56 protein-coding genes and 2 tRNA genes (2 of these 58 cut by a window edge) are annotated in these 55528 nt (G+C 64.3%); 20 read left to right on the top strand and 38 right to left on the bottom strand.

Annotated features, from left to right (window positions below):
* The 3 genes from ACKTEK_RS11510 to dctP form a co-directional block, all read right to left on the bottom strand.
* On the bottom strand, positions 1–619 hold the 5' portion of the coding sequence (locus ACKTEK_RS11510) for a TRAP transporter large permease (protein WP_409165439.1). Its footprint begins 701 nt before the window's first position; only the first 619 of its 1320 coding nucleotides appear in the window; its start codon is at positions 617–619; its stop codon lies beyond the left edge, outside the window.
* Between the two features lie 9 nt (positions 620–628).
* The gene (locus ACKTEK_RS11515; RefSeq protein WP_409165440.1) at positions 629–1174 is read right to left on the bottom strand and encodes a TRAP transporter small permease subunit; all 546 of its coding nucleotides are present in this window, start codon (positions 1172–1174) and stop codon (positions 629–631) included.
* Between the two features lie 86 nt (positions 1175–1260).
* Positions 1261–2247 (bottom strand): TRAP transporter substrate-binding protein DctP, encoded by a 987-nt coding sequence (dctP, locus tag ACKTEK_RS11520; protein ID WP_409165441.1) that lies wholly within the window; start codon positions 2245–2247, stop codon positions 1261–1263.
* A 127-nt stretch (positions 2248–2374) separates the two neighbouring features.
* On the opposite strand from dctP, the gene ACKTEK_RS11525 reads away from it, so the two are divergent.
* Positions 2375–3097: a GntR family transcriptional regulator gene (locus tag ACKTEK_RS11525; RefSeq protein ID WP_409165442.1), complete on the top strand. Its 723-nt coding sequence runs from the start codon at positions 2375–2377 to the stop codon at positions 3095–3097.
* Between the two features lie 6 nt (positions 3098–3103).
* Here the strand turns inward: ACKTEK_RS11525 and ACKTEK_RS11530 are convergent, their stop codons facing one another.
* From ACKTEK_RS11530 to ACKTEK_RS11550, 5 genes are all read right to left on the bottom strand, one after another.
* Entirely contained in the window at positions 3104–4216 is a 1113-nt protein-coding gene (locus ACKTEK_RS11530; RefSeq protein ID WP_409165443.1) for a M48 family metallopeptidase, read from the bottom strand.
* Positions 4217–4232: 16 nt separating this feature from the next.
* Positions 4233–5312, bottom strand: a complete 1080-nt coding sequence (locus ACKTEK_RS11535) for a YjgN family protein (protein WP_409165444.1) — start codon at positions 5310–5312, stop codon at positions 4233–4235.
* Positions 5313–5410: 98 nt separating this feature from the next.
* Positions 5411–6025, bottom strand: coding sequence for a DUF1326 domain-containing protein (locus ACKTEK_RS11540; RefSeq protein WP_409165445.1), 615 nt, complete (start codon positions 6023–6025; stop codon positions 5411–5413).
* 9 nt (positions 6026–6034) lie between these two features.
* Positions 6035–6841 (bottom strand): DUF2182 domain-containing protein, encoded by an 807-nt coding sequence (locus ACKTEK_RS11545; RefSeq protein WP_409165446.1) that lies wholly within the window; start codon positions 6839–6841, stop codon positions 6035–6037.
* Positions 6842–6929: 88 nt separating this feature from the next.
* The gene (locus ACKTEK_RS11550; RefSeq protein ID WP_409165447.1) at positions 6930–7178 is read right to left on the bottom strand and encodes a hypothetical protein; all 249 of its coding nucleotides are present in this window, start codon (positions 7176–7178) and stop codon (positions 6930–6932) included.
* A gap of 470 nt (positions 7179–7648) precedes the next feature.
* On the opposite strand from ACKTEK_RS11550, the gene ACKTEK_RS11555 reads away from it, so the two are divergent.
* Positions 7649–8467: a ferredoxin--NADP reductase gene (locus ACKTEK_RS11555; protein ID WP_409165448.1), complete on the top strand. Its 819-nt coding sequence runs from the start codon at positions 7649–7651 to the stop codon at positions 8465–8467.
* A gap of 3 nt (positions 8468–8470) precedes the next feature.
* On the opposite strand, the gene ACKTEK_RS11560 is transcribed toward ACKTEK_RS11555, so the two are convergent.
* Genes ACKTEK_RS11560 through ACKTEK_RS11570 form a run of 3 tightly spaced genes read right to left on the bottom strand, consistent with a single transcriptional unit; the run spans position 8471 to position 11511 of the window.
* The gene (locus tag ACKTEK_RS11560) at positions 8471–9631 is read right to left on the bottom strand and encodes a M24 family metallopeptidase (RefSeq protein WP_409165449.1); all 1161 of its coding nucleotides are present in this window, start codon (positions 9629–9631) and stop codon (positions 8471–8473) included.
* On the bottom strand, positions 9631–10719 hold the full coding sequence (locus ACKTEK_RS11565) for a diaminopropionate ammonia-lyase (RefSeq protein WP_409165450.1): 1089 nt from the start codon (positions 10717–10719) through the stop codon (positions 9631–9633). The genes ACKTEK_RS11560 and ACKTEK_RS11565 overlap by 1 nt, the downstream gene beginning before the upstream one ends.
* A gap of 36 nt (positions 10720–10755) precedes the next feature.
* Positions 10756–11511, bottom strand: a complete 756-nt coding sequence (locus ACKTEK_RS11570; RefSeq protein ID WP_409165451.1) for an FkbM family methyltransferase — start codon at positions 11509–11511, stop codon at positions 10756–10758.
* Positions 11512–11837: 326 nt separating this feature from the next.
* On the opposite strand from ACKTEK_RS11570, the gene ACKTEK_RS11575 reads away from it, so the two are divergent.
* Together ACKTEK_RS11575 and ACKTEK_RS11580 are read left to right on the top strand one after the other, a co-directional pair.
* Complete coding sequence (locus ACKTEK_RS11575; RefSeq protein WP_409165452.1) at positions 11838–13409, top strand: Re/Si-specific NAD(P)(+) transhydrogenase subunit alpha; 1572 nt, start codon at positions 11838–11840, stop codon at positions 13407–13409.
* A gap of 13 nt (positions 13410–13422) precedes the next feature.
* On the top strand, positions 13423–14856 hold the full coding sequence (locus ACKTEK_RS11580; protein ID WP_409165453.1) for an NAD(P)(+) transhydrogenase (Re/Si-specific) subunit beta: 1434 nt from the start codon (positions 13423–13425) through the stop codon (positions 14854–14856).
* A 50-nt stretch (positions 14857–14906) separates the two neighbouring features.
* Here the strand turns inward: ACKTEK_RS11580 and phnN are convergent, their stop codons facing one another.
* From phnN to phnG, 13 genes are all read right to left on the bottom strand, one after another.
* Positions 14907–15512, bottom strand: a complete 606-nt coding sequence (phnN, locus tag ACKTEK_RS11585; RefSeq protein WP_409165454.1) for a phosphonate metabolism protein/1,5-bisphosphokinase (PRPP-forming) PhnN — start codon at positions 15510–15512, stop codon at positions 14907–14909.
* Complete coding sequence (locus tag ACKTEK_RS11590; RefSeq protein ID WP_409165455.1) at positions 15512–16654, bottom strand: alpha-D-ribose 1-methylphosphonate 5-triphosphate diphosphatase; 1143 nt, start codon at positions 16652–16654, stop codon at positions 15512–15514. Before ACKTEK_RS11590 ends, phnN begins: the two co-directional genes overlap by 1 nt.
* A gap of 39 nt (positions 16655–16693) precedes the next feature.
* Positions 16694–17383, bottom strand: coding sequence for a DUF1045 domain-containing protein (locus ACKTEK_RS11595; RefSeq protein ID WP_409165456.1), 690 nt, complete (start codon positions 17381–17383; stop codon positions 16694–16696).
* A gap of 14 nt (positions 17384–17397) precedes the next feature.
* Complete coding sequence (phnE, locus tag ACKTEK_RS11600) at positions 17398–18210, bottom strand: phosphonate ABC transporter, permease protein PhnE (RefSeq protein ID WP_409165457.1); 813 nt, start codon at positions 18208–18210, stop codon at positions 17398–17400.
* Positions 18211–18304: 94 nt separating this feature from the next.
* Positions 18305–19303, bottom strand: a complete 999-nt coding sequence (gene phnD, locus ACKTEK_RS11605) for a phosphonate ABC transporter substrate-binding protein (RefSeq protein WP_409165458.1) — start codon at positions 19301–19303, stop codon at positions 18305–18307.
* Positions 19304–19368: 65 nt separating this feature from the next.
* Positions 19369–20214 carry a phosphonate ABC transporter ATP-binding protein gene (phnC, locus tag ACKTEK_RS11610; protein WP_409165459.1) on the bottom strand — a complete coding sequence of 282 codons (846 nt, stop codon included), beginning with the start codon at positions 20212–20214 and terminating at the stop codon, positions 19369–19371.
* Positions 20215–20315: 101 nt separating this feature from the next.
* Positions 20316–20930 carry a DapH/DapD/GlmU-related protein gene (locus ACKTEK_RS11615; RefSeq protein WP_409165460.1) on the bottom strand — a complete coding sequence of 205 codons (615 nt, stop codon included), beginning with the start codon at positions 20928–20930 and terminating at the stop codon, positions 20316–20318.
* Between the two features lie 3 nt (positions 20931–20933).
* On the bottom strand, positions 20934–21635 hold the full coding sequence (phnL, locus tag ACKTEK_RS11620) for a phosphonate C-P lyase system protein PhnL (protein WP_409165461.1): 702 nt from the start codon (positions 21633–21635) through the stop codon (positions 20934–20936).
* 3 nt (positions 21636–21638) lie between these two features.
* Positions 21639–22430: a phosphonate C-P lyase system protein PhnK gene (gene phnK / locus ACKTEK_RS11625; protein WP_409165462.1), complete on the bottom strand. Its 792-nt coding sequence runs from the start codon at positions 22428–22430 to the stop codon at positions 21639–21641.
* Entirely contained in the window at positions 22423–23277 is an 855-nt protein-coding gene (locus tag ACKTEK_RS11630) for an alpha-D-ribose 1-methylphosphonate 5-phosphate C-P-lyase PhnJ (protein WP_409165463.1), read from the bottom strand. The genes phnK and ACKTEK_RS11630 overlap by 8 nt, the downstream gene beginning before the upstream one ends.
* Positions 23274–24386 carry a carbon-phosphorus lyase complex subunit PhnI gene (locus tag ACKTEK_RS11635; RefSeq protein WP_409165464.1) on the bottom strand — a complete coding sequence of 371 codons (1113 nt, stop codon included), beginning with the start codon at positions 24384–24386 and terminating at the stop codon, positions 23274–23276. The genes ACKTEK_RS11630 and ACKTEK_RS11635 overlap by 4 nt, the downstream gene beginning before the upstream one ends.
* 1 nt (position 24387) lies before the next feature.
* The gene (gene phnH / locus ACKTEK_RS11640) at positions 24388–25005 is read right to left on the bottom strand and encodes a phosphonate C-P lyase system protein PhnH (protein ID WP_409165465.1); all 618 of its coding nucleotides are present in this window, start codon (positions 25003–25005) and stop codon (positions 24388–24390) included.
* Positions 25005–25478 carry a phosphonate C-P lyase system protein PhnG gene (phnG, locus tag ACKTEK_RS11645; protein WP_409165466.1) on the bottom strand — a complete coding sequence of 158 codons (474 nt, stop codon included), beginning with the start codon at positions 25476–25478 and terminating at the stop codon, positions 25005–25007. Before phnG ends, phnH begins: the two co-directional genes overlap by 1 nt.
* Positions 25479–25587: 109 nt before the next feature.
* Here phnG and phnF point away from each other — a divergent pair, with 109 nt between their 5' ends.
* The 6 genes from phnF (at position 25588) to ACKTEK_RS11675 (ending at position 30014) form a co-directional block, all read left to right on the top strand.
* A complete protein-coding gene (phnF, locus tag ACKTEK_RS11650; RefSeq protein ID WP_409165467.1) occupies positions 25588–26325 on the top strand; it encodes a phosphonate metabolism transcriptional regulator PhnF in 738 nt (245 codons plus the stop codon).
* 171 nt (positions 26326–26496) lie between these two features.
* Positions 26497–27939, top strand: coding sequence for a class I adenylate-forming enzyme family protein (locus tag ACKTEK_RS11655; protein WP_409165468.1), 1443 nt, complete (start codon positions 26497–26499; stop codon positions 27937–27939).
* On the top strand, positions 27936–28526 hold the full coding sequence (locus ACKTEK_RS11660; protein WP_409165469.1) for a hypothetical protein: 591 nt from the start codon (positions 27936–27938) through the stop codon (positions 28524–28526). Before ACKTEK_RS11655 ends, ACKTEK_RS11660 begins: the two co-directional genes overlap by 4 nt.
* Positions 28523–29092 carry a GNAT family N-acetyltransferase gene (locus ACKTEK_RS11665; protein WP_409165470.1) on the top strand — a complete coding sequence of 190 codons (570 nt, stop codon included), beginning with the start codon at positions 28523–28525 and terminating at the stop codon, positions 29090–29092. The genes ACKTEK_RS11660 and ACKTEK_RS11665 overlap by 4 nt, the downstream gene beginning before the upstream one ends.
* A complete protein-coding gene (locus ACKTEK_RS11670; RefSeq protein ID WP_409165471.1) occupies positions 29089–29328 on the top strand; it encodes an acyl carrier protein in 240 nt (79 codons plus the stop codon). Before ACKTEK_RS11665 ends, ACKTEK_RS11670 begins: the two co-directional genes overlap by 4 nt.
* The gene (locus tag ACKTEK_RS11675; RefSeq protein WP_409165472.1) at positions 29325–30014 is read left to right on the top strand and encodes a class I SAM-dependent methyltransferase; all 690 of its coding nucleotides are present in this window, start codon (positions 29325–29327) and stop codon (positions 30012–30014) included. The genes ACKTEK_RS11670 and ACKTEK_RS11675 overlap by 4 nt, the downstream gene beginning before the upstream one ends.
* Here the strand turns inward: ACKTEK_RS11675 and ACKTEK_RS11680 are convergent.
* From ACKTEK_RS11680 to ACKTEK_RS11710, 7 genes are all read right to left on the bottom strand, one after another.
* On the bottom strand, positions 30011–31156 hold the full coding sequence (locus ACKTEK_RS11680; protein WP_409165473.1) for a PqqD family protein: 1146 nt from the start codon (positions 31154–31156) through the stop codon (positions 30011–30013). The genes ACKTEK_RS11675 and ACKTEK_RS11680 overlap by 4 nt on opposite strands.
* A gap of 19 nt (positions 31157–31175) precedes the next feature.
* The gene (locus tag ACKTEK_RS11685; RefSeq protein ID WP_409165474.1) at positions 31176–32186 is read right to left on the bottom strand and encodes a GlcNAc-transferase family protein; all 1011 of its coding nucleotides are present in this window, start codon (positions 32184–32186) and stop codon (positions 31176–31178) included.
* Positions 32187–32194: 8 nt separating this feature from the next.
* The gene (locus tag ACKTEK_RS11690) at positions 32195–33064 is read right to left on the bottom strand and encodes a 2OG-Fe(II) oxygenase (protein WP_409165475.1); all 870 of its coding nucleotides are present in this window, start codon (positions 33062–33064) and stop codon (positions 32195–32197) included.
* A complete protein-coding gene (locus ACKTEK_RS11695; protein WP_409165476.1) occupies positions 33057–35126 on the bottom strand; it encodes a hypothetical protein in 2070 nt (689 codons plus the stop codon). The genes ACKTEK_RS11690 and ACKTEK_RS11695 overlap by 8 nt, the downstream gene beginning before the upstream one ends.
* A 33-nt stretch (positions 35127–35159) precedes the next feature.
* A complete protein-coding gene (locus ACKTEK_RS11700) occupies positions 35160–35804 on the bottom strand; it encodes a hypothetical protein (protein WP_409165477.1) in 645 nt (214 codons plus the stop codon).
* A complete protein-coding gene (locus tag ACKTEK_RS11705) occupies positions 35749–37035 on the bottom strand; it encodes a PqqD family protein (protein WP_409165478.1) in 1287 nt (428 codons plus the stop codon). The genes ACKTEK_RS11700 and ACKTEK_RS11705 overlap by 56 nt, the downstream gene beginning before the upstream one ends.
* An 89-nt stretch (positions 37036–37124) precedes the next feature.
* Positions 37125–37397: a hypothetical protein gene (locus tag ACKTEK_RS11710; RefSeq protein ID WP_409165479.1), complete on the bottom strand. Its 273-nt coding sequence runs from the start codon at positions 37395–37397 to the stop codon at positions 37125–37127.
* 195 nt (positions 37398–37592) lie between these two features.
* Between ACKTEK_RS11710 and ACKTEK_RS11715 the strand changes: the two genes are divergently transcribed.
* Positions 37593–38618 (top strand): NAD-dependent epimerase/dehydratase family protein, encoded by a 1026-nt coding sequence (locus tag ACKTEK_RS11715; protein ID WP_409165480.1) that lies wholly within the window; start codon positions 37593–37595, stop codon positions 38616–38618.
* Between the two features lie 42 nt (positions 38619–38660).
* On the top strand, positions 38661–39875 hold the full coding sequence (locus ACKTEK_RS11720; RefSeq protein ID WP_409165481.1) for a glycosyltransferase 61 family protein: 1215 nt from the start codon (positions 38661–38663) through the stop codon (positions 39873–39875).
* Between the two features lie 30 nt (positions 39876–39905).
* Here the strand turns inward: ACKTEK_RS11720 and ACKTEK_RS11725 are convergent, their stop codons facing one another.
* Both ACKTEK_RS11725 and ACKTEK_RS11730 read right to left on the bottom strand, forming a co-directional pair.
* Entirely contained in the window at positions 39906–42050 is a 2145-nt protein-coding gene (locus tag ACKTEK_RS11725) for a malate synthase G (RefSeq protein ID WP_409165482.1), read from the bottom strand.
* Between the two features lie 189 nt (positions 42051–42239).
* A tRNA-Ile gene (locus ACKTEK_RS11730) sits at positions 42240–42316 on the bottom strand.
* 163 nt (positions 42317–42479) lie between these two features.
* Between ACKTEK_RS11730 and ACKTEK_RS11735 the strand changes: the two genes are divergently transcribed.
* Together ACKTEK_RS11735 and ACKTEK_RS11740 are read left to right on the top strand one after the other, a co-directional pair.
* Positions 42480–43223: an SIMPL domain-containing protein gene (locus ACKTEK_RS11735; RefSeq protein WP_409165483.1), complete on the top strand. Its 744-nt coding sequence runs from the start codon at positions 42480–42482 to the stop codon at positions 43221–43223.
* 132 nt (positions 43224–43355) lie between these two features.
* On the top strand, positions 43356–44930 hold the full coding sequence (locus ACKTEK_RS11740; protein WP_409165484.1) for a pilus assembly protein TadG-related protein: 1575 nt from the start codon (positions 43356–43358) through the stop codon (positions 44928–44930).
* Between the two features lie 10 nt (positions 44931–44940).
* Here the strand turns inward: ACKTEK_RS11740 and ACKTEK_RS11745 are convergent, their stop codons facing one another.
* The 3 genes from ACKTEK_RS11745 to ACKTEK_RS11755 all read right to left on the bottom strand — a co-directional run bounded on the left by ACKTEK_RS11745 (position 44941) and on the right by ACKTEK_RS11755 (position 47215).
* A complete protein-coding gene (locus ACKTEK_RS11745) occupies positions 44941–45531 on the bottom strand; it encodes a GNAT family N-acetyltransferase (RefSeq protein WP_409165485.1) in 591 nt (196 codons plus the stop codon).
* Positions 45532–45537: 6 nt separating this feature from the next.
* Positions 45538–46719 (bottom strand): adenylate/guanylate cyclase domain-containing protein, encoded by a 1182-nt coding sequence (locus ACKTEK_RS11750; RefSeq protein ID WP_409165486.1) that lies wholly within the window; start codon positions 46717–46719, stop codon positions 45538–45540.
* Positions 46720–46804: 85 nt separating this feature from the next.
* A complete protein-coding gene (locus ACKTEK_RS11755) occupies positions 46805–47215 on the bottom strand; it encodes a ketosteroid isomerase-related protein (protein WP_409165487.1) in 411 nt (136 codons plus the stop codon).
* 410 nt (positions 47216–47625) lie between these two features.
* Here ACKTEK_RS11755 and ACKTEK_RS11760 point away from each other — a divergent pair, with 410 nt between their 5' ends.
* The gene (locus tag ACKTEK_RS11760) at positions 47626–48870 is read left to right on the top strand and encodes a putative DNA modification/repair radical SAM protein (RefSeq protein ID WP_409165488.1); all 1245 of its coding nucleotides are present in this window, start codon (positions 47626–47628) and stop codon (positions 48868–48870) included.
* Positions 48870–50336, top strand: coding sequence for a UdgX family uracil-DNA binding protein (locus ACKTEK_RS11765; RefSeq protein ID WP_409165489.1), 1467 nt, complete (start codon positions 48870–48872; stop codon positions 50334–50336). The genes ACKTEK_RS11760 and ACKTEK_RS11765 overlap by 1 nt, the downstream gene beginning before the upstream one ends.
* Before the next feature lie 47 nt (positions 50337–50383).
* On the opposite strand, the gene ACKTEK_RS11770 is transcribed toward ACKTEK_RS11765, so the two are convergent.
* Positions 50384–50460 (bottom strand) — tRNA-Met (locus ACKTEK_RS11770).
* 109 nt (positions 50461–50569) lie between these two features.
* The gene (gene mnmA / locus ACKTEK_RS11775; protein ID WP_409165490.1) at positions 50570–51772 is read right to left on the bottom strand and encodes a tRNA 2-thiouridine(34) synthase MnmA; all 1203 of its coding nucleotides are present in this window, start codon (positions 51770–51772) and stop codon (positions 50570–50572) included.
* Between the two features lie 341 nt (positions 51773–52113).
* On the opposite strand from mnmA, the gene ACKTEK_RS11780 reads away from it, so the two are divergent.
* The 4 genes from ACKTEK_RS11780 to ACKTEK_RS11795 all read left to right on the top strand — a co-directional run.
* Positions 52114–53874, top strand: a complete 1761-nt coding sequence (locus ACKTEK_RS11780; RefSeq protein ID WP_409165491.1) for a flagellar hook-length control protein FliK — start codon at positions 52114–52116, stop codon at positions 53872–53874.
* A 36-nt stretch (positions 53875–53910) separates the two neighbouring features.
* The gene (locus ACKTEK_RS11785) at positions 53911–54567 is read left to right on the top strand and encodes a flagellar hook assembly protein FlgD (RefSeq protein WP_409165492.1); all 657 of its coding nucleotides are present in this window, start codon (positions 53911–53913) and stop codon (positions 54565–54567) included.
* A 176-nt stretch (positions 54568–54743) separates the two neighbouring features.
* Complete coding sequence (locus ACKTEK_RS11790; protein WP_409165493.1) at positions 54744–55019, top strand: DUF1153 domain-containing protein; 276 nt, start codon at positions 54744–54746, stop codon at positions 55017–55019.
* A gap of 114 nt (positions 55020–55133) precedes the next feature.
* Positions 55134–55528, top strand: partial view of a glycosyltransferase gene (locus ACKTEK_RS11795; RefSeq protein WP_409165494.1) — the 5' end (the start) only. Its footprint extends 1246 nt past the window's final position; 395 of the gene's 1641 nt are visible here — the first part of the coding sequence; its start codon is at positions 55134–55136; its stop codon lies off the right edge, out of view.

Below are 55528 nucleotides of genomic sequence, written 5' to 3' on the forward strand. Positions count from 1 at the left end.
CGACGTTCGCGTCATCGCTGCGCCAGGTGCTGTAGAGCGACCACAGCATGAACAGGAACACGAGCAGGAAACCCGGGATCACCCCGGCCAGGAACAGCCGCCCGATCGAAGTCTCCGTCGCGATCCCGTAGACGATCATCGTGACAGAGGGCGGGATCAGGATGCCAAGCGTGCCGCCGGCCGCAATGGAGCCCGCAGCGACCCCGTCCGGGTAGCCGCGGCGGCGCATTTCGGGAATGCCCATCTTGCCGATCGCCGCGCAGGTGGCGGGCGACGAGCCGGACATGGCAGCAAACAGCGCACAGGCGCCGAGATTGGAGATGACGAGACCGCCCGGCACCCGCGTCAGCCAGCGGTCGAGCGCCTCGTAGAGGTCAGACCCCGCCCGTGTCGAGGCAATGGCCGCCCCCATGATGATGAACATGGGGATCGACAGCAGCGCGAAGTTGTCGAGCTTGCCGAACAGGATTTCCGGGATCAGTTCAAGCGAGCGGACACCGTCGAACACGAGCAGGAAGCCCATCGAGACGATGAGCAGGCCCATGGCAACGGAGACGCCGGAAAACAGCACGAGAATGGTGCAGACGGCGATGATCAGCGAAAGGAGAAGCGGGTCCATCTGCGGCACTCACAGCTGCGTTGAATCGTCGAGACCGAACGGCTTGTCGCGCCCATCGGCAAGCGCAAGCATGTCGGCCAGGTATTGCAGGAACAGGAGTCCGAACCCGACGGGCATCGCCAAGTAGGGAATCCAGAGCCGCACGCCCCAAACGGTGTCCGAGCGCCAGCCCCGGCTCCACGCCACGTACCAGAACTCGATCCCGTAGAAGAGGATCACCCCGCACACGATCAGCACCAGCACGCAGACGAACCACGCCAGTCCCTTGCGGGCGCCCGGCGAGAGCAGCATCGGCACCAGGTCCACGTTCACGTGGCCCCGAAGTTTCTGGACATAGGGAAGGCCGATCAGCGTCGCGGCGACCATCAGGTAGATGACCATTTCGGTCTGCCAGACGGTTGACTGGTTCAGCAGGAAGCGGACCCAGATCATCTGGCAGGTGATGGCGACCGCCATCACGATCATGCCGGCGGCAACGAAACCCGCCAGCGTGGAGAGACGGTCCATCGTGCGCACGAACGCGCCGATTGCCGTGGAATATTGGTGTTCGGCCATGTTCGCCGTGTCCGCGCCCGAAGCGTGAGAAGGAAACTCCCGCGCGGCTTGTCCGCGCGGGAGGATTGGGTCGTGTCAGGCGCGGGTCACTCGACCGCGAGCGCCTTGTCGAGCAGTTCCTGGCCGCCGTCGACGTTCTCGGCGAAGTTCTTGTAGGAGCTGTTCTTGGCGATCTCGCGCCAGGCGTTGAACTCGTCCTGCGTCATGTTGGCGATCTCGACACCGTTGTCCTTGAACACCTTCACGGACGCCGCGTCCTCGGACTTCGCCTCTTCGAGGTAGAAATCCTGAGCCATCTTGGCACCTTCCATCAGGGCCTTCTGCTGCTCTTCGTTGAGGGACTCGAACTTCGACTTGTTCATCAGCAGCGGCTGGTACATGAACCACAGCGCGACGTCGCCGGCCGGGGTGTAGCACTTCACCTGCTCGTAGATGCGGTAGCTGACGAAGCTGGAAGACGACGTGTTGGCCGCCTGCAAAACGCCGGTCTGCATGGCGTTGTAGATTTCAGACGACGCCATCGATGCGATCGAGGCACCGGCTTCCGCAAGCATCTGCTCGAACGCCTTGCCGGCTGCGCGGGTCTGAAGGCCCTGCACGTCTTCCGGTTTGGTGATGCACTTGTCCTTGCCCGCGAAACCGCCGGCCAGGTAGCCGTGCACGAGAACCATGACGTCATCTTCCGCCATGATGCTCTCGATCTCTTCCATGAACGGGGACTCGTTCAGGCGCGCGGCATGATCGTGGTTCTTCACCAGCCCCGGCATCAGGGTCAGGTTGTACTGCGGGCGCTGGCCGCCGGCGTAGGACAGCGGGAAGATCGTCATGTCGAGCTGGCCGCGTGACAGCGGCTTGTACTGCTCGCGCGGCTTGAACAGCGACTTCGACGGGAAAATCTGGATTTCGAGATCGACGCCCGCGTCCTTGACGTGGTTGGCGACCATTTCCGCCACCTTGTGGCGCACGTCGGACGGCGACCACTGGTGCGACAGGCGCAGGGTTTCCGCAGACGCCGTCGTGGCGATGCAGGCTGCCGCGCCGGCGGCGAGCAGAAGTTTGAATTTACCGAGCATGGATTTCCTCCCAGGTGACCCGTTTCGGGCCGGTTGCTGAATTTGGCCGGTCGTTACCGGCATGAATTGACCGCTTTTCGGCCTTGGCCCGCATAAGAACGCCCGATTGCATCCGCGTCAAGAAAGATTGTATACAATCCTCATGTCCGATGTCGTCTCCACAGATCTGAACAAGACAGCGCCCGGGCGTGCGGCCCGCCCGGTGCGGCGCGCCAACACGCTGCGTGACGCCATTGCGCAGGACATCGCAACCGGCGCCTTTGCACCCGGCGAGCGTCTGGACGAAGTTGCGCTGGCCAACCGCTTCGGTGTCTCCCGCACGCCGATCCGCGAAGCACTGATGCAGCTGGGAACAATGGGCCTGGTGGAGATGCGGCCCCACCGCGGGGCCTTCGTGCGCAAGATCGGCATCGCCGAACTGGTCGAGATGATCGAGGTGATGGCGGAACTGGAAGGCATGTGTGCACGCCTCGCCGCGCGGCGCATGTCAGCCGCCGAGATCGACGCGCTGGAACAGATCCACCTCGACTGCGCCAAGGCCGCCGAGACCGGTGACCCGGACGCCTACTATTACGAGAACGAGCGCTTCCACCGTGCACTCTATGCCGGCGGACACAATGCCTTCCTGACGGAGGAAGCCGGTCGCCTCCACGAGCGGACCAAGGTCTATCGTCGGCTGCAGCTTCGCGTACGCGGGCGCATCGACAATTCCTTCACCGAGCACGCCGCCGTGGTGGATGCGATCCGGGCCGGCGACCAGCAAGCCTCGGAACGCGCCGCGCGCGAGCACGTCCTCATCCAGGGCGAACGCTTCAACGATTTCGTCGCCAGCCTCGACGACAACAGCTGACCGGGTTCAGGCGGCAGGTCGGACCGAGTGCAATCCCGGCAGACCGGACAAGTCATCGCTGACGTCGCCCCTCTCGCAGTCATAGTCTTCGATGAGCGTCTTCAGGTGCGCGCAAACCGCCGCGCGCCGCTCCACCCGGCCGGGGTGGCTGCGAACGAGAGAACCAAGCCCCGTCCCCTCCGAATGTTTCGTCACGCGGTCGATTAGGTCGATGAAGGCCAGGGGATCGGCGTTCGCCGCAACCATCAATTCGGCGCTCCGCATGTCGGCTTCTGTCTCGAAGCCGCGCGCATAAGACAGCGTCGAGAAGGCGACGGCCGTGCCTGCGAGGCTCTCGACGATCTGGCCGGCATCGCCGCCGATGACCCCGAGCATGAACCAGACGCCTGCCAGCCGGTAGATCTGTTGCAGGGAATGACGCTTCTCGACATGGGCGATCTCATGGGCGAGCACGCCAGCCAGTTCCCCATCGTGCTTCGAGCGCGCGACCAGTTGATCCGTCATGACGATCGAGCCGCCCGGCAGCGCGATGGCATTCGCGCCAATCCGTCCGCCATCGCGGAAGTGCAGCCTGAGCGGCACGGCATCGAACCCGGAGTCCTGAACAAGCTCATCGAAGCGCGCCGTCAGCCGCGCCTGCGTTTCCTCGTCAAGCTTGGTCGGTTGCATCGTGGCGCGTTCCAGCGTCGCCAGAACGCCGGCATCCATCGCCGTCATCACGTTGAGCGGCGTCAGGTGCGCCCCGACATAGGCCAGCGCCGGCGTGCCGTAGCGAAACACGCCGATGATGAGGAGCACCGTCAGGACCGCGATGATGCCGCTCTTGACCAGAGAACTCTCGGTTCGCAGCAGCCAGCCCGAAAAGCCGCCCGAACCGCCGAGCAGTGCGTCGACGGCATCATCGTCGCGGGTGTGGAACACGTTGGCATCGGTAAAGCTGATCGCGCGCACCACGCCCGGAAGGCGCTCGCTGGTCCGGGCAATCTGCAAGCCGTTGAAGATATCGCCCGCCTCGGTTGTGACGGTGTAACGGCCCTCCCCCGTACCATCTCGCTCCAGCGTAGCCGGTTGGCTGGTTGCGGTTCCCGGCCGGAAGAAGTTTCCGCTGATGCTGGTCATGCTTCCTCTTCCAGCCTCACAGGCCGAAATCGATTCCCCCGATATCGAGGTACTCGGCTGCGGCCGCCGGTCCGGCATCGGCGCGAACGTCGACGAACTGGGCAAGCGATTCCGGACCATCAAGCGCGGTGTTGGCTGCAAGGTAGCGCCAGTGGCGGATCATCGCCCAGGGGCGCGCCATGCCGATAGTCGCGATGGTCGCCAGGAAATTACTCGCGATGATCCAGGTGTAGCGCCACCGCGAGAGCGACGAGAGCAACTGCACCTCTTCACCGAGCGCGGTATGGTTATAGGCGATGTTGCGCACGCCGGAGGTGTAGAAGAACACCACAAGTACCGATGTCAGGTAAAATGCAGACACCGCGCTCATCGCCAGAGACAGGTTCATGGCCTGCCCGGCACTGACGCGCGCCAGGTCCGGGTTGAGCGCTCCAATCAGTCCGGTCACGTTTGCCACGGTGCCAAGCACCAACCCCACGACTGCCAGGCCCACACCGGCAACGATGTAGAACAGAACGCTGCTGCCGAGATTGCCGTAGAACGGACCGATCGGCGCCTGGAACCGGAATGGCTCCGTCCCGTAGCGCAGGTTATTGGCGATGTAGCGCACACGCATCCGGCTCATGAAGGGCAGCAGAAGTCCGGCCGTCAGGCCGACCGCAACGGGCATCAGCAGGAATATGCCGAACGCTTTCCAGTAGCTGCCCCTGAAATTGAACCGCACGTTGCGATAGCTCGTCATCCGCGCGTTGAAGGCGATGGCCTTGTTGATGATCCACGGCAGCGCGGTGAGATAGGCAAGCAGGATGACCGGTCCGAGCCAGAGCACCGCCGGCGCCACGAAGTTCACCAGTTGCAGGACGCCGATGGCGACCACGACGATGATGCGGCCAATGAGGATCTGCACGGGGCGTGCGTGATAATCGAAGCTGTGCCCGTCGAGATGCGTATTGCCGTAGAAATACCGCAAATACCTGACTTTCGCCCAGGCCGTGTAGATTCCGATGGTGAGAACCGAAAGGAACAGGTTGACGATCCAGATGCCGAAATAGTCTTTCGACGATCCTGTGAAGGAGAATTCGTGCCTGGTCGCCAAGTCATTGCCCCCGCAATTGCGCCCATATCTTTAAGCGGCGTAATAGCGACAGCACGATTACGGAAAGTCAACCGTAGGTTGTTGACGCGTTGGCAGGATCAGGGTCCGCGCCAGTCGATCTGGCAGATTTCCGCCGATCGCCCGTCCAGATTCCAGACACGCCCAAAGTCGCGCACCTTGCCCTTGAGGCTTTTGGCGATGGTGACGTCGGGACCCATCCAGTATTGGGTGTTGGTCACCTTGACCTGCGCATCCGGGTTGGCCCCGGCAATCGGCTGGATGGCACCGAGGATGTGCTTGCCGGCGCTGACGTGGCGCACGTCGCCATCGGTGTGGAACTCCACCTGCTCGCGCCGCGAGCCGAGATAGGTCCCGACCAGCATCCGGAACAGGCCGGTGGTGCCGCGCGCACGGCCGGAGAAGATCTGTTCAAGGGCGGCAAACTGTGCGCCGGTCGCGCGCTCGTCGATATATCCGGCAACCGTCCAGTTGCCCTCGCTCATGCGGCCGGGAATGTCGAGCATCATCGCGATGGCGAGGCCCGACAGCGAGGTATCGCCCCAGTGGCCGTCATCGATTCGCACGGCCAGCCAGGCCTGGCAGTAGCCGTAGGTCGGCGGGTGGTCGCCAAGCGAAACAACACAGGGGCAGAAGATCTCGCAATTGCAGTTGAGGGCCAGTTCGCCCCGAATGTTCCACTCCGGAATGTTCATCGCCGTCCCTCAGATCATCGAAATCGCAAGCCCGCCCGCGGGCCAAAGCCCCGCCGCGACACTCGCGATCACTAGCACACCAGCACCGGCAAGTATCAATCCGGCGTGGCGTGACAAGGTTGCAGCGCCGGGCACGATTTTCTCGGCGACGAAATAGACCGTGAGCAGGGCCATCCACACCACGTTCATCGCACCGAAGACGAACATCAGCCCCATCATGGCGATGCAGCACCCGACGCAGTGCACCCCGTGGCGAAGCCCGAGATCGAGCGCGCCGCGCGCACCCTCGCGCCAGCGCGCGATAAAGAACGTCATCGGGTTGCGGCAGCGCGTGAGGCACGCCTGCTTGAGATTGGTGAGTTCATAGAGACCTGCCGCCAGCAGCAGGAATCCGGCACCCAGCGGTCCGGCGAGCGTGCCGCCCTGCCCGAACACGCCGCTGCGGCCAAGCACGATCTGCGCAGCCGCGAAGCCGAGCGACACGAGCGACCAGACGATGACATAGCCGGCAACGAAGGATGCCGTGCGCAGGCCCGCGCTGTCCGTTTCCGGATCGCGGGCGACGAGCGAAGCGTACATGGAAACAGCGGGAGCGGCAGCCGGCAGCATCATGGCGGCCATCATGACCATCCACATGCCAGCATGTTCGGCCACGTGGAGCGGCGTCAGCCCCAGACAGGTCTCGGCGCCGTGGACGCCATGCCCGTTCATCCAGGCGATCAGCGCAAGCCACAGGCCCGATGCGCCGAGCAGCACCAAGGCACTGGCAACGACACGTTGCTGGTCAGGCTTCGTGATGGCGAAGCGGGTTTGCATGCACCGGTCCCTGGTTGATTGAAGTAGGGACTGTCCGGTGCATGCAGGTTCTCGTCAAGACGCCGAAGCGCCTGTCGCGACTGGCTATTCAGGCAGCGCGATTGCGCTTTGAAGCGCGGGTCTTGGCATTGGCATTGGCTGCGTTGGCGGGTTCGCCAGCGGCCGCCATGGCGACACCGGTCACTTCGACGCTGCCAAGATTGGTGCTCGGCACGTCAGAGGACGCGAAGCCGAAAAGCTGCAAGAGCGAATAGATGATGCCGATCACGATGAGGCCGGTCATGCCCCAGAAGAAGACAGCGGTCATGTAGAAGGCAATGCCGTAGGTCGGTTCCATAATCAGGTTCTCCACGACCCGCGATTGTCGGCTGCACGGGTCCCGAAAGCGGGAGCAGCGCAGACGGACACGGCGTATGGGACGTGGTGGCTGACTGGCAGGGTAGTCCCTGAAGCAGTTGCGGCGTCTTGGCGTCGGCCGGCTGTCGCGAGGCGGGTCGAACCTCTCGCGTGGATGGACAGATATGCGCGATCCGACCCCACGGCAAGCGGATTTTTTCGTCGAACTGGAAATAGTGACAAGTCATTGAAAACAGCAGGGAAATTCAAACCCGCGAGTGGCTGATTTCCGCCATTTTTCAGCCATGGATCTGCCCGTGGTTTTGCACCGGAAAAACCGCCCTTGAATGCGGTGAGCCGCATCGGATCGAGATCAAGGCGACCTCAGGCGCGCCGTGCTCATGTCCGGCATGACTTGACTGCGCGCCGCGCGGGTTTCATCACGATCCCAACAACCGGAGCCGAGACACCATGGACGCCGTCACCGCTGCCCAGAAATCCGTGCCCGCCGAACTCCCGAAGGGCGTTCTGGCGCTCACCGTCACCGACGTGACGCACTACACGGACCGCCTGTTCCACTTCACCACGACGCGCCCGGCCTCGTTCCGCTTCCGCTCGGGCGAGTTCGTGATGATCGGGCTGCCGGGTGGGGAGAAGCCCGTCTACCGCGCCTACTCCATCGCCTCGCCCAACTGGGCCGACGATCTGGAATTTTTCTCCATCAAGGTGCCCGATGGCCCGCTGACCTCGCGGCTTCAACACGTGAAGCCCGGCGACACGATCTACATGCGCGAGAAGTCGACCGGCACGCTCGTCCACGATGCGCTATTGCCAGGCAAGCGGCTCTACATGTTCTCGACCGGCACCGGCATCGCGCCCTTCGCCAGCCTGATCCGCGATCCCGAGACCTACGCCAAGTTTGACCAGGTGATCCTCACGCACACCTGCCGCGAGGTGGCGGAGCTGAAATACGGGCTGGACCTCGTTGCCTCGATCCGCGCCGACGAGATGCTGAACGAGCTGTTCGATACCTCCAAGCTGCTGCACTACACGTCCACGACGCGCGAGACCTACGCATTCTCGGGACGCATCACCGACCTCATCACGTCCGGCAAGCTGTTCGCCGATCTCGGCCTGCCGCCGCTCAACCCAGCCGAGGATCGCGGCATGATCTGCGGCTCGATGGACATGCTGAAGGACATAAAGGCACTGCTGGAGGCAGCGGGCCTCAACGAGGGCGCGAACAACAAGCCGGGTGAATTCGTGATCGAGCGCGCCTTCGTCGGCTGACGGTCAGCCGATCACGGGCAACTGTTCGGCTGCGCGGCGCGTCAGCCATTCCGCGCCATTCTCCCGGATGACGATGTTTTCCTCGTGCACCTGGATGATGCCCGGCGACACTTCCAGCCCCGGCTCCAGCGTCAGCACCATGCCCGGTTCGAGCACCGTGTGGTCGGCCGGGATCAGGGAGGGCCACTCCGTCAACCGCATCCCGAGACCGTGACCGAGCCGGCCTCCGCCACCGTCGCCACCCGCCACCGATATGACTGCGTCCATCGCGTGATAGATCGAGGCAGCTGTCTCGCCGGGCCGGGCGGCTGCAAAGCCTGCTTCCGTGGCACCGAAGAGCACGTCATATGCGCTGGAGGCGGCTTCGCTCGCGTGCGCAATCGCCCAGTTGCGGTCGAAGTCGCAGAAGTACCCGTCGAAGACCGCGCCGGTATCGAGCATCAGCACGTCACCGGCCATCAGCGGCTGGTCCCCGGCGGGCGATATCACGTCGCCATACCCGTCCAGCCCGGCACCACCGGCGAGGTAGGGAACCCAGTCCGCGCCCTTCTCCAGCAGTGCCATCTGGAAGCGCCGGAAGATGGTCGAGAGCGGCACCCCTTCGTGGGCAAATTCACTGACCATGTCGAAGGCCGCCGACCCGATCGCGCAAGCCGCGCGGATCTTGTCGATCTCGGCCTCCGACTTCACGCACTGCAGGGCGCGAAGCAGCGGCGCGGCATCGGTGAAGGTCATGCGCGGCAGGCTGTCTCGAACACGAAAGAAATCGGCGAGCGGCATCCGCAGATGCGTCTCCAACCCCATCGGCAAACCGATGCAGCCTTTCTCTCCGGCCAAGGACAACAACGTGTCGCCAAGCAGCGACACCCCGTCGTCCGCCATGTCGGGGGCAGCCCAGGTGCGGATGTCCTCGACCCACGTCGTCCCCATCAGGTGCGCACCGATCTGGGGAATGACGGCGACGGGCTTGCCGCTCAGCGGAACGATCACGAACCAGGGCCGTGTCGGGCTTTCCCAGAAGCGGGTGAGGAAGCCGGTGAAGTAGCGCACGTCCGGCTCGCTGGTCAGCAGCAAGGCGTCGAACCCGGCTTCGTCCATCAACTTCTGCGCGCGCGAAAGCCGGTGCTCGAACTCCCCTTGCGCAAAGCCGCGTGCCGCGTCCATCAGCCTTCAGGCCCTTCGCTGAGATAGCAAAGCACGCGCGAATGCGCGTCGATGCCGAGCCGGTTCTTGGTGTTGTCATCCATGGCCAGCAGCGCCGCGATGCCAGCAGCACCCGAGGGCGAGGACTCAAGTTCGACGTCTGCAAGGAAGGGAAGCGCCGACTTGGCTTCATCGTCGCTGATGAGGGCGAAATAGTCGGCATCACGCGACAGCCCCGCGAGCGCGACAATGGAAGGCTCCTTGCAATCGAGCCGACCCATGCTGGAAACCGGACCATCGGCATGGACAGGCCGTCCGGCGCGGATGCTGGCATGCAGTGCGGGGGCCGCTTCCGGCTCGACCACCACGATCACCGGGTCGTCCCCCCACACCTTGCGCGCGTGGGCGGCACCAGCTGCCGCCAGCCCGCCGACGCCGGCCTGCAGAAAGATGTGGGTCGGTGCCGTACCAATGGAATCGACCTGCGCGGCGGCCTCGTCAGCCATCGCGAGGTAACCTTCCATGATGAGGAACGGGATCTCGGTGTAGCCGGGCCAGGAGCTGTCGGAGATCAGCGTCCAGCCGTTGTCGTTGGCAGCCTTGCCGGCCGCATTGACGCTCGCCTCGTAGTCAGCCCCCTCACGAACCACATCGGCACCCTTGGCGCGCAGTCTTTCCGCAAAGGCTTCCGGAACCGTGTCGGCCAGATAGATGACCGCCCGCGCACCGAAAACGGCCGCGCCAGCAGCAACCGACAAGCCGTGGTTGCCGGCACTCGCGGCGACATAAGTCTGCCCTTCCAGTGCATTGCCCGGCACCTCCAGCCGGCCGCCGGCGCGCACTTCGGCTTCGCGGGCGATGACATACGCCGCACCCAGCGCCTTGAAGCTGCCGAGCCCCATCCGCGTGCGTTCGTCCTTGACGAAGACGCACTCGACGCCGGCTCGCTCGGCAAGCTCGTGCGGCGCATCGAGCGGCGTGAAATGCGCGCGCGGACACCGGCCCAGCAGGACCGACACACGGGCATTGTTGGTACTCGGAATTTCCTGCGCTTCGCCGGCGGCAGCCGCGAGCCCTGACCCACGAAACGGGTTTGTCAGAATCTGCAACCCTGTCCCCTTCCCCCGAAAAGGACGAACCCCGCGTCAGGACGCCTGGTTCGGGATGAATATGAAGTTGTTCACGTAGCCTTTTGCATTCCAGAAAGCCGGCCCCTGCTCAACCTGGTGCAACTTTGGCTCGAACTCCGAAGTCTTGCACGTTCCGCCACGATAGTAAAAGTGGCCATCGTACTTGTATTCACACATCAATTCGAAAAGGTCCGCCACGCGTCCGTTGACGAGATGCCGCTGTTCGCACTCCACGACAATGACGGGCCGGTCGCGCCGGATGGTGGCCGCCCCCCCGCGCAGCACGGCAAGTTCGTGGCCTTCGACGTCGATCTTGATCGCACCGACCCGGCCATCGCGTTTCGCCATCTCCGCATCAATCGTCGTGATCGGTATGCGCAGGTTGCGAACCGGCTCGCTGCTGTCGAACTTGTTCTCAAGTGATGCGCCGGGCGAATGTGCCTCGTCTCCCGGCACGTGCAGTTCCGCTTCACCCGAGGTGTCGGACAGGCCCGCCGCGATGACCTCGACATTGGTGAAACCCGCCTGCGCGCAGCGTTCGCGCACGTAGTCGGCGAGAACCTTCTGGGGTTCGAAGGCAATGACGCGACCCTGCGGCACGGCGCGCGAGAAGCTCGGCAGGAAACTGCCTTTGTTGGTGCCGACATCGAGCGCGATGTCACCGGACTTCAGCCCGCTCGTCAGCGCTGCAATTTCGTGGCGCTCGTCACGCCACCTTGCCTTCAGCCCCCGGTACAGGAAGCGCCAGTGCTTCACGCCAAGTTTGAACACGCTCGAATTGTGCCTCGCCTGTCTCGTGAACCGGTGCGGATTGCCGGCTGGCAGTGCCGGCCGAAGAGGGACAGTGCCGATACTTTTCTCCGCTAAGCAAGGCATCTTCGGCGAAAAGGAGCAAGTCATGTTCCCCTTGGACAGTAGGATTCTGACCCGTTGCGGGTTACTGATATCGGTTCTGATTGCATGTCTGCGCCGTGACGCATGGCCGCTCGACCTACTGTGGGATTGACCTCACGCGGACGGACGGGACAATGAGCACCGTCACGCGCGGACCTCTAAGCCGTCACGCGCGGCCGAAAAAACGAACATCCGGGGGCGAAATGAAAATTGGCGTTGTGAAGGAAGTCATCGCGGGTGAAGACCGCGTTGCGATGACCCCTGAAAGTGCCGGGTACCTGCAGAAGCTCGGCTATGACTGCTTGATCCAGAGTGGCGCCGGCAAGCAAGCCGGCTTCACCGACGAGGCCTATCGCGAGGCTGGCGTCGAAGTGGTGAAAACCGCGAACGAGCTCTGGAAACAGGCCGATATCGTCGCCAAGGTCCGCCCGCCCGAACCTGCCGAGCTGAAGAAGCTGCGCAAGGGCCTGACGCTCATCTCCTTCTTCAATCCCGGCGGGAACGAAGAGGGCATGGAAGCCGCCAAGGCATCGGGCGCCAACGTCATCGCCATGGAAATGGTGCCGCGCATCTCCCGTGCGCAGAAGATGGACGCGCTCTCCTCGATGGCCAACATCGCCGGCTACCGCGCCGTGATCGAGGCCGGCAACAACTTCGGTCGCTTCTTCACCGGCCAGGTGACGGCCGCCGGCAAGGTGCCGCCCGCCAAGGTCCTGGTCGTCGGCGCCGGTGTCGCCGGTCTTGCCGCCATCGGCACGTCTACCAGCCTCGGCGCGATCACCTACGCCTTCGACGTGCGCCCGGAAGTGGCCGAGCAGGTCGAATCGATGGGTGCCGAGTTCGTCTATCTCGACTTCGAGGAAGAGCAGCAGGACGGCGCGGCCACCGGCGGCTATGCCTCCGTGTCCAGCCCCGAGTTCCGCGAGGCCCAGCTCGCCAAGTTCCGCGAACTTGCCCCGGAGATTGACATCGTCATCACCACGGCCCTCATTCCCAACCGGGAAGCCCCGGAGCTGTGGACCAAGGACATGGTCAAGGCCATGAAGCGCGGCTCGGTGATCGTCGACCTGGCAGCTGAGAAGGGTGGCAACTGCAAGCTGACCGTCAAGGACGAGAAGATCGTCACCGACAACGGCGTGACCATCGTCGGCTACACCGACTTCCCCTCGCGCATGGCAACGCAGTCCTCCGCGCTCTATTCGAACAACATCCGTCACATGATGACGGACCTGACGCCGGAGAAGGATGGCAACGTCGTCCACAACATGGACGATGACGTCATTCGCGGCGCGACCGTGACCTACCAGGGCGAGATCACCTTCCCGCCTCCGCCTCCGAAAGTGAAGGCGATTGCCGCCAAGCCGAAGGAGAAGGTCAAGGAGCTGACGCCGGAAGAAAAGCGCGCGGCCGAAACCGCCGCGTTCCAGGCCCAGACCAAGCAGCAGGCGATCCTGCTCGCCGTCGGTGGTGGCCTGATGCTGCTCGCCGGTCTCTACACACCGGCAAGCTTCATGCAGCACTTCATCGTGTTCGTGCTGTCTGTCTTCGTCGGTTTCCAGGTCATCTGGAATGTCAGCCACTCGCTGCACACCCCGCTGATGGCCGTCACCAATGCGATTTCCTCCATCATCATTCTCGGCGCGCTCATGCAGATCGGCTCCGGCTCGATCCTCGTCATCGTGCTCGCCGCGCTGTCGGTCTTCATGGCCGGCATCAACATCTTCGGTGGCTTCCTCGTGACCCGGCGCATGCTCGCCATGTTCCAGAAGTCGTAAGGGAGTCGAGGCAATGGAATTCGGATTCACCACTGCCGCATACGTCGTTGCGGCTGTTCTCTTCATTCTTTCTTTGGGCGGCCTGTCCGGCCAGGAAAGCGCAAAGCGCGCCGTGTGGTACGGCATCGTCGGCATGGCGCTGGCTGTTGCGGCCACCCTCATTGGTCCCGGCTCCGGCCTGTGGATCCTGTCGGTGGTCCTCATCACCGCCGGCGGCATCATCGGCTACTACGTGGCCAAACGCGTCCAGATGACCGAGATGCCGCAACTTGTCGCGGCCATGCACTCGCTTGTCGGCCTGGCCGCCGTCTTCGTCGGCTACAACGCACACATCGAGCTGGGCCGCGTGCTGGCGATGGACCCGGTGGCGCGCGAGAGCCTGCACGGCTTCGCCGAGCTTCTCGCACGCAAGACTGCGGTCGAGCACAACATCCTGCGCATCGAGCTTTTCCTCGGCGTATTCATCGGCGCCATCACCTTCACCGGCTCGATCATCGCCTATGGCAAGCTGGCCGGGAAGGTCTCCTCGGCGGCCATCAAGCTGCCGGGCGGCCACGCGCTGAATGCCGGTGCGGCGGCGATCTCGGTCGCCTGCCTCGTTTGGTACTTCATGTCCGGCGGCCTGTTGCCGCTCATCATCATGACACTGGCCGCACTGTTCATCGGCTACCACCTCATCATGGGCATCGGCGGTGCCGACATGCCGGTCGTCGTCTCGATGCTCAACTCGTATTCGGGCTGGGCGGCGGCGGCCATCGGCTTCAGCCTCGGCAATGACCTGCTGATCGTGACCGGCGCGCTCGTCGGCTCCTCGGGCGCCATCCTCAGCTACATCATGTGCAAGGCCATGAACCGCAGCTTCGTCTCGGTCATACTTGGCGGCTTCGGCGAGGCCGGCGGCCCGGCCATGGAGATCGAGGGCGAGCAGGTCGCCATCGACGCCGAGGGCGTGGCCAGCGCGCTCGACGAAGCCGACAGCGTCGTTATCGTGCCGGGCTACGGCATGGCGGTGGCGCAGGCCCAGCAGAACGTGGCCGAACTGACCCGCCGCCTGCGCGCCAAGGGCAAGGAAGTCCGCTTCGCGATCCACCCGGTCGCGGGCCGTCTCCCGGGCCACATGAACGTGCTGCTGGCCGAGGCCAAGGTGCCCTACGACATCGTTCTGGAGATGGATGAGATCAACGACGACTTCCCCGATACCGACGTCGTCATCGTCATTGGCTCCAACGACATCGTGAACCCGTCCGCACAGGACGATCCGAACTCGCCCATCGCCGGCATGCCGGTGCTGGAAGTCTGGAAGGCGAAGCAGGTCTTCGTGTCCAAGCGCGGTCAGGGCGCCGGTTATTCCGGCATCGAGAACCCGCTCTTCTTCAAGGACAACACGCGCATGTTCTACGGCGACGCCAAGGCCTCGCTGGAAACGCTGCTGTCGATCCTGAAGTAGTCGTCTCGAGAAGAAATCAGCGCCGCCGGGGACCCTTCCGGCGGCGTTTTCTATTGCGTCGCGCGAACCGCCTCGATCAGTGCCGCGAAGCGGTCGGCGGCAACGTCCAGGTCCGCGGAGTTTTCGATCCGGTACACCCGTTCCTCGCCAATGCCGAGCGGCACGTCCCGCTTCAGCCTGCGCGAAACGTCCTCCGCGCTCTCGCGACCGCGCGCCGCCAGCCGGCCTGCCAGTACCGACGCGTCGCACGTCACGTTGACAGCGATCAGCCGGGGAAAGCGGTCCAGCGCGTCGGCCAGCACGCTGCGCGAGAGATTGGCGACAACGATCAGGCCATCCTCAACCCACGTCCGCGTCTCTGCCGGAATGCCGTAGGCAAGATCATGCGCCCGCCACCACAGGACGAGCGCACCGCTCGCCTGCGCGGCGTCGAACGCCTCCGCCGATACCGGCTGATGGTCCTCGCCTCCAGCACCTGCCGGGCGGGTAATGAGGCGGCGCACGAACCGCACGTCCGACACATCGCGCGTGGCGCGAACCTTGTCGAGGATCGAGTCCTTGCCCGCACCGCTTGGGCCGACGACTGCAATGAACGCGCCGCGGCCAGGCGGCAGACATGCTGCAACCGACGTTGCGTCTGGTCTGTCGGCGTCCATCAGGCGACGCGTTCGCCGCGACGCCACACGGCCCGCACGACAGGCACCTCGCCGGACATGGAGACGCGCACGAGATCGCCGCGCTTGCCCGGCGCGATCTCGCCGCGATCGTCCAGCCCGACAGAGTTGGCCGGGTTGCGGGTGACAAGCGAAATCGCCCTGGGCAGATCGAAGTTCTCGCTGCGCTGGGGCAGCAGCATGGCCGAGTGCAGCAACGAGAACGGTATGTAGTCCGACGACAGGATGTCGAGGCGGCCGGCATCCGCCAGTTCGCCTGCCGATACGTTGCCGGAATGCGACCCGCCGCGCACGAGGTTTGGCGCACCCATCAGGATTGCCAGACCATGCATCTGGGCTGCGGCTGCGGCCTCTTGCGTCGTCGGAAATTCGGCGATGCAGACGCCGTCCTGCGCGGCCTCCGCCACGTGGTCGGAGGTGGCATCGTCGTGGCTCGCCATGGCGATGTTGGCCGCCTTGCAGCGGTCGATCACGGCGCGGCGATTGTCATTGGCGTAGAGGTTGAAGGCCTCCAGCCGGCTTTCGATGTAGCGGTCCATTTCCGCATCCGACATGCCCGACTTGCCCTGGTAGTACTCGCGGTACTTCTCAAGGCTCGCGAACTGGCGCTGGCCCGGCGTGTGGTCCATCACCGAGGCCAGCAGTACGTCCTCGCGCGCCGAGAGCTGGTCGAGTTCATCCGCCACCCCTTGCGCGGAAATCTCGCAGCGCAGGTGGATGAAATGCTCCGCGCGCAAGCGGCCCTCGGCGCGCGCCCTCGCGATGGCATCCGCCAATTCGCGGATATGGGCGGCGTCGAAATGCGCATCCACGTCCATGCCCACGCGCAGCGCGTCGAGAACCGTCGTGATGCCCGAGGCAGCGATCTGGGCATCGTGCGCCTGCACGGCGGCAATCGGGTTCCAGCGGACCGCCGGGCGCGGCGCATAGTGGCTTTCAAGATGATCGGTGTGCAGCTCGACAAGGCCGGGGATCAGGTAATCGCCTTCAAGGTCGATGCCGTGGCGCGTCGTACCGTCGTCAATCGACTCGATGAGACCGTCTTCCACATTGACGCTGCCTTGGATGACCTGGTCGGCCAACACGATCTTTGCATTGCTGAAAACGGTCTGCGGGGCGCTCACGGCACCACCTCCATCTTTGAGGGAATTCTCAGGTCGTCCTTACTGCCCGCCGATTGTCACAGCGGTATGAATCCGCATCGGTTTGCCGGGCGCGTCCTCGATGAAAAGCACGATCCGGTCCAGCGGCATCGGCTGGGCAAGCGTCTCGGCAAAGTACCGGGCAGCATGGGCTTCGACACTGCTGGCCAGTCCATCGGCCAGCCGCCCGCTCAACGTCATATGGAAGCGAAAGTGGTCGAGAACATGGGCGTAGCCCCAGCGCCGCAACAAGGCGAGGCGTTCATCGTCAAGCGCCGAGCCACGGCGGTCGAAATCGGCTTCGCTCAACGGGGCGCGGAAGCTATCGAAATGGCGCAGCGCGGCTTCGGCCAGTGCGCTGCAAGCCTGCGCGCCCTGCTCGTCTGCCGGCGTCAGCGCCACGAAGCCGGAGAGGCGGCTGACATGCAGTCTCACCTCACGCGCGGAATGCGTTTCGGCAAAGGCCAGCATCGATGACTTGATATCGCCGACGTCGACACCGTCGGCCAGGTGAAACGGCGCGACGAGCGTTGCATGGAACCCGTAGCGCGACGGCGCGGCGACAAGCGCCTCGGCCTCCGTCTCCGCCATGATGGAGGCCGGCTCCGGCTGGAACGCCTCGCCTGTCGCCGCATCGCGGCCAAGCCAGTTGCAGCCCGCGCGCCACAGGGCCGTGCGCGGGTCCGGCGCAAAATAGACGGCAAATCGCATGGGGTGAACGTGGGTCAGATCGTCATCCGGCGCAACTGCTGCGACAGCAGGTCGGTGAGCGTCACCGTAACAACGACAATGATGATGATGGCCGCCGTCTCCGCGTAGTAGAAGCCGCGGATCGATTCAAACAGGTTCTGGCCAATGCCTCCGGCCCCGACGAGACCCAGAACGGTGGCCGAGCGCACGTTCGATTCAAAGCGGTAAAGAGAGAAGGAAATCCACAAGGGGAACACCTGCGGAATGACCCCGTAGATGACTTCCTGCAACTTGCTCGCGCCTGTGGCGCGGATTCCCTCGACGGGGCGGTGGTCAATGGCCTCGACGGCCTCGGAGAACAGCTTGGCAAGAATGCCGGTTGTGTGGACGAACAGCGCCATCACGCCGGCGAAGGGGCCAAGGCCCACCGCGACCACGAACAGGACCGCGAAGACGAGTTCGTTGATGGCGCGGAACGCATCCATTAATCGTCGCACCGGCTGGCAGATCCACCACGGCACGATGTTGGACGATGACAGGATGCCGAACGGAATGCTCAGCAGCACGGCAAGTCCCGTCCCCCACAGCGCGATCTGCACGGTCAGGACCATCTCTTCCAGGTAATAGCGCCAGTCGCGGAAGTTCGGCTCCATGAAGCCCTTGGCGTACTGGGCCATGTTGCCGGCATCGATGAACAGGTAGACCCAGCGGTTGATCTCGGCCGGATAGTAGGCCCATCCCAGCAAACCGATCATCACGATCCAGCCGGCGTAGGTCGTCAGCGTGTGCTTGAGCGACTTCTGCGGAATTGTGATCGGCTCGCTGGCCGTGGCACCGTTGATGGACATTGCCGGGTTCCTGAAACAGCGGATCAGTTGCAAAAAATCCGGTGCCGGCAGAGGGACGCCGGCACCGGCTCAAGCATTCGCTCGGGGAAGCGAATTACGATTGCGGCACGCGGGCCATCAGGTCTTCGTACTTGGCCTTTTCGGCTTCAAGCTCGGCGACCTTGGCCTTCTTCTCGTCCTCGGACAGGGTCTCGTCGCCCTGGATCTTGAAGATGTCCTTGGAGATGGCGAGCACGCGGATCGGGTAGAGCTGCGCGTCGGAGGACGGCTTGAACGGCGCCCAGGCCAGACCGGAGAGAATCTCGCGCTCCTTGGCAACTTCTTCCGGGGTGCCGAGGCGGCCATAGCTCATGAAGAACGTGTAGAGCTTGTCCTTCGTCTCCTGGTCCAGTTCCTTCTTCCAAACGATCGGGTCGGACGGGATCAGCGGAGACTTCCACACGACCTTGATGTTGGCGAAGGCATCCGGGTTGTTCTGCTCGATGCGCGCCATGTTCTCGGTGTTGTTGGTGGCGACATCGACCTGCTTGTTGGCAACGGCCAGCGCGTTGGTCTCGTGGTTAGCGTTGCGCACGGTCTTGAAGCAGGTCTTCGGGTCGACGCCGTTCTTGGCGAAGACGAAGGTCGTGGGCACGAGGAAGCCCGAGGTCGAGTTCGGGTCACCGATGCCGAAGTTCAGCGAGCCGTCGCACTTCAGCACGTCGTCGAGATTGCTGATCGCGGAGTCCTTGTGGGCCAGCAGCAGCGACCAGTAGCCGGGGTTGCCCTCGACATCGACGGTCTGGGCGAAGACTTCACCGCCCGAACGGTCAACGGCTTCCATGGCGGACTTGTTGCCGAACCAGGCGACCTGCACCTTGTCGAACTTCATTCCCTCGATGACGCCGGCATAATCGGAGGCGAAGAAGGCGTTGACCTTGATGCCGGTCTCTTCCTGCATGGCGTCCAGGAAGGGCAGCCACTGGGTCTTCAGGTTCTGCTGGGACTCGGTGGAGATGATGCCGAAATTGATCTCGTCCATCGCGGCATGGGCGTGGCCCGTGATGCCCACTGCCAGCGCGGCAGCGGCGAGCGTCTTGGTGAAAGCGTTCATTGGAAACTCCCTGTTGAACGGGTTCTGGACTTGCGTTCGACTTTGGTCCGGCCGGCGCGTCTGGCTCAGGCGCCGGCAAGCGCGGGCTGGCGAATCTCGACCGGCTGTCGTGCCGGGGCCGGCTTGCGCAGCGGCGCATCCGGCAGCACGAGCTCCTCGCTCGCGTCGCCATAGATCGTCTTGAGAAAGTCGTGGGTGAGCGCGTCGCTTGGCCCGTCATAGGCGACCTTGCCGTCGGCGAGCGCGATGGTGCGCGGGCAGTAGAGCCGCGCGTACTCCACCTGATGAAGACACACCACGACGGTGATGTTGTCCTGCGCGTTGATCTCGAACAGCGTCTCCATCACGCGCTTGGCCGAGGCCGGGTCCAGCGAGGCGATGGGTTCATCGGCAAGGATCACCCGGGCACGCTGCACCAGTGCCCGCGCGATGGCCGCGCGCTGCTGCTGGCCACCCGAAAGCGTCGAGGCGCGCTGCAGCGCCATGTCCGAAATGCCGACGCGCTTGAGGGCGCGCATGGCGTCCAGCTTGTGCTCGCGGGTGAAGAGACCCAGATTGCCTCGCCAGCCGGGCATCCGCGCCAGGAAGCCGACCAGCACGTTCGAGATCAGCGACAGCCGGTTGACCAGGTTGAACTGCTGGAAGATGACGCCGATCTCGCGGCGCAGGGACTGCGCGTTGCCGCTCAGCCGGCCGTTCTCCTGCATCACCTTGCCGTCGACCTTCACGCAGCATGCGGTGTTGTCGGAATTGACCAGTCCGGCCACGTGCCGCAGCAGGGTCGACTTGCCGGACCCCGATGCGCCGATGAGGGCGACCATCTCGCCCTCCACGATGTTGAGTGAAACACCGTCGAGCGCCTTTCGCGCGCCGAACGTCTTGGTAAGAGCTTCGACCGAAATCGCAGACATGCCGCCTGTCCTGTCTGTTGTGATGACTTAACGGCTATCGCGGTGTCGTGACGGCTCCTTTGCATTTGCATGACGCTTTCATGAAATGTACAGCTTGTGCCTTACCCATTGTATTTGCTGACGAATTCTTCCGCGGACAGCTGTCGGAAATCGTCAAGCGCATGTCGCAATGCGTCATGGTCCCAGTCCCACCATGACAAAGCGTTCATGGACTCGCAGACCTGCTGCGAAAAGCGCTGGCGGATGGGTCTGGCGGGCACGCCCGCGACAACCGCAAAGGGCTCCACGTCGCGCGTCACAACGGCCCCGGACCCGATGGCCGCACCGTTGCCCACGGTCACACCCGGCAGTATCGTCGCCCCGTGGCCGATCCACACGTCATGGCCAATCGTGACCTTGTGCGCGCGCCGCCAGGCGAAGAAATCCTGCTCGTGATCGGCATCCGGCCAGTAGTCGGTCGCCCGGTAGGTGAAGTGATGCTGGGTCGCACGCCACGTCGGGTGGTTGGTCGCGTTGATGCGTACGTGCGCGGCGATGTTGGCGAACTTGCCGACCTCCACGCACCACAGCATCGAGTATTCCATCACGTAGGAATAATCGCCGAGCGTGCATTCCTCGACCTTGGCGCGCTCGGCAACCTCGGTGTAGCGGCCAAGAGTGCTGTCGCGCACCAGCGCATCGGGATGCACCAGTGGATCGAGCGAAAGCGCCGGCATGCGTCAGGCCGCCTGCGGGGTGAACGCCGTCACGTCCACGACGCGGTCGGCGATGAGATCGCGAACCTCCTCGTCGTGGAAGATCGCGACGATGCCGACGCCGTCGCGCTTCTTGTCCTCGATCATCTCGATCACGACGCGCCGGTTGGCGGCATCGAGCGAGGCGGTCGGTTCATCGAGAAGCAGCAGGCCATAACGGGCGAGAAAACCGCGCGCGATATTCACGCGCTGCTGCTCGCCGCCGGAAAAGGTCGCGGGCGGCAGGCCCCACAGCCGTACGGGCAGGTTCAGCCGGGCGAGCAATTCTCGCGCAGCGTCAGTCGCCTCATCCGCATCGCGACCCTGCGCGATGGCCGGTTCCGCCACAATGTCCACGGCGCTGACGCGCGGAATGACGCTGAGGAACTGGCTGACATAACCGATGGTTTCGCGCCGCAGGGCGATGATCGTGCGCGGGTCCGCCGTCACGATATCGGTCACCCTGTCTTCGCCGCGAACGAGGATGCTGCCGCCGTCCACCCGGTAGTTCGCGTAGATCATCCGCAGCAGCGAGCTCTTGCCCGCGCCCGAGGGACCGGCAAGCGCCACGCATTCACCCGGCATGACGGCGAGCGAAGCATGGCTCATCACCGGTATGCGGGTGCTGCCCTGCAGGTGCAGCGTGAATGTCTTGGAGAGATCGCGGATCAGCAGTTGTTCGCGCATGGGTCACACCTGGAGGATCGAGGAGACGAGAAGCTGCGAATAGGCGGCCTGCGGGTCGTCGAGCACCTGGTCGGTTAACCCCTCCTCGACCACGCTGCCGGACTTCATCACCAGCACCCGGTGGGAGAGAAGCCGAGCAACCGCGAGGTCGTGCGTGACGATGATGACGGCGATGTTGAGCCGGGAAACCAGCCCGCGCAGCAGGTCCAGCAGTCGCGCCTGAACCGACACGTCCAACCCCCCGGTCGGCTCATCCATGAAGACGAGACGCGGCCCGGTGACGAGGTTGCGCGCGATCTGAAGCCGCTGGCGCATGCCGCCGGAAAAGTCGCGCGGCATGTCGTCGACACGGTCGCCGGGAATTTCCACGCGCCCCATCCAGTCCAGCGCATTGGCGCGAATGTCGCCGTAGTGGCGCGCGCCGACCGCCATCAGCCGCTCGCCGACATTGGCGCCCGCCGTCACGTTCATGCGCAGTCCGTCCGCCGGGTTCTGTCGCACGAAGCCCCAGTCGGTGCGCATCAGCAGGCGGCGCTCGGCTTCCGACAGCGCGTTGACGTCGCGCATCCGTCCGTCCCGCATGAGGTATTCGACGCAGCCGGTCGTCGGCTTGAGGTCGCCCCACAGCGAGGAGAGAAGCGTCGTCTTGCCGGACCCGGATTCGCCCACGATGGCCAGCACTTCGCCGGGCCACAGCTCGAACGACACGTCCCGGCAGCCGACGCGGTTGCCGTAGAACTTTGTCAGCCGGCTGACACGCAGCAGCGGCTTGTCCTGTTGGAAATCGTCATCCATGGCTTGCCTCCGGCGCCGCGTCCCGGCGCTCCTCGCAATAGTCGGTGTCGGAACACACGAACATCCGCCCGCCCCGGTCATCGAGAACGATCTCGTCGAGGTAACTGTGTTCTGCCCCGCAAAGCTCGCAGGGCTTGTCCCAGCCCTGCACGGTGAAGGGGTGGTCCTCGAAGTCGAGGCTGACGACCTGCGTGTGCGGTGGGATCGCGTAGATTCGTTTTTCGCGGCCCGCGCCGAAAAGCTGCAGCGCGTCCATCTGGTGCATTTTCGGGTTATCGAATTTCGGCGTCGGCGACGGGTCCATCACGTAGCGTCCATCGACATTCACCGGGTAGGCATAGGTCGTCGCGATGTGCCCGTGCCGGGTGATGTCCTCGTAGAGCTTCACGTGCATCAGCCCGTACTCGCTGAGCGCGTGCATCTTGCGCGTCTCGGTTTCGCGCGGCTCGAGGAACCGCAGCGGCTCGGGGATCGGCACCTGGTAGACGAGGATTTGCTTCTCGGTGAGCGGCGCTTCGGGGATGCGGTGCCGCGTCTGAATGATCGTCGCGTCCGCCGTTTTCGTGGTCGTCGCAACGCCGGCGGTCTTCTCGAAGAAGCCACGAATGGCGACCGCGTTCGTCGTGTCGTCGCTGCCCTGGTCGATGACCTTGAGCACGTCGTCGGCCCCCAGGATCGACGCGGTCACCTGCACGCCGCCCGTTCCCCAGCCGTATGGCATCGGCATTTCGCGGCTGGCGAACGGCACTTGATAACCGGGGATGGCGATGCCCTTCAGGATCGCGCGGCGGATCATCCGCTTCGTCTGCTCGTCGAGATAGGCGAAGTTGTAGTGCTGGAGGGTCATTCCGCGGCCTCCGCGTGGCGGGTCTCGTCTTCGGCCGCGTCGGCCTTGCGGATCTTGCGCAGCAGGTCGAGTTCGGCCTGAAAGTCGACGTAGTGCGGCAGCTTGAGATGCTCGATGAAGCCGGTGGCCTGGATGTTGTCGCAGTGCGACAGCACGAATTCCTCGTCCTGCGCCGGTGCCGTCAGGTCCTCGTTGAACTCCGCGCGCCGCAGCGAGCGGTCGACCAGCGCCATCGACATGGCCTTGCGCTCCGTGTGCCCGAATGTCAGCCCGTAGCCACGCGTGAACTGGGCCGGCTGGTCGGCGGAACCGTGGAACTGCGTCACCATCTGGCATTCGGTCAATTCGATCCGCCCGACCGTGACCGAGAAACCAAGCTCCTCGGCGAAGAACTCGACCTCCACCAGCCCGAGACGGATTTCGCCGGCAAACGGGTGCGTTCGCGCATAGCCGCGCTGGGTGGAGTAACCGAGTGCCAGCAGGAACCCCTCGTCGCCGCGCGCCAGCGCCTGCAGCCGCAGCGACCGGTCGGCAGGAAAGCTCAGCGGCTCGCGTGTCAGGTCGCCCGGCTCCTCGCTGGTCGCGGACGTCGCGTCCGGCTCGATCATTCCTTCCTCGGAATTGAGCAGGTCGGTGATGCGCGGGGCCGGCTCCATCGCCGGCTCGGGAAGCGGTGTGTCTGCGCCTGCGGGAAGCGGCGTCCCGGCGGCGAGCGCGAAGTCGATCAGTCGGTGGGTGTAGTCGAAGGTCGGCCCGAGCACCTGCCCGCCGGGGAGGTCCTTGTAGACCGCCGATATGCGCCGGCTGAGCAACATGCGCGAGGTTTCCACCGGCACCGAGTAACCGAAGCGCGGCAAAGTCGTGCGGTAGGCGCGCAGCAGGAAGATCGCCTCGATCAGGTCGCCGCGCGCCTGCTTCACGGCGATGGCCGCCAATTCGCGGTCATAGAGCGAGCCTTCCGCCATCGCCCGGTCGACCGCCAGCGTCAGCTGCTGGGCGATCTGGTCGATGCCGATAGCCGGCACATTCGTGTCGCCGCGCCGCGCCTTCGCGAGAAGCTTGTGCGCCTCCGCAATGGCCTTTTCACCGCCTTTGACTGCAACGTACATGTCAGGCCTCGCTTGCGAGTTCGATGCGGGTGGATCGCGGCAGGCAGGTGATCTCGCGGCCGCGCGTGAAGATCACGTCGACCCCCAGCGGATAGCCGCGCCGGTTTGCGATCAGGCTCTTCCAGAAGCCATCGTCGATGCCTGGAAGCTGCAACGCGCGGTGGCCCTTGATGCCGGGTCCGCGAAGGATCACCGCCGCACCGGACTCGTCGCCTTCAGGCAGTGCGAGCACCAGCGTCGTGGAGCGGTCAGGGTATTCCGCAGTGCCTTGCGCGAAGGCAGAGACATCCGGCAACGCCGCGCCGTAGCCGGCGAAGGCAAAGTCGGCGAGGTCCGCCTGCACCGTCAGCGGCGCACCACAGTTGAACGCGATGAATTCCTTCAGAGCCGGGTCATTCCGCAGGGCCGGCTCTAGGAACACGGTCGTGTCGAAATCGGTAAGGCTCAACAGCACCGATGCCGCCGCATCATGCAGCGCGTCGGGCACGTGGGCGGGCGATGACAGCACCTGCTTGGTGCCCGGCCGCGCCATGGCATCCATGATCGCGCGGAAGGCCGCGTTCGCGTCATGCACCGGGTCTGCGAACCCGCGCTGCGGAGAAACCTGGACCGTTTCCATCAGTCGTCTCCCCGCACCATCGTGAAGAAGTCGACCTTGGTCTTCTCGGCTTCTGCCGTGCGCGTCCGGTCGCTGGCCGCGATCCCCTCAGCAAGCGGCGCAATGACACGCGCTTCCACGTCCGCCCGGTTTTCGTTGCGCTGGAGCATCCCGTCGAGTGTCGCGGCCAGCTTCGCCTTTTCTCCGTCGCGCCCGGTGATGTAGGCGTGGCCTACTTCACCGGTCGCGAGCTTCACAGTACAGCGCGTGACCGTCACCTCGCCGAGATTGAACGCGTCGCCACCGCCACCGGCACGGCCGCGCACCATGACGAGACCAGTCTCCGGCCCACGCAGGATTTCGTGGCTCGGCAAGGTGCCCAGCGCATCTGCGGCGCGCACCAGTTGCTCCGCCGGTGCCAGCGCCAGCACGCACATGGCCGCACGGCGATCAGAAGAGCCGGTGCCGGAATTGTCGTCGATTGCCCCAGTCATTCGCCACCTGCCTCAAGTTCTTTTGCCGCCGCGCCCGATTGCGCTTAAAAGTCTAGTTGTCTAGACTTGCGGGATTGATCCAACTCTAGCGAACGTGAGTGACGGTTGAATGACGCTTTCCACGGCCATGGCGGGCACCGGCATCGCGCTCTGGCGACAGATCGCCGACAGCCTGCGCGACGACATTCGCGCAGGCCGAGTTGCCTCGGGCGAGAAGCTGCCCGCCGATACCGATCTGGCCCAGCGATTCGGCGTGAACCGGCACACGCTACGCCGCGCGCTGGCTGCCCTCGCCGACGAAGGTCTGATCCGCTCGCAGCGTGGGCGCGGCACCTTCGTTACAGAGACCGGCGGGCGCATCTCCTATCCCGTCAGCAGCCGCACGCGCTTTTCCGAGATCATCGCCGCGCAGAACCGCGAACCGCTCGGCCGTATGATCGCCAGCGCCACCTTGCGCGCCGACCCCGCGCTGGCCCGGCACCTCAACGTGGCGACCGGCAGCGAACTGCTTCAGGTGAAAACCCTCTACATGGCCGACGGCGCGCCGGTGAGCGTCACCACGAGCTGGTTCCCCGGCGAACGGTTTCCCGGCCTGCTCGGTGCTTATGCCGAGACCGGGTCATTGTCGGATGCCCTTGCCCGCTTCGGCGCGCAGGACTACCGCCGCCTGCGGACAAGCGTCAGCGCCGCGCTGGCCGGACACGCGGATGCGCAAGCCCTCGGCCTCGACCCCCGCGACCCCGTGCTGGTTGTGGAGAGCATCAACGTGCTGGCGAGCGGCGAGCCGATCCAGTTTTCCCGCGCCCGCATGGCCGCCGACCGGATGGAACTGGTCTTCGAAAGCTAATGGTTGGCGCGCCGTGCAACTGCTTCGCGCATTTCGCAGAACTTTCGGATTGGCGTGCAGGCACCGCGCAAATCCCTCGCCGCGCCGCGCACATGCGGCAAGTCCGGTACTTGCCCTGCGTCCCGTCAGGGCACACATTCGGGCGATCAGCCCCCCAGACTCCGGCAGTTCATGCAGCATTATCTCGGCAAGACCGCTTCAATCCTCGACCACGCATCGGGGTTACGTCTCGACAGGCAGGCACTGCTGGCGGCATCCGCGGCGCGGGCGCACGAATTGGATGCAGTCAGTGTCCAACCGGGAAACCATGTCGTACTAGCCCACGGACGCGGGCTAGAAACCATCATCGACCTGCTGGCCATATGGTCGCTCAAGGCGGTGGCGCTCTTGGTCACACCCAGTCTCGTTGCAACCGAAAAGGCGAACATCGCGAAGCGGACGGGTGCGGCCGTGTGGGTCGGCCCGGAAGCGCCGGAAGGCTGCACCGCGCTTGAACCGGCCGACCCGAGAGCGAACACCGAGCCGCGCGTCATGGACGTATCGCCGGAGATGCCAGCACTGGTGCTGATGACATCGGGCACCACCGCCAAGCCGAAGGGCGTGGTGTTGAGCCACGGCGCCCTGCTCGCCCGCCTGCGCATGAACATCGACGCCATCGGAGCGCACGATCTGAATACGTCGCTCTGCGTCCTGCCGGTGCACTTCGGGCACGGGCTGATCGGCAATTGTCTCACGCCGCTTGCTGCCGGCGGCACGCTTGTCCCGCATATCGCGCCCGGCGCGGCTGACCTGCATGGCTTCGGCGCATTCATTGATCGCCACGAAATCTCGTTTCTCAGTTCTGTCCCCTCGCTCTGGCGCGCAGTGCTGAAACTGGCGCACCCACCGCAGGGCTCGACGCTACGCCGGGTGCATGTCGGCTCCGCGCCGCTGACCTCCGCGTTATGGGCCGACATTGCCAAGTGGGCCGGGACGGACAATATCCTCAACATGTATGGCATCACCGAAACCGCGAACTGGATCGGCGGCTGGAGCCTGCGTGACGGCGCAGCGCGCGACGGTTTCGTCGGCAAACCGTGGGGCATGACGCTCTGCGTACGTGATGCGGAAGGCGCAGTCCATCACTCTGGCAAGGGCGAAATACTCGTTTCCGGCCCGGCCCTCATGTCGGGATATCTTGACGACCCGGAGCGCACCGCGACGGCAATCGACGACGACTGGTTCGCGACCGGCGACACCGGTGAAATCGATACCGACGGAAACCTCTTCATTTCCGGCCGTATCCGCAACGAGATCAATGTCGGCGGCATCAAGATCGCGGCCGAGGAAATCGACGCGCTGCTGGAATCACATCCCGATATACTTGAGGCCTGCGCCTTTCCGCTGCCCGACCCGTTGAGCGGCGAGATTGTCGCCGTGGCGGTCGCACCGCGAGAAGGGTGCCGGGCACCCGCGCTGGCGGACCTGCGCGATTGGTGTGAAACCCGCATTCGTCGGGAAGCTATCCCTGCCCGGCTGTTCCAGGTCGATGCCTTGCCGCGGACCGATCGCGGAAAGCTCAACCGCGATGCCGTGCGCTCCCTTTGCACTGAAGAGCCGCAGGAGCACGCGTGAAAAAGGGAACGCTCGCCCATACGCTGACCGGGCATCATCTGACACTGACGCAGCTTCGTCCGCTGCGCTTTGCAGGACAGACATTCGGCTGGGAACGCGACAAGGAAATGCGCGCGCGCTTTCCGGGAATTCGCGGGAACGGTCCCTATCGCTGGTGGCGATATCTGCGCCGGCTCACCCGCAAGCGCAGTGTCGCCTGGGAAATCCGGCAGGCCGACAGCCACTGTCCGCTGGGGATTTGCCGGCTCAATGTCGAACCCTTCGGCGATTGCCTGCAACTGGATGTCTACCTGGCAGAACGCGACCGGCGGGACGAATGGACGGCGGAAATCCTTGCGATCCTCGCCGACGATCTCTTCTCGCGCCAGGTGGCCTGGGCGTTCTGGACGTCGATCCAGGCGAGTGATCGCGACAGCCTCGACCGTCATCAGGCGCTCGGCTTCATCAGCGAGGGCGAAATCCGCACCGGCACGCCCTTGCCGGACGGAAGCATGAGTTCGGCAATCCCGATGCGCCTTGACCGGGAACGATACGACGAGATGCGCGACGAGATATGCCGCATGTCCGGGGCGGGCTGGCCGACATGAAACTGCCTCGCTGCACCATCACGACATCAATGCTCGTCCTGCGTCCGTTGCGGCGCGGCACGGCCTGGTCGACCTTCCACTGGACGGAAAACACCGAAGCCCTGGACGCAATGGAGATGTCCGCGCCGGCCTGGTCCCGCTGGCGCTGGTACAAGGTCATCCGCGCCTATACCGGTCCGTCGTTCATCACCCACGAGATCTGGCGCCGCGCCGACAACAAGTTGATCGGTCTGCACATTGCCCATGTCGAAGGCGGACGGATCGCAAAGCTCGCGATCATAATTCCGGACCCCGCCGACCGGGGGGCGAACATCGCGGAGGAGGCACGCGCTGTGGTGATCGATCTGCTGTTTGACCGCACGCCGGTAAAAATCGTGCACGGCACGGTTGCCGCGCGCAATTTCGCGTCGGCTTTCCTGTATCAGAAGCTTGGCTTCCGGCAGGATGCGATTCTGAAGGGACGTCTACTGACGGACAATGGCCGTATCGACAAGCTCGTGTTCAGTCTTCTGCCCGATGAATGGGCCGCCAATCGCCCACCCCTACCGAAAGGCACCGTCACATGACGACACAACCGGATGCCGCGAACCTTGTAGCCGCCAGGGCACTCGTCGCGGACATATTCGAACGTCCGGCCGCAGAAATTCCCGATGACCTGTCGATCCAGAGTGAACCGGCCTGGGACAGCCTCAACCACGTGCGCATCATCATGGCGCTCGAGGAGCACCGCGGCAGGCCGCTGGAGTCCGAGGTCATCGCCAGCCTGTCCACGCTTCAGGCGATCGCGCGGGCCGTTGCATGACGGCAGGGGGGCAAACGGGCGATACCCCGCCGTCGCTTCAAGACCTTGGTCGGCACTTCGGCACCGACAAGCACGACGCCTCCCACAGCTTCCTCGGCGAGAGCTATCTCGACATCTACGACCGCTACATGACGCCCTATCGCGAACTGCCGGTGAACCTGCTGGAGCTGGGCGTGCGCGGCGGCCATTCGCTGCGGATGTGGAAGGACTACTTCCGGCAGGGCCGCATCATCGGCGTCGACATCAAGCCCGAATGCGTCGCGCAGTCCGAAGACCGCATCGAGGTGGAAATCGCCTCGCAGAACGACGCCGATGCGCTGAAGGCACTGTCAGACCGCGTCGGCGGGTTCGACATCATCCTCGACGACGCCAGCCACATCAACGCGCTGAGCGTCGCCTCCTTCCGCATTCTGTTCCCGCTTCTGAGTCCCGGTGGGCTCTACATCATCGAGGACCTCGGCATGTCGTGGGTCGACTATGCGAACCACGAAGATGATCCGGACTTCATGGAGAACACGCTGGCGGACAATGCCGCTATCGGGAATTCGATCAGGCAGGACCGGGCCGACCTTGAGACCGTGTTCCGCGAGAAGCTGTTCGACATGGACATGCGGCGCGGTGACGTGCGCTTAATGCACTTCTGGTCACAGCTCGTGGTAATCCAGAAGGCCTCCGAGCAGCCCTAGCGAAGGTCCACGAGGCGCGCAGCCTGAAGCTGCGCAACGACAGCCTGCACGTCGCGGGTCAGCGCAGCCGGATCGGCCTCGAAGGCTTCAGCCAGGTCGCGGCCGATGGCTGCAATGTCTCGCACACCGTCGCACTGCTCCCAGATGATCTTGCCGGACGCGTTGACCCACAGGCTGCTGACCTCGCCGGGATGCTCCAGCAGCATGTCGTCCAGCACGCGTCCTTCCATCACGCCGTCGCGGCGCACAGGCCGCGCACCGGGCGGCGGCGTCACGACACCGCTCGCACGGTCATCGATGAACGCGTTGATGATCTCGACCAGGTCCCGCCCGTCTTCGCGCGCGGCGGGCTGAGACGCGTCGAGCCGGGTCCACGGCTCGTAACGCCCTTTTGCGAATATCGAGCCACCGTCCGTATCGAAGATTTCCTGGCAGTAGTGGATGAGCGGCGCATCCGGCGCGAGAACCGGGTCCCAGTTCGGGCAGATGCCGAGCGTTGCCTGCTCGTGGTGAAGGCCGTACTCGGCGCACGCCGCCAGATAGGCATACATGTCCGATTCCCAAACCTTGTTGCCGTCGCCGGAGCGCAGGTTGTCGCGAACCACGGCACACAGCTCCAGCCATCGCGCCGCGATGCGCCGCAGGTCGCTGGTATGGATCAGCTTCGGGATCATGACCGGATCGATGCGCGAATCGGTAGCCGCACAGTGATCGTTCAGGAAGCCGAAGCGCTCGCCCAGCCCGAACGGGCTTTCCGCGCTGGCCATGCCCACGCTCAGGTCGACCCAGTTCTGGCCAATCGGTGCGCCGGGCGAAACGCGGCGCGTCACCGGGCGTCGGAACACGCAATCGGGGTCCAGCAGCAGCACGGTGCCTTCGGGGCGCTCGGTATAGACCCACTCGAGAAGCGAAGCCGGTTTGTTGTAGATCGGGTAGCTGTCACCGGAACCGGGGTGAACGTCCCAGAGCTTCGTCGCGACAGATCGCGCGTACTTGTGCTGCGGCAGCCGGTCCGGCCTGTCGGTCGCGACCAGGCGCACCAGCGCGCCCTCCTGTCCGACACGCTTCCAGGAATATTCCAGCAGCTCCGATTGCCACTGCATGTAGGGCGAGACGTTGGTGCTGAAGACCGTGTAGAACATGGCCGTTTCCCCTTGAAGCCTATCGCGGCAGCTCGATGCATTGCGCCCAGTCGGCAGCACCCTTGATGGTGTCACCTGCGTTGGGAACACCTTCGAAAATGTCCGGATGCGCACGCCGTCCGGTAAGGTCCATTCCCGCGAATGCTTCGTAGTCGCTCAAGCTGCGCGCTGTTCCAAGAGCGTAGCGCCCAAGCACGACGCCCGGTGCCCCGTCTTGCGGAAAGACCAGCGCGTGCAGCCTGTTCACCGCGATCTGATTGCGCAGGGCCACCTCTTCCCTTGCACGGTCCCGGTGACGGCGCGGAGACGCTTCGCGATGCTCGAAATGCCAGGCCACCAGTTCATCCGGCAGGAAGATGTCGTAGCCGTGAGTGTAGGATCGCACAGCCAGCGCGAATTCCTCGCCCCAGTAATAGTGCTCCGGGTCCTGGCGCACCTCCTCGGTCCACGCTCCGAGCGTGAACACGAAGCCGCCCGACAGGAAACGGTTGCGGCAAGGGTGGCCATCAACCGTGCAGCCCCAGTCGAACCAGGGCGCCCAACCATCCTCCGCTTGCCATTTGGCGACGCGCGTCGCGCGGAGGCCGAAGGATCGCTCGGCCAGCACCTGGCCGTCCTCGTCCAGCAGGAACAACGGCAGGAGCATGGAGATAAGCGGCTTGCTGGCGGGAAGGCGTGCCATCATCCGCACGAGGCTGTCATCCCAGTTCGGCGCAAATGCCGTGTGGGAATCGACCTGCAGCACGAACGTCTCGCCCGCCCACATGCCTTGCGAGATTTCCCGCGCCCAGCACCCGCCCTTGCTCTGGCGATAGTCGTGGTCGGAGAACGCGAACCGGGGATCGCTGCGAAACCGGTCGAGCGGGACGGGCGCATCCGGGTCGTTCTGCGAGCAGATGCCGAAGCGCAGCCGATCCGGGTGACGCGCATTGGCGAGACAGGAATCCAGCGTGAAGACCAGCAGCGGGTCGCAATAGCTCGCAATCGATACGAAGATCGTCGGCTCGCTCGCCCCGGTCGCTTGCCCCATTCCCATGCTCACGCGCGCCGCAGCCAGCCGTTGACGGTGAAGCGGCTGTCGCCGAAGGCGCGCGACGGACAGCGCACCAGATCCACCTCGTGGAAATGCTCGCTGGGAAACGCAACCAGCGAATTGTTGCGCGGCGGCACTGCGGTCACGCCGGCAGCGTTGACGTCTCCGTGATCGAAGAACAGCAGGTCACCCCCGGTGAACGGGCACGGCTCGCGATGCAGGTAGTAGACGAAAGTCAGCGCACGGGTGCCTGCCCTCTCGTGGTTGTGGTCGGAATCAGAATGCTGCTTGAAGAAGTCGCCGTCGTTGCTCGCGGTCAATTGCAGTTCGGCATCCTCGAACCGCATCTGGTCGACGGCGAGCGTCTTCATCAGGTGCGGCAAGTGCAGCTTCAGCCGGTTGGCAAACGTGTCGAACCACCCGGTCTCGCGGATCCCGAAATGCACCCTGGACTTGCGGTAGGTTTCGTCAGCCATGTCGCCCTCCTTCAGGATGACGGAGCTCTTGGTGAAGTTCGGTTCCTCGCTGACTGCGAATTGCAGCAGCGCGCGATTTTCTGCCGGCGTCAGGAAGTCATCGATCACCACGTGGCTGACACGTCCGGGTCCCGCACCGGTCACCGCCGGCTGCATCAGTTCCTGCTCGATGAGAACCGGCGGCGTGGTCGTCACGCTCACCAGCCGGTCCGACATGAAAGAGAATGCCGTGGTACCGCCATCCAACGGGAGCTGGACGAGCCGTGCCGGCATGCCCGGCCCGCTTGTCGCAAGTGCCGCGTGAAGCGCTTCGAGAATTTCGGATTCCGCCGGCAACTGGCAGGACCGGCTGACACCGCCCAAAAGGTCGACCCGCACATCGACAATCCGCTCATCCATTGACGCTCATCTCCGTTCGGGCCGCGTGGCCATCGCCATGGACACGCTCGATCAGGTCTGTGGCCGCGTCCCGTTCGCCGTACTCGAGCACGAAGGCGGGCAGCCCGACGATGGCGTCACAGAGCCGCTGGATCGTCTCGTCGTCATTTTCCGGAAGGCTGAGGCAGTTTTCAAGCAGACGGGCCGCCGCCATCACCGGGGAGAGCGGGTGAAGTTCCGCCGCCACGTCCGGGTTGAACTGCGGGAAGCAGAGCAGCCCAATCGCGCTTGATCCCGCCGCGATGCTATGGTCTTCCAGCGGCACGGCGATCTTCGACATGCCGCTCACCTGCTCGCGCGATATCGCCTTGGCCGCACCACGACGCACCTGCGGGGTCGCGGGGAACGGATAGGCCTGGCCCGAAGACGGATCGACGGGGACGATGTCGTCCGACATGAAGTCCCAGCCGCGCCCCATGAGTTCAAGCACGAGCGTGCTCTTCCCCTGCCCCCATGGCCCGGCCATGACGACGCACCGCCCGTCGCGCATTGCCGCGCCGGCATGGAACCACGTCATCTGCGGAAACGCGTAGATGAAGCTGCGCACCACTTCCCGATAGACCCGGCGGTGCACCTTGGCACCGGCCAGTTGCGCCTCAACCTGCTTCCCGTTCACCAGCAAACGGGCCGCACCGTGGGCGGTATCGAGCGCGACGTCGGCAACCGCGCCTTCCGCCGTCTCCACCGTCAGGCGCTTGAACAGCCGCGACATGGCGGCGCCGTCATCTTCATGGGTCGTGTGAACGGCAACGCACTTGTCGAGGAACCCGACGCCCAGCGTGCGCGACGTGACGTCCCCGGTCGGCCCCGCATTTTTCGGATCGCGACGCTGCGCAACCTCGATTGCCCGTCCCTCGGCACGGCCAACCATCGCGTCTTCATCAAGGAAGCTCTCGGGCCACTCGCGCATCCAGCCGTTGTTGAGGCGCTGGTTGTAGCGGTTCCAAGAGTATGGGCCGCCGAACTCCGCGACCATGATGCCGTCCCGAAGCGGCACGTCGTCACCGATGGCGTGGCGCCCGGGCGCGATCCCGGCGCCAACCGGCGGCAGCTCGTTCCACAGGAACTTGAACGGCTCCGCCTTGCCGAGATTGCCGCGCATGCGCTGAACCATGGACGTGTAGGTGCTCGTCATCGTCCCGAGAAAATCGCGTGAATGCGCGGCAACGAGCTGGGAGAGGTAGGCCAGCGCGATGCTGTCATGGGCCGGCAGGTCGCGGAAATCCTCGAGGTAGTGATCGAGAATGTGGTGATCGATGAAGACGAGGTCGGTGTAGGCTGCGCGTATCTCGTCGAAGAAGGGATCGCTCGCCTCGTCTGTCAGCACGACAAGCCGGTCCGATCGGCTGAAATGCGCGTCCATCGCAGCGATCGCCTCGCCGGCGGTGCGGTCGAGCGTGGTGACGCCCATCGTCTTCTTGAAATCGCCGCGGCGGATGTGAACCGCGTTGAAGGTGCCGAGGTCGCGGGCCACCCGCTCGGCGAAGCCGGCGAGTTCACGTCGCGGCCCCATGCGCTTCAGCGCATCGAACGCGGTCATCTGCGCGCCCCGGTCGAGATAGAAAAAGCTCGAGTAGAACCCCAGCGTTTCCGCATCCGGCCCGCCGGTCAGGGCAAGCGCCGGCACGTGTTCAAGCTGCGGCGTCACGCGCGCAACGTCACCTCGGTCCTTGGCGAAGGCCTTGAAATCGTCGCTGCGCGTGGAAAGGTTGTAGGGGTGGACGAAGACCGTGTCCCACGCGGCTTTCGGGCACAGGTCGGGCATCGCGAAGCGCGACAGATCGACAGCCGTCTCGTCGACCCACGGCAGACCCAAATCGATGAGATCGGTGACACGGCTTGGGAACGTGTTGCGCACGAGGCCGTCATACTGGACGACGTTGGCAATCGGCGTCGTGTTGCCGAGCAGGACGAGGACGCGGTTGGTCAGGGCCGCCGCCACGACACCCAGTTCCAGCGACATGACGAGGTTGGACAGGCCCGCCCGGCCATGCCGGTAGATCGTGCTGACGAGGTAGCGCATCACGCGGTCCGGACTGACAACTTTGCGAACGGCTCAGCCACGGCCCGGCCAGTCCACGGGCGTGAAGTGCACGAAGATGTTGGCATAGTACTCACCGTCCATCGCGTAGGGCCGCCCGTGCTTCAGCTTGGCCCCCTCGAAGAAGACCATTTCGCCCGGCTCGATCGAGACCTCGTGCGGGTTCCCGTCGAGATCCTCGATATAGAGCGGCCACGGCCGGTTGAGCCGGCTGTCGACGCAGATGGTGGAACTGACCACGTGCGTTGCGGAATGATCGTAGTGGTTCAGCAGGTAGCTGCGCGGCTGGTAGACGCGGATGCCGTAACAGGCGGCCTTGCGCAGTGCCTTGCCGCACCATGCCTCGTGCACGTCCTGCACGTCGCTCATCAGCCGCTGGTTGAACTCCTCGTGCTGGAACAGGAGCGAGGGATAGGCGCGCGGGTTTTCCGTGCGGATGTACATGCCCTCCCCCTCGGACGTGAAGTTGTGCACGTTTGCGCGGAAGTGATCCATCAGCCGGTCGTGGATGGCGCTGTCCAGCGTAACCTTCTTGAAACCGCAGCCGAGCGCGGGAAGCCTGGCTGCGTCCTCGGCCTGGCCGTCGATCAGGTGCGGCGGGGTCTCATACATGGCACCGGTCACGGGCAGCTCGTGCGAGCTTGAAGAAATATCGCTCATGGTCCGTTGTCGCTTTTTTCTCGTGGCCGGAAAAGTCGGTCTCCAGGAAGTTTTGAGACACGTAGGCCTGCTTGTGCCAGGCGGAATCGCGGAACGCCGTGCGCCCGAAATCCCTGGGATCGCTGTAGTAGTGGTAGATCGTGCCGGGTGGGATTTCCGCCTCGTTGCAATCCGACACGAGGAACTGCTTGGCCTCGAGCAGATCATGTTCGAGACCGTTGGCGCTTAGCGCAAGCGCAAAGCACGGCATCTCGGAAATCCACGTCAGGCGCGCGCCTGCCGTGCGGCCCAGCATGAACAGCGCCTGCGAAAACCGGAAGCAGTCGGCGATGAACTTGGGATCGCGGACCGTTTCGGCGGTGAGAAAGACGTTCACGCCGCCGGGCTTGAACTCCGCCTTGCACCCCATCGCCTCCAGCAGCTTCTGAAGATCGATGCCGGCGCCTTCGTTGATATCGATGCTGGAAAAGAACGGCGTGGTTTCGATGTGCCAGTTTCGCGCCAGGGCGTTCGATTGCGGCAACAGCTCCAGCGGCAGTCCGTCATAGAAAAAGACGTCCGTATCCAGCAGGCAGACCATCTCGCCTTCGCCGACATGGTCGGCGGCAACCTTCAGCGCCTCGACCCGGTTCAGCGCGGCGTGCGCCTCGCCATCAGCGTGGCCGGTATCGATCCGCATGGCCCTGGCATGGTCGCGGCCCGTGGCGACCTGCGTGTTGTAGCGCGAGAGGATTGCGGACAAGTCATCCGAAAGCGGCGCTCCGCCGTTGCAGACAACGACAAGGCTCTGCCAGCCATCCGGCAGCTTGCCGGCAAGGGATTCAAGGAAGATCGCCGTCTGCCAGTGGAGATAGGGCTTGTCTTCGATGCCGGTGACGAACGTGTAGGGATTGCCAAGCGCAGGGTCCGTGATGGTCCCGTTCAGCAAGCCTGCGCGGGCGAACTCGCGCAGCGTTGCCGCGACGTGTGGCGCCACGGTTTCGGTGTCGACATCGAAAGTGCGCGCAACTGCCGTAGCAATCTGGGAATGCGTACGCTGGCCGTTGCAAGCCTCCCAGATCGCCGCGCCGGAATGATTGAGCGTCAGTGCCTGGTGCTCGTCCGGCGCGTCATATGCATCCTCGAAGCGGCGTGGCGAAATGAGAATGCATTCGTCACCGACGGCGAAAGACCGAACGCCAATCGCCCGACACGGAACATGTCCGTTCGGGCTGTGGCCATGGTTCGACATGGAAACCTGCTGCACTGGTCGAGACTTGCCGCGCCCACATTTGACGCGGAGCGCGTGTTTGCACACCCGCGCGTGAAGGACCTGAAACTCTAGGTGCTCGTGCTCGGCACTGCTGCGGCCGGTGCGGTCGTCGGCGCGGCCGTCGGTCCGGTCGTCGGTGCGGTCGTCGAAGGCGAACCGGGCGCAACCGGGCTCACCGCGCTTTGCGCGTAAACCGTGTTCGGCAGCTTCACGCTGACAATGACCGGGGCGACCCATGCAGCCTTCTTGATGAGATCACGCTTGGAAATGTCGCGCGAACGCTCGGAACCGGTATCCGGCGTTTTCTGACCGTCTTCGCGCTTGATGTCGTCGTTGCTCACTGGTGTCACCATCTTGCTGATCAATGATGGGGCGACTCCTACCACAACACCGTAGGTAAATCCCCCCTCGACAGACGCATTTTTACGCGTCGTCACCTGAAATCCGCGAACTTGTTCCAAAGGCTCGTTCGCGTGCTTTGCGAGACGGACCATTTGCGTTAGCAAGGGCCATACCTGCGCGCCCGGAGACAGGCCTTGGAAGCTGAAACATTCGCCAATCGCAACGTGCTCGTGACCGGCGGCGGGTCGTTCATCGGTTCGCACATGGTCGAGGCGCTGATCGATGCCGGCGCGCATGTCCGCGTGGTGGACAATCTCAGCAGCGGCCGCATCGAGTATCTGCGCAATTACATCGATCCCGGCGCGATCGAGTTCGTCGAGTCCGATCTGAAGGACCCCACTGCCGCACGCGAAGCCACCCGCGACGTCGAGTTCGCCTTCCACCTGGCGGCCGACCACGGCGGACGCGGCTATATCGAGACGCACGAATCCGCCTGCGCGTCCAACGTGTTGCTCGATTCAACGGTCTTCGAGGCCTGCGCAAGGTCCGGTGTGAAGCGCGTGGTGTTTGCCTCGTCCGGCTGCATCTACCCCGCCAACCTGCAAGGCGATGCAAAGCGCATCGTCAAGCTGCGCGAGGATGAGGCAGGACCGCCCTATGACCCCGACGGCATCTACGGTTGGGCCAAGCTGACCGGCGAGAAGACGCTCGCCGCATATGGGCGCGACCACGGCATGGACACCGTCAGCTGCCGCTACTTCACCGCCTATGGCCCACGCGCCACCGAAAGCCACGCGGTGATCGCCATGATCGCGCGCGCCTTTGTCGGTCAGGACCCGTTCGAGGTGTGGGGCACTGGCGAACAGGTGCGCAACTGGACCTACGTTTCCGACATCGTGTCGGGCACGCTTGCCGCCGCCGCGCGCGGCCACAGCGGCGAGGCCTACAATGTCGGCACGATGGAAGGCACCCGCGTCATCGATGCCGCGCGCATGGTGCTGGAGCGGGCCGGGCTGGATACCGGTATCAGGACGCTGCCCGACAAGCCCACCGGGCCCTATTACCGCATCTGCGACAACGCCAAGCTGCGCAATCATTGCGGCTGGTCTCCGCAGGTCGCGTTCGCGGACGGCCTTGCCCGCACGATGGACTGGTACTTCGAAACCCGCACGCCCGCCGAGGTGCGCGAACGCCTGCCCGAACTGCTGATGGAGCGGTGAACGCCGCGCTTCCGATCAGGATACGTTGGAGACCCAGCCTCGATGACATCCAGTCCTGACAAACCGGATCGCGTCTGGGGCGATGGCGGGCTATGCCGCGTGCCGGGCGAACCCGTATCCGCCCCGCAACCCTTCGATGAAGCGCGGCATTTGGAAATCGTTGGAAACGCCAACGGCCGTGTCATCAATTTCTTCGAGGAACTGGCCTCCCCCGAGGCGCTCGAACGCACGGTGATGACCCGCCTGCACCCGACGCGCGGACTCAACCGGCGCACACCGCCATTCGTGCCGCCGGTGCAAATCGAAACCCTGCACTTGCTTCACCTGCGCGATGCCTATTGCGGCGACAATGTCGTCTTCGACGCGGATCGCTACTTCCGGCTTGGTCGGCCATATGCCGGCGACCATCACCGCCTCTATCACAAGACCGAGACCATCCATCACATCGAGGCTGGCGTGCTGATCTCCGCCCTCATGGGCGATGCCTTTCAGCACTTCATCCTCGACGCGATGCCGCAACTCGCCATCGTCCTGAATCTGCTGGAAAGCCCGGGTTTCGAGCACCTGCGCATCGTCAGCCATTCCAAGGCCGCGCCCTTCGCGCGCTGGTTCTGGGAGAAAACCGGCCTCGCCGACCGGGTCGTGGACAAGCCGCTCAACGCGCTTGAACGCCACCTCGTCCACGCCGATCACGTCCTGTTTCCTTACTACTCGCCGGAAATGGAAATCCGCAGCCTCTATCCACGCGGCGTCATGGCGCCGCTGCAGGCCCGCCTCGGCCTGCTGGATGAGCCCGAAGCCGACCTGCTGGTCTATGCCGGGCGCACCAACGTCAATCGCTGCGTCAGCGATGAGGCACCGATCCTCGACGTGCTGGAACAGCTGGCCGCCGCGCATGGTCTCGGCTTCCGGCACTTCCATTCGCAAAAAGACTGGGACGCCGATTTCGACCTGTTCCGCCGCGCCCGGGTGGTTGTCGGCCCGCACGGTGCAGGCCTGTCCAACATTGCCTTCGCGCCACCGGGCGCACACGTCGTCGAATTCATCCCTATCTCGCGCGCAAGCTACCGGCCCAAACACCAGCGGCTTATCGCCTATCACGGGCTGAGCCAGGCCTGCAGCCACCACCACTGGGCCATCGAGCCAATACATTTCGCGTTCGATGAACCGGGAATGCGCGTCGATGCGCAGCACGTTGCGATGCTCGTCGCGCGCATCCTCGGAGAAAGCGACGCCGCCAGCGACCGCCCCGCCTGACCGGCGAACCGCATCACTCCGTCACAATTGTCAGCCGCGCGCCGCTTTCAGTTCCAGCCGACGCTCGTGCAATATCGGCTCGGTGTAGCCAGATGGCTGCGTGCGGCCTTTGAAGACAAGGTCGCAGGCAGCCTGGAATGCGATCCCGTCATAGCCCGGCGCCATCGGCTTGTATGCGGGGTCGCCTGAATTCTGCTCGTCGACCACCTCGGCCATCTTGCGGAATATGCCCATCACCTGCTGCCCGTCGACGATGCCGTGATGAAGCCAGTTGGTGATGTGCTGCGCCGAGATACGGCACGTCGCGCGGTCTTCCATCAGGCCGACGTCGTTGATGTCCGGCACTTTCGAGCAACCGACACCTTGGTCGATCCAGCGAACCACGTACCCGAGAATGCCTTGCGCGTTGTTCTCCACCTCGCGGAAGATCTGCGCATCGGTCCAGTTGCGATAGGTGGCGAGCGGAATATCGAGGACCGTGTCGACGTAGGCGCGGCGGCCGCCGGCCTTGAGCTTCTCCTGCACCCCGAAGACATCGACCCGGTGATAGTGCAGCGCGTGCAGCGTCGCAGCCGTCGGGCTGGGGACCCATGCGGTGTTGGCACCGGCCTTGGGATGCTCGATCTTCTGTTCCAGCATCGCTGCCATCATGTCCGGCATCGCCCACATCCCCTTGCCGATCTGCGCCTTGCCGGAAAGGCCGCATTCCAGCCCGATATCCACGTTCTGGTTCTCGTAGGCGCCAATCCAGCTCTTGCGCTTGATGAAGTCCTTGCGGCTGAACGCGCCCGCTTCCATCGAGGTGTGGATCTCGTCGCCGGTCCGGTCGAGGAAACCGGTATTGATGAACGCCACCCGGTAGCGCGCCGCATGGATGCACGCCTTGAGGTTCACTGACGTTCGCCGCTCTTCGTCCATGATCCCGATCTTCACGGTGTGCTTCGGCAGACCGAGAACCTCCTCCACCCGGTCGAATGTTTCGTCGGTGAAGGCGACCTCCTCCGGCCCGTGCAGCTTCGGCTTCACCACATAGACCGAACCGTGGAGCGAATTGCCACCCTCGCGCTTCAGGTCGTGGAGCGCGATCAGCACCGTGATCATCGTATCCATCAGGCCTTCGAATATCTCGTCGCCGTTCTTGTCGAGGATGGCGGGATTGGTCATCAGGTGGCCGACGTCGCGCACCAGCATCAGCGCCCGTCCCTTGACGGTCACTTCGCCCTCGTCGGGTGCGGTGTAGACCCGATCCGGGTTGAGTGACCGGGTAACGGATCGCCCGCCTTTCTCGAATGTGTCGGTCAGGTCGCCCTGCATCAGCCCGAGCCAGTTGCCGTAGGCGAGAACCTTGTCCTCGGCATCGACGCACGCGACGCTGTCTTCGCAGTCCATGATGACCGTGATCGCGCTTTCGATCTGGACATCCGCCAGCCCGGCCTGGTCCCGGCTTCCGATCATGTGCGTGCGGTCGAACACGAGTTCCACGTGCAGGCTGTGGTTGCGCAGCAGAACGGCATCGGGCGCCTGCGGATGGCCACGATAGCCAACGAATTTCTCCGGTTCGACGAGCGGCATGTCGTCGACCAGCAGCTGGCCGTTCTTCACGTGGTAGCGGCTGGCGTCGGCGTGGCTCGTGCCTTGCACCGGAAAGGCTTCGTCCAGAAACACCCGAACGCGGGCGACAACGCGCGCGCCGCGTCCCTTGTCGTAGCCACCGGCCGGCGGCGCAGACCCCATCGCGTCGGTTCCGTAGAACGCGTCATAGAGGCTGCCCCATCGCGCATTGGCCGCGTTGAGCGCGTAGCGCGCATTGGTCACCGGCACGACGAGCTGCGACCCCGGAACGGTCGCGATCTCGGGATCTGTGTTCTCCGTCCCGATCTGGAAATCGTCCGGCTCGGGTTCCAGGTAGCCGATCTCCGACAGGAATGCCTTGTAGGCATCGTGGTCGTGCGGCTGGCCGCGCCGTTCGATGTGCCACTGATCGATTTTCGCCTGGAGCGTCCCGCGCTTTTCCAGCAGCGCCCTGTTCTTCGGCGTCAGGTCATCGACGAGGGATGCAAAGCCCGCCCAGAACGCACCGGCATCGACCCCGGTACCCGGCAATGCACATTCCTCGATGAACGACGCCAATTGCTCATCGACCTGCAGGCCTTTCCTGTCCACGCGTTGGGCCATGCTCTCCCCCTTCGTTTATTCGCTGCACGCACATCGCCGATCAGTGACGGCGCTGCCGAAGCGTTTTGCGGCCATACTGCGCAAATCTTGCGTGATATGGCTGTTCAACAAAGGTCGTAAAGGGGATGCCAAAAAGAGGCTTTCGGCGGGCCAGCGCTTCGGCAATCGGGATCGATTCGCAAAGAAAAATGGTGGGCCCGGCAGGACTTGAACCTGCAACCAGACCGTTATGAGCGGCCGGCTCTAACCAATTGAGCTACAGGCCCTTCGCCGTTGCGGGTCTGCATTTCAGGCCCGCGCGGAAAGAGGGACCCCCTTATGCAACCACTGCACATGGGTTGCAACGCCACGCCGCAATTCGGGCTGATTGTGGTGCGACCACGCACACCTCGATTGCTCGAAAACAACGGAGCGAAAGGCTCTTTTCCCATGCATTTCAATGTAATGCTGCGCGCCGGCCTTGTTGCCGCACTGGTCGCCCTCCTGGCGCTTGCCTGGCTGCCCGCACGTGCGCAGGCCGCTGACGACCGCGCGCTCATCACCATGACCGGAACCGGCACGGTGAACGCCTCCCCCGACATGGCCATTGTCACGTCCGGCACCGTCAGCGAGGCCAAGACAGCCCGCGAGGCACTGTCGGCCAACAATGCCGCCATGCAGAAGGTCATCGAGACGCTGAAGGAGGCCGGTATCGAGGCGCGCGACATCCAGACAAGCGACTTCAATGTTTCACCGGTCTATGTCCACCACCGTGCCAACCCAGGCGAAACGTCCCGCCCGCCGGAAGTTTCCGGCTACCGTGTGTCGAACAACGTGACCGTGCGCGTGCGCGATCTCGCAGGCCTCGGCCCGGTGCTCGACAAGCTGGTGAGCGAGGGCGCCAACTCCATCAACGGCATCCAGTTCACCATCGACGACGACGAGGCACTGCTGGCCGAAGCGCGCAAGCGCGCCGTGGCTGCCGCACGCGCCAAGGCCGAGACCATCGCACAGGCGGCGAATGTCCGGCTCGGACCGATCGCGGCCATCGTCGAGAACGAGCAGGCCGGCCAGCCGATTCCGATGATGCGCATGGCGCGCGCCGAAGCAGCGATGGATTCATCTGTTCCCATCGAAACCGGCGAGCAGACCATGCGTGTCGATGTCTCGATAAGTTGGGAAATCGTGCAATAGACGCTTAACCAGCGTGGCAAGGCTTTTGAAAAGCCTAGCAATTTTACCGATTCCGTAACCACGCCACTCATAGGCTGCTCCCATTGAAATTTTCGCCCGCCCCTCGTGGTGCGGGCCACCGGAGCCGCCCTCATGGGCAAGTGCCGCCAAATCTCGATCCTCGTCGCCCGTCTGTGCGCTCGCTTTGCGCACGACCGGGCCGGCGCGGCCGCCATCATCTTCGCCCTCGCGCTGATCCCCATGCTGGGCAGCGTTGGCGTCGCGGTGGACTATTCGCGCGCCAATTCGCTGCGCGCCAAGCTGCAATCGGGCGCGGACGCTGCTGCCCTTGCTGCGGGCAAGAACCAGTCAGGCTCCGAGGCCGAGCGCCGCGTGATCGCCAACGAGGTTTTTGCCGCGAACGCCACCCAGCTCAAGTTCACCGACGCCTACAAGCTGACATACAAGGACGTGGATGACGGCGCCGCCTCGCGCGTCGACGTGTCCGCCAAGGTTCCGACCACCATCTCCGGCCTGCTTGGCATCAACGAGATCACCGTCAACGTGCGCGCCGAAACCGGGCGCAGCGGCGGGACGATGGAAATCGTCATGGTGGTGGACACCTCCGGCTCCATGGAAGGGAGCCGCACTTCCACGCTGAAGAAGGCGGCGCGCGACCTGGTGAAGACGCTGTTCGGGTCGGAAAACAACCATCCCAGCATTTCCATCGGCATCGTCCCGTTTGCCGCAGCCGTCAATGTCGGTCCGGAAAACGAGAGCGCATCATGGATGGATCGCAATGCGGTTGCCAAATACCACTTCAACAATTTTGGCTCCAAGCAGCTGACTCGGTTTGAAATCTACGACGAGCTGAAGAACGTGAAGTGGGATGGTTGTGTGGAAGCGCGCCCCTATCCGCTTGATGTCGATGACTCGACACCCGTCAGCAGCAACAGGGACAGCTATTTCGTGCCGCTGCTGGCACCCGATGCCCCGGACACCGATGCGGGCTGGCGCAAGGATGATTTCATCAACAATTACCTCAGCGATGATGGCGGTGATTGTTCGCGCAGCGACCGGGCAGATGACTCTGCCAAGGGTCGGCAGGAGCGCGTATGCAAGTACAAGGGCTCACGTGCCGACACGAGCGCGCGCTACGGCACGAAGATGGGACCGAATTTCCTGTGTGATGCGCGCCCGCTGACGCCGCTGACCAACAAGAAGGGCGACCTGAACTCTGCCATTGGCCAGCTCACTTCCTATGGTGGCACCAACATCCACGAAGGCGTGATGTGGGGCTGGCGCGTGCTGTCGCCGGGGGCTCCCTTCACGGAAGGCAAGCCCTACAGCGACAACAAGAACAAGAAGATCATGATCGTCATGACCGACGGTTCGAACTTCCACGGGGCCTTCAACAACATGAATGGCTCCTGGTACTCGGTCTATGGCTACGCGTCGGAAGATCGGCTCGGAACCGGGCTTTATTCGACGAACCAGCTTGTCGAAGCCATGAACAACCGCACGCTGGAAGCCTGCAGCAACGCCAAGAAGAAGGGCATCATGGTCTACACGATTGCCTTCGACGTGAATGACCGCGATACCCTTGCGATCATGGAATCCTGCGCGTCCAGCCGGAGCATGGCCTACAATTCGAAATCGACCGGCGACCTGCTGACCGCGTTCGACGACATCGCCAAGAAGCTTGGAGAACTCCGGCTCGCCAAATAGGGCAGGCCCTTCACAGCGCGCGCAGCCAGAACTGCAGCGGCTTCTCGCTCTCGCGCTCTTCGCCGATTTCCTGCCACCCGAGACGCGCCTGCATGCCGAGCACCGGCTGGTATCCGCGCCCGCGCCAGAAATCGTCCAGCGGACGATGGTCCGCCGGGCGGCGCGGATCGTCTTCATCGCGGATCACCGCGCAGAATGCCGTGTAGGCGAACCCGCCAAGCGCGCGCGCCTGCGCCTCGCGATGGTCGAAGAAGGCATGGCCCGCGCCCTGCCCGCGATAATCCGGCAGCAGGATCGATTCCCCGAAATAGAAGATTTTCGACGCGTCGTAGCCGTGGCTTGCAACGGGCGCTGTGAACGCCTCGACCTCGCTGGCGAGTGGCGTCGAGGTCGACGCACCCACGATGCGGCTGCCGTCATAGGCGGCCACCACGAGCGCGCGCGGGTTGTCGCTGTAGCGCGCGAGATATCGCGCTTCGTAGTCTTCGCTGCCCTCGTAGAGATAGGGCCAGTCGCGGAAGATCGAGATGCGCAGCCGCGCAAGATCCGGGATCACCGCCTGCAGCGCGGGGCCTGTCAGCTTTTCAAACCGCAGCGCCATGACAGCTCACACCGGCTGGAAGACTTCGATCACGTCGTCGAAACTCGCTACCGCGTGATGCCCGCAGGATTGAACGCGCGAGTCCAGCTCCGCGCAGAACGCCTCGCTCAGCAGCAGCGGAATGCCGAGCTTCTTGTTGAGCCGGCCCACCCGGTCGGTGAGATTCACGTCCCGCCCGACCACGGTGAAATCGAGCCGCTCGCCGGAGCCGACATTGCCGAACGCCGCCTGCCCGTAGTGCAGCGCGATGCCGATCTCGAACTTCGCGCCCTCGCCGGAACATGCGCCCGGAACCGCCGCGAGCGTCGCCTTGGCAGCCTTCAGGGCGGAGGCCGTCGCCCCTTTCGCCCCGCACTGGCCGTCGGGGAAGATCGCGAGAATGCCGTCGCCGATGAACTTCAGCACGCTGCCGCCATTGGCGGTGACGTTCGGAACGACGCAATCGTAGTAGCGGTTGAGGAGCTCGGCGGTGTCCTCGGCGCTCATGTTCTGGGTGCGGCGGGTGAAGTCGCGCATGTCCACGAACATGATGGCAGACGAAATCCGCGTGACCTCGCCGCGATGCACGGTGCCGGACAGAATGCGCTTGGCCGGCTCCTCGCCCACGTAGATCGACAGAACTTCGCGCATGATCGTGTCGAGCATCCGCAATTCGACAGCCGCCGCAAACGCCGGCAGCGCCATGTTCAGCACGTCCTTGTCGGCCTGCGAGAACATCTCCGGTGAGGTGGTGGAAATCGACAGGGCGTTGACCGTGCCGTTGGTGAACTGCAGCGGCAGCGCGACGTAGTTCGTCACGCCCTTCTCGCGCAGGTCCGGCACGATCCCGAAGGCCTCGTCCGGCGTCTCGTCAATGACGAGATCGACCCAGTCGAGCGTGTCGTGCACGGCCTTGATGGGGCTTGTCTCGTACAGGCCGAGATCGCGTTCGGCCCAATCGTAGGTCGCCGTAGAGATCCCGCCCTCCGGCGTCCAGATGACGCTGCGCGCAATGACGGTCGCCGTTAGCACACGTGTCGAGATCATCAGGCGCGAAATCGGAAGCCCGGCTTCCACGAGGTGTTCGGAAAATCCCTGCGTCAGGCGTTCAACGCCATCGCAGCGCAACCCCTCCGACAAGAGCCACGCAAGCACGGGCGAGGCCCGGTTGGCGATTGCGATCGTGTCATTGCCGACATGCTGGTTCATCGCGGTCCACTCCCCTGTGCCCGCATCATCCCTGACCACCAATATGGGGCTTGGGTCGCCATGCGCAAAGCGCCGGCGGGAAAGTTCAGCGAACCTGCGCGATCCAGTCGTTCAGGTTGTAGTGGGTGGTCACCCGCGAGATCAGCCCGTCATCCACCTCGAAAAACGTGCCCGCGGGGATGGTGTAGCCCTGCCCGCGTGCCGGCGGCAGGCCCTCGTCGGTCTCCAGGTACTCGCCGTGCACGACGAATTCCGCCGCAGCCCGCGTCCCGCTCTCGTTGGTCATGATGACGATGGCGTCGAGCCGCTCGCGGTAGCGCCGGTTCATCCCGATCAGGAACTGCTTGAAGGCCTCCTGACCGATTTCCCGACCGCCCTGGTTGATGTCGTGGGCGACATCCTCGCTCAGGCAGTCGAGCATCCCCGAAATGTCGCGTGCGTTGAACGCATCGTAGTAGCGCGCAACGAGCGCGCGGGTTTCCTCGGGGCTTGCCATGTCAGGGACTCCAATCGGTCACGGGATTTGATCGTCAGTTGCCGGCCAACATGGCCGACGCGCGGGGATAGGTGGGAGCGGCTTGAGCGAGATCAAGCGGCGGGCGTTTTTTCCAAGCTAGGCCAAGGCATCGTTCGGCCCAAGTCCATGGAGGAAACAATGACGACGGCAACTCTTCTCATCATCACCGGCGTTGTCATCGCGTTCGGCGCGTTCGCCTTGACGCTTGCAGGCGTCGACCTCGCGTCAAAGCGCTCGCGCAAGCCCATCGCCTGAACAATTACTTTCAATAGACAGCTCGCAGGGCGCGGTTTTCCGCGCCCTTTTTTTGTCTTCAGCTTTTGAAAATTCCCACCCTGCGACCGCATGGCACGTCAAATCTTATTGCCCGATGACTTCAAGAACATTACATGAACATCATGGCTTCCATGACCCTTCAGCGCAAGCTCGAGATTCTCGCCGACGCGGCAAAGTACGACGCATCCTGCGCCTCTTCCGGCGGCAAGAAGCGCGACAGCCGGGATGGCAACGGCATCGGTTCGGTGACCGGAGCGGGCATCTGCCACGCCTATGCGCCGGACGGGCGCTGTATCAGCCTGCTCAAGATCCTGATGACGAATTTCTGCATCTACGACTGCGCGTTCTGCGTGAACCGCGTAAGTTCGAACGTGGAGCGTGCCCGCTTCACGCCGGAAGAGGTCGTCCACCTCACGCTGGAGTTCTATCGCCGCAACTATATCGAGGGGCTGTTCCTGTCCTCCGGCATCATCCGCTCGCCGGACGAAACGATGGCCGACATGGTTCGCATCGTGCGCACCCTGCGCGAGGAGCATCGCTTTCGCGGCTACATTCACCTCAAGACCATTCCCGATGCGTCACCGGGCTTGGTCGAGGAAGCGGGCCTGTGGGCCGATCGCGTGTCCATCAATGTCGAGCTTCCGACTGACGGCGCGGTTTCGCAGTTCGCGCCGGAAAAGAAGCCGGACCAGATCCGCAAGGCCATGGCCGATGTGCGCCTGCGGCGGGAGGAAAACGCCGACAAGACACGGACTGGCAAGAAACCGCGCCAGTTCGCCCCCGCCGGCCAGTCGACGCAGATGATCGTCGGCGCCGATACCTCCAGCGACGTGACGATCCTGAAAACCTCCACGCGGCTCTATTCGTCCTACCAGTTGAAGCGGGTCTACTACTCGGCGTTCTCGCCGATCCCGGATTCATCCGCCGCGCTGCCGCTCATCAAGCCGCCGCTCATGCGCGAACATCGCCTCTACCAGGCTGACTGGCTTCTGCGCTTCTACGGCTTCAACGTCGACGAGATCGCCGCTGCCGCGCCCGGTGGCGACCTCGATCTTGCCGTCGACCCCAAGCTTGCCTGGGCGCTTGCCAACCGGCATCTGTTCCCGCTCGACATCAACCGCGTCGACAAGGAAACCCTGCTGCGCATCCCCGGCATCGGCACCAAGACGGTGAATCGCATCCTTGCCGCCCGCCGGCACCGCACGCTGCGCTATGACGACCTGAAGCGCATGGGCGCGAACCTGAAGAACGCCAAGCCCTTCATTTCGCTGCTCGACTGGTCGCCGCGCAAGCTTGCGGACGAAGCAAACCTGCGGGCCCGCTTCGCGCCACCGCCGGAACAATTGCAGCTTCTGTGATGCGCACCATCGCACTGCCCGAGATCGGGACATTCGATGCGTGGCGAGAACAGGCACGCGCGCTCGTCAGCGCCGGCATTCCGCCGGAAGACATTGCGTGGTCCTGTGGTGAGCAGGCAAACGACCTGTTCTCGGCCACCGCGAATGGCGGGGAAGAAGGATCGCAGAACGGCGACGCGAAGGCTCCGGCTCTTGCCGTGCCGAAAGCGTTTGTCTCGCTGGCGGGCGATGTCGTGTGGCACGGCGACCCGGAGCGCTTCGCGCGGCTTTACCAGTGGCTCTGGTTCATCGCACGTGATCGCACCCGGTCCCGCGACAGCGCCGATCCGCTCCACACCCGGCTTCAGGCGATGGCGAAGGACGTGCGCCGCGACAAGCACAAGATGACGGCCTTCGTGCGCTTTCGCGAGATCGACCCGCTGACCGAAAACCGCCGTCGCTTCGCCGCCTGGTTCGAGCCGACCCACCGCATCGTGGAGCCGACCGCGCCGTTCTTCGTGCGCCGGTTCGGCGACATGGACTGGACAATCTGCACGCCGACGCTCACCGCGAGCCTCGAAGGCGGCAAGCTGCGCCTTGAACCCGGCAGCACCAAGCCGGACCTGCCCGCCGACGCGACCGAGGACCTCTGGCGCGCCTACTTTCGAAACATCTTCAACCCGGCGCGCCTGAAGCCCGATGCCATGCGCGCCGAAATGCCGAAGAAGTACTGGCGCAACCTGCCCGAAGCCGAACTCATCCCGGAAATGATCGCGACCGCGCAGGCGCGTGCGCGCGAGATGGCGGCGGCCGCGCCAACCTTGCCGCCGGTGCGCGCAGGGCGCATTACCGAGAGGCTGAAGGTCACGACCGAAGCCCCGCCCCCAGTCGGCACGCGGGCAGAATACGAAGCAGCGCTTTCCGGCTGCCGCCGCTGTCCGCTTTGGGAGAACGCAACGCAGGCGGTTCCCGGCGAAGGCCCGCTCGACGCTGAGTTGATGATCGTTGGCGAACAGCCCGGTGACCGCGAGGATCTGGCAGGCCGTCCCTTCGTCGGCCCGGCGGGTCAGCTGTTTGATGCGGTCGCGCAGGAAGCCGGCATCGACCGGTCGCGCGCCTTCATCACCAATGCCGTGAAGCACTTCAAGTTCGTGCCGCGCGGCAAGCGCCGGTTGCACCAGAACCCGAATGCGGGCGAGATCGACCATTGCCGCTGGTGGCTCGACATGGAGCGCAACATCGTCCAGCCCCGGCTGATCCTCGCCATGGGCGGCACCGCCCTGCAATCACTCACCGGGGAGCGCAAGGGCATTCTGTCGCGGCGCGGCAAGATGGAGGAAGCGGCCGACGGCACGCCGCTTTTCGTGACGGTGCACCCAAGCTACATCCTGCGACTTCCGGAACAGCGCCTGCGCGATGCCGAACGCGAGCGCTTCCGCGCCGATCTGCAAGAGACCGCGAGATTGCTGACCAAGCTGGCCGCCTGATCCAGTCACCGGCTCGAGATCGTTCAGCGATTTGTTGAGAGAAGGATTGGTAGCGGAGGACGGACTTGAACCGCCGACACGCGGATTATGATTCCGCTGCTCTAACCAACTGAGCTACTCCGCCCCAAACGGGTCATCCGCTGGCCATGAAGGCCGCAGACGAGCGGGCGATATACGGCGCGCGCGCCGGACGTGTCAAGCTGACGGATGCGCCTTGCGCGGACGATCCGCGCTCATCGCGCGCCTGCCGCTTCCAGGCCGCGGGAACGCGCCGTATCGGGCACGGCATCGAAGGCGGAACGGGTGGCGTCGATGGTGCCGCCGCCCAGCAAGCGGCCGCGCTCGTCCGACAGGTCGTAGAAGGCGCAGGCCTGCCCCGGCGACACGCCGGTTTCCGGCTCCAGCAGTTCCACCGCCGGTGCCCCGTCGACCGTCAGCAGGCGGGCTGCAACGGGCGGGCGCGTGGAGCGGACCTTCACCGCGATGTCCCTTTCGCCGGACAGCGCACCGTCCAGGTTGTCTTCACCGATCCAGTTGACGTCGCGCAGCATGACGATCGCTGTTTCGAGCGCCGTGCGCGGCCCGACGATGACGCGGGCGTTCACCGCATCGAGCGCGACGACATAGAGTGGCTCGCCTGTCGCAACGCCGATGCCGCGGCGCTGGCCGACCGTGTAGCGCAGGATGCCTTCGTGGCGGCCGAGAACGCGGCCATCGAGATGCACGATCTCGCCCGGCTCTGCCGCATCGGGACGCAGCTTCTCGATAACCTGCGAGTACTTGCCGGTCGGCACGAAGCAGATATCCTGGCTGTCGCTCTTTTCGGCGACGGACAGCCCGTACTTGCGGGCAAGCTCGCGGGTCTCGTCCTTGTGCATGTCACCGAGCGGGAAGCGGAGGAAATCCGCCTGCGCCTGCGTCGTGGCATAGAGGAAGTAGCTCTGGTCCCGGTCCGGATCGATGGCGCGGTAGAGCGCGCGGCGCCCGTTGCCTTCCGGCGCGGGGCGCGAGGAAATGTAGTGACCAGTCGCCAGCGCCTGCGCGCCAAGATCGCGCGCGGTGTCCAGCAGGTCGTGAAACTTGATCTTCTGGTTGCAGCTGACGCACGGCACCGGAGTTTCACCGGCGATGTAGCTGTCGGCGAAAGCGTCGATGACCGCTGTCTTGAAGCGCTGTTCGTAGTCGAGCACGTAGTGGGGAATGCCGAGCGTCTCCGCAACGCGGCGCGCATCGTGGATGTCCTGCCCCGCGCAGCACGAGCCCGCGCGGTGCGTTGCTTCGCCGTGATCGTAGAGCTGCAGCGTGACGCCCACCACGTCATAGCCCGCCTCTTTCAGCAGGCCGGCCACGACGGAGGAGTCCACGCCGCCCGACATCGCGACGACGACACGGGTGTCCTGCGGGCGTCCCTGAAGATTGAGATCCACTGCGCTCATAAGTCTCTCGTCCCCGGCGCGCCGATGCAGCACCGTTTATCGCTCGGCAATCTAGGCCTTGGGCAAACAAAAAACCAGCATGTGCAGCCAGAATGCGGCGCTTTATCGGCATGGGGCGCGACCCGGCAGAACCTGCCGCCTGCCCGGCAATGGGTGCCGCTTCCGGCGACCAGCCGCAACGATCTGGCGCGCGTCGAAAATCACAAGTCATTGTTTTATTAGGTATTTTTCTGCCGCCCAACCGATTTGGCACAATTGGCCCGCCGATTGCTGGTGTGACTGCGACCAATTCCGTATGCGCGCTGCGAATGGCAGCCCGCGCGTCGAGGAAAGACCGGCAAGTGACAACAGCAAGCGTGATTTCCTTCCTGCAGCCCGGCATCCAGCCCGGCTTGAAGGCGAATGCAGGTGCAGCGCCCCAGAAGGGCGAGACGCCGTTCGCGCAGTTCATGTCGGCGATCGGGCTCGAGCCGGAGACAGTTCCGGGCCAGCTCGTCGCCGCATCGCGCGCGACCGCCAAGGTTGATGGCGCCGCCACGCGTGCGCAGAAGGGCCCTGCCCTGCCCGCGCCGCTGCAGTTCCTCAAGCTGATCGGCGAGGCGCTCGAGACACAGCTGGCAGAGGGCGGAGACCTCGCCGAACTGGCCGAGGCGGGAGAACTGCCTGCCGAGATCGAAAACCTGCTCCAGCAATTCGTGGACCTGCCTGGCGATGCGCTGGCCCAGTTGGAAAGCCTGATCGGCCCGCAGGCCGTCGCCGGCCTGCAGCAACTGTCGCAGGCAGCCGGTATCGGCACTCAGGCGGATGTTGGTGACATCGCCGGCGTCGACGGGCTCAACACGCCGACCGCCCCAGCGTCCGGCCCGCCTGCGGGCGACGAAATGGCCGACCAGTCAGCAAAGGCACCTGTTGCACCCACGACACCGCCGGCAACACCTCCCGCGCCGGGCACGGCAGATGCGGACGCAGTTCCTGCCTCGACCGCCGCCGCAACAGGCGAGGCCGCCAAAGTTTCGGATACTGCGAGCAAGCCCGCAACGGCACCGGTTGCCGAGCCGAAGGTCGGCGCGGCAGCATCCGTAACGGCCAATGCGGCACAGGCGCAGGCGACCACCGGCGACCAGCCCGAAACACCCGCCACCAAGCCTGCTGGCGAATCCGGCACCAAGCCTGCGGCAGACGCCGCACCGGCACAGGCACGTGCGACGGGGGAAACCGCAGCCAAAACCGGCCTGCCCGCACAGCCGGTCACCGCACGCGCCGGCACCACGGCAGGCAGCGCTGCAAGTGATGACTCCGGCGCGACGGCAAGTGCCACCGCGACGAGTTCTGCGAGCGGCAGCTCGGACGCCGAAACCGTCAACACCGCACGCGAAACCACGCGCAACGGCCTGCGCACGCTGCTTGAAAAGGTAATCGGCACCGGCTCGCAGATGCAGCAGGCGCAAGGTGCAACCCAGCAGGGCAACGACAATTCGCTCGGCGCCACCATCCGCGCCGCCGCAGCCGCGCGGCAGGCCCAGAGTGCGGGTCTCAGCGCCGATGCCCCAACACCCGACATGATCCCGACGGGGGGAACCCCGGCGCAGGCGGACCCGATCCTGATCGCGGGCGACCGCGCCTTGCCGCCGGGCGTGTCCGCGCCGGCGCGCAGCGTGACGCTGCCGGCCTACGGCACATCGCTGCCCGTGGCCCAGCTCGCCGTGACCATTTCCAGCCAAGCGCGCGGCGGCACCCGCCACTTCGACATTCGCCTCGACCCGCCGGAAATGGGCCGGATCGACGTGCGCCTCGAAATGGGACGCGACGGCACGCTCAACGCCCACCTGACGGTGGACCGGCCGGAAACCTACGACGCAATGAACCGCGATGCGCGGCAGCTTGAACGCATGTTGCAGCAGTCCGGCATGAAGCTCGACAACACCTCGCTCCAGTTCTCGCTGCGCGATGGTGGCGAGGGCCGCCACGGCAGCCAGGCGCAGGGCGAGGGTTCATCCAACAATGCCGCCACGGCGTCGCAGCGCGAAGATGATGCAGCAGCGCCTGTTGCACCTGCCTACATGCGCGGCGTGTCCGACGCACTGGTCGATATCGAGGTCTGACGGGCCTGAGGCCCCAACCCAAGGAGTACCGCGTTCATGATCCTGGATGCCATTTCGAGTGCCGCAGGCACCTCATCCGCCGCGAAGGATCGCGCAGGCATTGCCGACAACTTCGACACGTTCCTGCAGATCCTGACGACACAATTGAAGAACCAGAACCCGTTGGAGCCCCTGGACACCAACGAGTTCACGGCACAGCTCGTGCAGTTCTCGCAGGTCGAGCAGCAGATCAAGCAGAACGAGAACCTCGAAGCGATCACGCAGCTTGCCGCAGCGACCGCCGCCACGAACGCCGTCAGCTTCGTGGGCAAGCGCGTCAGCGTGTCGACGACCCAGTCGGAACTGACCAACGGCACCGCCAACTGGCAGTACAGCGCGGCCAAGGATGCCGACGCCGCGAAGTTCACGATCCGCGATTCCGCCGGCAAGGTTGTGTGGACGGGCGAGCGCGACATCTCCAAGGGCGACAACAATTTCACATGGGACGGGCGTGACGCCGGTGGCTTGAAACTGACTGACGGCAACTACACGCTGAGCGTCTCCGCAAAGGACGCCGATGGCGAAACTGTCACGGTCGGCATCGCAGCGGAGGCGATCATCGACGGGGTCGATTTCTCCGGCGAGGAGCCCCTCCTGCTGGCCGGGGACACCACCATTCCCATGAGCAGCGTCAAGCGCATCCACAACCAGTAAGGCAGGCCGCACCGGCGGGACGGGCGTTCTGCGCCCGCTCGCAGGCCCTTAACTTTCCTGAACAAACCCTTGCCATGCCAAGGGAAAATGCCGCTCCACACTTTAGCCAAATTTTAAGCGCGGTCACTTACCGTACTCCACAGTTCTTGTTGCGTATGCGTATGTGTGGAGTATCGATGAGCGAGCTTTCTCGGCCACGGGTCAGGTATGTCATTGGGCCTGACGGGTCACCCCTGACGATTGCCGACCTTCCCCCGGCAAACACCAAGCGGTGGGTGATCAGGCGAAAGGCGGAAGTTGTCGCTGCGGTTCGCGGCGGACTTCTGTCACTGGAAGAAGCGTGCAAGCGCTATACCCTGACAGTTGAAGAGTTCCTCAACTGGCAAAACTCCATCGACCGGCACGGGTTGGCCGGCTTGCGCACCACGCGCATCCAGCAATACCGCCACTAGCAACGTCTGCACGCCGCACTTCTCCGCGGTTGATGAGACGGCAAATCAAGAGGCTGCCTCCGGGCGGCCTTTTCGTGCTTGCCTGACCGGATTTGTTGCCTTCGTGCCCGGTCCATGCCAACCAGAGCCGGCAACATCACGAGGCTTTACCCCCGCGCCATGATCCCGCGTATCATTCATCAGACTTGGCGCGACGCGCACTATTCCAGTGAAAATGGCAGCCCGGAAAGCTGGCGGGAAAACAATCCCGGCTGGGAATACCGCCTGTGGACCGACGACGAGCTGGAATGGTTCGTCAGTGACACGTTTCCCCGGTTCGCGGAGCTGTATCACGCCTACCCGAACCCGGTTCAACGCGCCGATCTCGCCCGCTACATGCTGTTGAAGACGTTCGGCGGCGTCTACGCGGACATGGATACCGACTGCCTCGCCCCGCTTGATCCCATCGCCGACGAAGACCGCGTGGTCGTGTGCGAAGAGCCGCGCGACCACTGGCAGCCTTCGCAAGT

This window comes from Tepidamorphus sp. 3E244 (genome assembly GCF_046159835.1).
GTDB lineage: Bacteria > Pseudomonadota > Alphaproteobacteria > Rhizobiales > Tepidamorphaceae > JACKJK01.

What these genes read in the sequence shown, in the direction of transcription:
- ACKTEK_RS11550 (WP_409165447.1), bottom strand. Translation starts at nt 7,178, where the DNA reads ATGGAACCGACCTACGGCATTGCCTTCTACATGACCGCTGTCTTCTTC.
- ACKTEK_RS11790 (WP_409165493.1), top strand. Translation starts at nt 54,744, where the DNA reads ATGAGCGAGCTTTCTCGGCCACGGGTCAGGTATGTCATTGGGCCTGAC.
- ACKTEK_RS11785 (WP_409165492.1), top strand. Translation starts at nt 53,911, where the DNA reads ATGATCCTGGATGCCATTTCGAGTGCCGCAGGCACCTCATCCGCCGCG.
- phnE (WP_409165457.1), bottom strand. Translation starts at nt 18,210, where the DNA reads ATGTCCATCAACGGTGCCACGGCCAGCGAGCCGATCACAATTCCGCAG.
- ACKTEK_RS11580 (WP_409165453.1), top strand. Translation starts at nt 13,423, where the DNA reads ATGGAATTCGGATTCACCACTGCCGCATACGTCGTTGCGGCTGTTCTC.
- ACKTEK_RS11735 (WP_409165483.1), top strand. Translation starts at nt 42,480, where the DNA reads ATGCATTTCAATGTAATGCTGCGCGCCGGCCTTGTTGCCGCACTGGTC.
- ACKTEK_RS11555 (WP_409165448.1), top strand. Translation starts at nt 7,649, where the DNA reads ATGGACGCCGTCACCGCTGCCCAGAAATCCGTGCCCGCCGAACTCCCG.
- ACKTEK_RS11560 (WP_409165449.1), bottom strand. Translation starts at nt 9,631, where the DNA reads ATGGACGCGGCACGCGGCTTTGCGCAAGGGGAGTTCGAGCACCGGCTT.
- phnC (WP_409165459.1), bottom strand. Translation starts at nt 20,214, where the DNA reads ATGTCTGCGATTTCGGTCGAAGCTCTTACCAAGACGTTCGGCGCGCGA.
- ACKTEK_RS11685 (WP_409165474.1), bottom strand. Translation starts at nt 32,186, where the DNA reads ATGGGGCAAGCGACCGGGGCGAGCGAGCCGACGATCTTCGTATCGATT.
- ACKTEK_RS11670 (WP_409165471.1), top strand. Translation starts at nt 29,089, where the DNA reads ATGACGACACAACCGGATGCCGCGAACCTTGTAGCCGCCAGGGCACTC.
- ACKTEK_RS11655 (WP_409165468.1), top strand. Translation starts at nt 26,497, where the DNA reads ATGCAGCATTATCTCGGCAAGACCGCTTCAATCCTCGACCACGCATCG.
- ACKTEK_RS11635 (WP_409165464.1), bottom strand. Translation starts at nt 24,386, where the DNA reads ATGTACGTTGCAGTCAAAGGCGGTGAAAAGGCCATTGCGGAGGCGCAC.
- ACKTEK_RS11615 (WP_409165460.1), bottom strand. Translation starts at nt 20,930, where the DNA reads ATGCCGGCGCTTTCGCTCGATCCACTGGTGCATCCCGATGCGCTGGTG.
- ACKTEK_RS11630 (WP_409165463.1), bottom strand. Translation starts at nt 23,277, where the DNA reads ATGACCCTCCAGCACTACAACTTCGCCTATCTCGACGAGCAGACGAAG.
- dctP (WP_409165441.1), bottom strand. Translation starts at nt 2,247, where the DNA reads ATGCTCGGTAAATTCAAACTTCTGCTCGCCGCCGGCGCGGCAGCCTGC.
- ACKTEK_RS11725 (WP_409165482.1), bottom strand. Translation starts at nt 42,050, where the DNA reads ATGGCCCAACGCGTGGACAGGAAAGGCCTGCAGGTCGATGAGCAATTG.
- ACKTEK_RS11695 (WP_409165476.1), bottom strand. Translation starts at nt 35,126, where the DNA reads ATGCGCTACCTCGTCAGCACGATCTACCGGCATGGCCGGGCGGGCCTG.
- phnK (WP_409165462.1), bottom strand. Translation starts at nt 22,430, where the DNA reads ATGGATGACGATTTCCAACAGGACAAGCCGCTGCTGCGTGTCAGCCGG.
- ACKTEK_RS11720 (WP_409165481.1), top strand. Translation starts at nt 38,661, where the DNA reads ATGACATCCAGTCCTGACAAACCGGATCGCGTCTGGGGCGATGGCGGG.
- ACKTEK_RS11540 (WP_409165445.1), bottom strand. Translation starts at nt 6,025, where the DNA reads ATGAACATTCCGGAGTGGAACATTCGGGGCGAACTGGCCCTCAACTGC.
- ACKTEK_RS11665 (WP_409165470.1), top strand. Translation starts at nt 28,523, where the DNA reads ATGAAACTGCCTCGCTGCACCATCACGACATCAATGCTCGTCCTGCGT.
- ACKTEK_RS11675 (WP_409165472.1), top strand. Translation starts at nt 29,325, where the DNA reads ATGACGGCAGGGGGGCAAACGGGCGATACCCCGCCGTCGCTTCAAGAC.
- ACKTEK_RS11765 (WP_409165489.1), top strand. Translation starts at nt 48,870, where the DNA reads ATGCGCACCATCGCACTGCCCGAGATCGGGACATTCGATGCGTGGCGA.
- ACKTEK_RS11690 (WP_409165475.1), bottom strand. Translation starts at nt 33,064, where the DNA reads ATGGATGAGCGGATTGTCGATGTGCGGGTCGACCTTTTGGGCGGTGTC.
- phnG (WP_409165466.1), bottom strand. Translation starts at nt 25,478, where the DNA reads ATGACTGGGGCAATCGACGACAATTCCGGCACCGGCTCTTCTGATCGC.
- ACKTEK_RS11680 (WP_409165473.1), bottom strand. Translation starts at nt 31,156, where the DNA reads ATGTTCTACACGGTCTTCAGCACCAACGTCTCGCCCTACATGCAGTGG.
- ACKTEK_RS11575 (WP_409165452.1), top strand. Translation starts at nt 11,838, where the DNA reads ATGAAAATTGGCGTTGTGAAGGAAGTCATCGCGGGTGAAGACCGCGTT.
- ACKTEK_RS11595 (WP_409165456.1), bottom strand. Translation starts at nt 17,383, where the DNA reads ATGCGATTTGCCGTCTATTTTGCGCCGGACCCGCGCACGGCCCTGTGG.
- ACKTEK_RS11755 (WP_409165487.1), bottom strand. Translation starts at nt 47,215, where the DNA reads ATGGCAAGCCCCGAGGAAACCCGCGCGCTCGTTGCGCGCTACTACGAT.
- ACKTEK_RS11745 (WP_409165485.1), bottom strand. Translation starts at nt 45,531, where the DNA reads ATGGCGCTGCGGTTTGAAAAGCTGACAGGCCCCGCGCTGCAGGCGGTG.
- ACKTEK_RS11740 (WP_409165484.1), top strand. Translation starts at nt 43,356, where the DNA reads ATGGGCAAGTGCCGCCAAATCTCGATCCTCGTCGCCCGTCTGTGCGCT.
- ACKTEK_RS11700 (WP_409165477.1), bottom strand. Translation starts at nt 35,804, where the DNA reads ATGAGCGATATTTCTTCAAGCTCGCACGAGCTGCCCGTGACCGGTGCC.
- ACKTEK_RS11760 (WP_409165488.1), top strand. Translation starts at nt 47,626, where the DNA reads ATGAACATCATGGCTTCCATGACCCTTCAGCGCAAGCTCGAGATTCTC.
- ACKTEK_RS11515 (WP_409165440.1), bottom strand. Translation starts at nt 1,174, where the DNA reads ATGGCCGAACACCAATATTCCACGGCAATCGGCGCGTTCGTGCGCACG.
- phnF (WP_409165467.1), top strand. Translation starts at nt 25,588, where the DNA reads ATGACGCTTTCCACGGCCATGGCGGGCACCGGCATCGCGCTCTGGCGA.
- phnH (WP_409165465.1), bottom strand. Translation starts at nt 25,005, where the DNA reads ATGGAAACGGTCCAGGTTTCTCCGCAGCGCGGGTTCGCAGACCCGGTG.
- ACKTEK_RS11545 (WP_409165446.1), bottom strand. Translation starts at nt 6,841, where the DNA reads ATGCAAACCCGCTTCGCCATCACGAAGCCTGACCAGCAACGTGTCGTT.
- phnN (WP_409165454.1), bottom strand. Translation starts at nt 15,512, where the DNA reads ATGGACGCCGACAGACCAGACGCAACGTCGGTTGCAGCATGTCTGCCG.
- phnL (WP_409165461.1), bottom strand. Translation starts at nt 21,635, where the DNA reads ATGCGCGAACAACTGCTGATCCGCGATCTCTCCAAGACATTCACGCTG.
- ACKTEK_RS11705 (WP_409165478.1), bottom strand. Translation starts at nt 37,035, where the DNA reads ATGTCGAACCATGGCCACAGCCCGAACGGACATGTTCCGTGTCGGGCG.
- ACKTEK_RS11750 (WP_409165486.1), bottom strand. Translation starts at nt 46,719, where the DNA reads ATGAACCAGCATGTCGGCAATGACACGATCGCAATCGCCAACCGGGCC.
- ACKTEK_RS11530 (WP_409165443.1), bottom strand. Translation starts at nt 4,216, where the DNA reads ATGACCAGCATCAGCGGAAACTTCTTCCGGCCGGGAACCGCAACCAGC.
- phnD (WP_409165458.1), bottom strand. Translation starts at nt 19,303, where the DNA reads ATGAACGCTTTCACCAAGACGCTCGCCGCTGCCGCGCTGGCAGTGGGC.
- mnmA (WP_409165490.1), bottom strand. Translation starts at nt 51,772, where the DNA reads ATGAGCGCAGTGGATCTCAATCTTCAGGGACGCCCGCAGGACACCCGT.